This is a genomic window from Amycolatopsis sp. NPDC051716 (genome assembly GCF_040681595.1).
Taxonomy (GTDB): domain Bacteria; phylum Actinomycetota; class Actinomycetes; order Mycobacteriales; family Pseudonocardiaceae; genus Amycolatopsis.
The window spans coordinates 1-49,694 of sequence record NZ_JBFAZA010000030.1 but is presented as its reverse complement, the minus strand read 5'-3'; the positions used below and the strand labels follow the sequence as shown (position 1 = coordinate 49,694).

The 49,694-nt window shown below is 72.2% G+C and carries 49 protein-coding genes; 24 read left to right on the top strand and 25 right to left on the bottom strand.

The window, feature by feature from the left end:
• The first annotated feature begins 191 nt into the window (after positions 1-191).
• Positions 192-1,157 (top strand): hypothetical protein, encoded by a 966-nt coding sequence (locus AB0M30_RS33460; protein WP_364592125.1) that lies wholly within the window; start codon positions 192-194, stop codon positions 1,155-1,157.
• A gap of 56 nt (positions 1,158-1,213) precedes the next feature.
• On the opposite strand, the gene AB0M30_RS33455 is transcribed toward AB0M30_RS33460, so the two are convergent.
• Genes AB0M30_RS33455 through AB0M30_RS33440 form a run of 4 tightly spaced genes read right to left on the bottom strand, consistent with a single transcriptional unit; the run spans position 1,214 to position 3,489 of the window.
• Positions 1,214-1,945, bottom strand: a complete 732-nt coding sequence (locus tag AB0M30_RS33455; protein WP_364592123.1) for an ESX secretion-associated protein EspG — start codon at positions 1,943-1,945, stop codon at positions 1,214-1,216.
• On the bottom strand, positions 1,942-2,499 hold the full coding sequence (locus AB0M30_RS33450) for a PPE domain-containing protein (RefSeq protein WP_103335166.1): 558 nt from the start codon (positions 2,497-2,499) through the stop codon (positions 1,942-1,944). The genes AB0M30_RS33455 and AB0M30_RS33450 overlap by 4 nt, the downstream gene beginning before the upstream one ends.
• Before the next feature lie 14 nt (positions 2,500-2,513).
• Positions 2,514-3,146 (bottom strand): DUF3558 family protein, encoded by a 633-nt coding sequence (locus AB0M30_RS33445; protein WP_364592121.1) that lies wholly within the window; start codon positions 3,144-3,146, stop codon positions 2,514-2,516.
• Positions 3,139-3,489: a hypothetical protein gene (locus AB0M30_RS33440; RefSeq protein ID WP_364592119.1), complete on the bottom strand. Its 351-nt coding sequence runs from the start codon at positions 3,487-3,489 to the stop codon at positions 3,139-3,141. The genes AB0M30_RS33445 and AB0M30_RS33440 overlap by 8 nt, the downstream gene beginning before the upstream one ends.
• A 317-nt stretch (positions 3,490-3,806) precedes the next feature.
• Here AB0M30_RS33440 and AB0M30_RS33435 point away from each other — a divergent pair, with 317 nt between their 5' ends.
• The 4 genes from AB0M30_RS33435 to AB0M30_RS33420 all read left to right on the top strand — a co-directional run bounded on the left by AB0M30_RS33435 (position 3,807) and on the right by AB0M30_RS33420 (position 9,267).
• On the top strand, positions 3,807-4,874 hold the full coding sequence (locus AB0M30_RS33435) for a MoxR family ATPase (protein WP_199191048.1): 1,068 nt from the start codon (positions 3,807-3,809) through the stop codon (positions 4,872-4,874).
• Between the two features lie 70 nt (positions 4,875-4,944).
• On the top strand, positions 4,945-6,219 hold the full coding sequence (locus AB0M30_RS33430; protein WP_103335161.1) for a DUF58 domain-containing protein: 1,275 nt from the start codon (positions 4,945-4,947) through the stop codon (positions 6,217-6,219).
• A 235-nt stretch (positions 6,220-6,454) separates the two neighbouring features.
• Complete coding sequence (locus tag AB0M30_RS33425) at positions 6,455-6,706, top strand: hypothetical protein (protein ID WP_364592116.1); 252 nt, start codon at positions 6,455-6,457, stop codon at positions 6,704-6,706.
• The gene (locus AB0M30_RS33420; RefSeq protein WP_364592113.1) at positions 6,703-9,267 is read left to right on the top strand and encodes a DUF3488 and transglutaminase-like domain-containing protein; all 2,565 of its coding nucleotides are present in this window, start codon (positions 6,703-6,705) and stop codon (positions 9,265-9,267) included. Before AB0M30_RS33425 ends, AB0M30_RS33420 begins: the two co-directional genes overlap by 4 nt.
• 226 nt (positions 9,268-9,493) lie before the next feature.
• On the opposite strand, the gene AB0M30_RS33415 is transcribed toward AB0M30_RS33420, so the two are convergent.
• The 3 genes from AB0M30_RS33415 to AB0M30_RS33405 form a co-directional block, all read right to left on the bottom strand.
• A complete protein-coding gene (locus AB0M30_RS33415; RefSeq protein WP_364592110.1) occupies positions 9,494-9,898 on the bottom strand; it encodes a DUF3040 domain-containing protein in 405 nt (134 codons plus the stop codon).
• A gap of 265 nt (positions 9,899-10,163) precedes the next feature.
• Entirely contained in the window at positions 10,164-11,378 is a 1,215-nt protein-coding gene (gene dinB / locus AB0M30_RS33410) for a DNA polymerase IV (RefSeq protein WP_364592328.1), read from the bottom strand.
• A gap of 168 nt (positions 11,379-11,546) precedes the next feature.
• The gene (locus AB0M30_RS33405) at positions 11,547-12,272 is read right to left on the bottom strand and encodes a methyltransferase domain-containing protein (protein ID WP_103335153.1); all 726 of its coding nucleotides are present in this window, start codon (positions 12,270-12,272) and stop codon (positions 11,547-11,549) included.
• 106 nt (positions 12,273-12,378) lie between these two features.
• Between AB0M30_RS33405 and AB0M30_RS33400 the strand changes: the two genes are divergently transcribed.
• From AB0M30_RS33400 to AB0M30_RS33380, 5 genes are all read left to right on the top strand, one after another.
• Entirely contained in the window at positions 12,379-13,281 is a 903-nt protein-coding gene (locus AB0M30_RS33400; protein ID WP_364592107.1) for a ParA family protein, read from the top strand.
• Positions 13,282-13,284: 3 nt separating this feature from the next.
• Entirely contained in the window at positions 13,285-14,094 is an 810-nt protein-coding gene (locus AB0M30_RS33395; protein ID WP_364592104.1) for a DNA-formamidopyrimidine glycosylase family protein, read from the top strand.
• Between the two features lie 125 nt (positions 14,095-14,219).
• On the top strand, positions 14,220-15,266 hold the full coding sequence (gene add / locus AB0M30_RS33390; protein ID WP_364592101.1) for an adenosine deaminase: 1,047 nt from the start codon (positions 14,220-14,222) through the stop codon (positions 15,264-15,266).
• Positions 15,267-15,632: 366 nt separating this feature from the next.
• Positions 15,633-16,193: a GNAT family protein gene (locus AB0M30_RS33385; RefSeq protein WP_360179979.1), complete on the top strand. Its 561-nt coding sequence runs from the start codon at positions 15,633-15,635 to the stop codon at positions 16,191-16,193.
• 65 nt (positions 16,194-16,258) lie between these two features.
• Positions 16,259-17,296 carry a quinone-dependent dihydroorotate dehydrogenase gene (locus tag AB0M30_RS33380; RefSeq protein WP_364592097.1) on the top strand — a complete coding sequence of 346 codons (1,038 nt, stop codon included), beginning with the start codon at positions 16,259-16,261 and terminating at the stop codon, positions 17,294-17,296.
• Here AB0M30_RS33380 and AB0M30_RS33375 read toward each other — a convergent pair.
• From AB0M30_RS33375 to rimO, 7 genes are all read right to left on the bottom strand, one after another.
• Positions 17,268-18,677: an amidase family protein gene (locus AB0M30_RS33375; protein WP_364592094.1), complete on the bottom strand. Its 1,410-nt coding sequence runs from the start codon at positions 18,675-18,677 to the stop codon at positions 17,268-17,270. The two genes, AB0M30_RS33380 and AB0M30_RS33375, sit on opposite strands and share 29 nt — an antisense overlap.
• A gap of 516 nt (positions 18,678-19,193) precedes the next feature.
• Complete coding sequence (locus tag AB0M30_RS33370; protein ID WP_364592091.1) at positions 19,194-20,180, bottom strand: hypothetical protein; 987 nt, start codon at positions 20,178-20,180, stop codon at positions 19,194-19,196.
• A 22-nt stretch (positions 20,181-20,202) separates the two neighbouring features.
• A complete protein-coding gene (locus tag AB0M30_RS33365; RefSeq protein ID WP_103335140.1) occupies positions 20,203-21,042 on the bottom strand; it encodes a PspA/IM30 family protein in 840 nt (279 codons plus the stop codon).
• A gap of 285 nt (positions 21,043-21,327) precedes the next feature.
• Positions 21,328-21,786: a helix-turn-helix transcriptional regulator gene (locus tag AB0M30_RS33360; RefSeq protein WP_364592088.1), complete on the bottom strand. Its 459-nt coding sequence runs from the start codon at positions 21,784-21,786 to the stop codon at positions 21,328-21,330.
• Positions 21,787-21,885: 99 nt separating this feature from the next.
• A complete protein-coding gene (locus AB0M30_RS33355) occupies positions 21,886-22,443 on the bottom strand; it encodes a nicotinamide-nucleotide amidohydrolase family protein (RefSeq protein WP_364592085.1) in 558 nt (185 codons plus the stop codon).
• A gap of 50 nt (positions 22,444-22,493) precedes the next feature.
• A complete protein-coding gene (gene pgsA, locus AB0M30_RS33350) occupies positions 22,494-23,135 on the bottom strand; it encodes a CDP-diacylglycerol--glycerol-3-phosphate 3-phosphatidyltransferase (RefSeq protein ID WP_364592082.1) in 642 nt (213 codons plus the stop codon).
• Positions 23,132-24,559, bottom strand: coding sequence for a 30S ribosomal protein S12 methylthiotransferase RimO (rimO, locus tag AB0M30_RS33345; RefSeq protein WP_364592079.1), 1,428 nt, complete (start codon positions 24,557-24,559; stop codon positions 23,132-23,134). Before rimO ends, pgsA begins: the two co-directional genes overlap by 4 nt.
• A gap of 96 nt (positions 24,560-24,655) precedes the next feature.
• Here rimO and AB0M30_RS33340 point away from each other — a divergent pair, with 96 nt between their 5' ends.
• From AB0M30_RS33340 to AB0M30_RS33330, 3 genes are all read left to right on the top strand, one after another.
• Entirely contained in the window at positions 24,656-25,165 is a 510-nt protein-coding gene (locus AB0M30_RS33340; RefSeq protein WP_364592076.1) for an amino-acid N-acetyltransferase, read from the top strand.
• 110 nt (positions 25,166-25,275) lie between these two features.
• Positions 25,276-25,710, top strand: coding sequence for a phospholipase (locus tag AB0M30_RS33335; RefSeq protein WP_364592073.1), 435 nt, complete (start codon positions 25,276-25,278; stop codon positions 25,708-25,710).
• A gap of 51 nt (positions 25,711-25,761) precedes the next feature.
• On the top strand, positions 25,762-26,373 hold the full coding sequence (locus tag AB0M30_RS33330) for a nitroreductase family protein (RefSeq protein WP_364592070.1): 612 nt from the start codon (positions 25,762-25,764) through the stop codon (positions 26,371-26,373).
• On the opposite strand, the gene AB0M30_RS33325 is transcribed toward AB0M30_RS33330, so the two are convergent.
• Positions 26,366-26,797, bottom strand: coding sequence for a hypothetical protein (locus AB0M30_RS33325; RefSeq protein ID WP_364592068.1), 432 nt, complete (start codon positions 26,795-26,797; stop codon positions 26,366-26,368). The genes AB0M30_RS33330 and AB0M30_RS33325 overlap by 8 nt on opposite strands.
• Before the next feature lie 39 nt (positions 26,798-26,836).
• Positions 26,837-29,320, bottom strand: coding sequence for a DNA translocase FtsK (locus tag AB0M30_RS33320; RefSeq protein WP_364592066.1), 2,484 nt, complete (start codon positions 29,318-29,320; stop codon positions 26,837-26,839).
• A 156-nt stretch (positions 29,321-29,476) separates the two neighbouring features.
• Between AB0M30_RS33320 and AB0M30_RS33315 the strand changes: the two genes are divergently transcribed.
• Positions 29,477-30,292, top strand: coding sequence for a lysophospholipid acyltransferase family protein (locus AB0M30_RS33315; protein ID WP_233225498.1), 816 nt, complete (start codon positions 29,477-29,479; stop codon positions 30,290-30,292).
• A gap of 34 nt (positions 30,293-30,326) precedes the next feature.
• Complete coding sequence (gene wrbA, locus AB0M30_RS33310) at positions 30,327-30,941, top strand: NAD(P)H:quinone oxidoreductase (RefSeq protein ID WP_364592063.1); 615 nt, start codon at positions 30,327-30,329, stop codon at positions 30,939-30,941.
• 43 nt (positions 30,942-30,984) lie between these two features.
• Here the strand turns inward: wrbA and AB0M30_RS33305 are convergent, their stop codons facing one another.
• Positions 30,985-31,179 carry a hypothetical protein gene (locus tag AB0M30_RS33305; RefSeq protein WP_364592060.1) on the bottom strand — a complete coding sequence of 65 codons (195 nt, stop codon included), beginning with the start codon at positions 31,177-31,179 and terminating at the stop codon, positions 30,985-30,987.
• A gap of 173 nt (positions 31,180-31,352) precedes the next feature.
• Between AB0M30_RS33305 and AB0M30_RS33300 the strand changes: the two genes are divergently transcribed.
• Together AB0M30_RS33300 and AB0M30_RS33295 are read left to right on the top strand one after the other, a co-directional pair.
• Positions 31,353-32,300, top strand: a complete 948-nt coding sequence (locus AB0M30_RS33300) for an EamA family transporter (RefSeq protein WP_364592057.1) — start codon at positions 31,353-31,355, stop codon at positions 32,298-32,300.
• 77 nt (positions 32,301-32,377) lie between these two features.
• A complete protein-coding gene (locus tag AB0M30_RS33295) occupies positions 32,378-33,754 on the top strand; it encodes an amino acid permease (protein ID WP_364592054.1) in 1,377 nt (458 codons plus the stop codon).
• Between the two features lie 98 nt (positions 33,755-33,852).
• On the opposite strand, the gene AB0M30_RS33290 is transcribed toward AB0M30_RS33295, so the two are convergent.
• The 8 genes from AB0M30_RS33290 to thyX all read right to left on the bottom strand — a co-directional run bounded on the left by AB0M30_RS33290 (position 33,853) and on the right by thyX (position 43,273).
• Positions 33,853-35,496: a substrate-binding domain-containing protein gene (locus AB0M30_RS33290; protein WP_364592051.1), complete on the bottom strand. Its 1,644-nt coding sequence runs from the start codon at positions 35,494-35,496 to the stop codon at positions 33,853-33,855.
• Positions 35,497-35,649: 153 nt separating this feature from the next.
• On the bottom strand, positions 35,650-37,347 hold the full coding sequence (locus tag AB0M30_RS33285) for a ribonuclease J (protein ID WP_364592048.1): 1,698 nt from the start codon (positions 37,345-37,347) through the stop codon (positions 35,650-35,652).
• The gene (gene dapA, locus AB0M30_RS33280; RefSeq protein WP_103335117.1) at positions 37,344-38,357 is read right to left on the bottom strand and encodes a 4-hydroxy-tetrahydrodipicolinate synthase; all 1,014 of its coding nucleotides are present in this window, start codon (positions 38,355-38,357) and stop codon (positions 37,344-37,346) included. The genes AB0M30_RS33285 and dapA overlap by 4 nt, the downstream gene beginning before the upstream one ends.
• A 90-nt stretch (positions 38,358-38,447) precedes the next feature.
• Positions 38,448-39,926 carry a serine/threonine-protein kinase gene (locus tag AB0M30_RS33275; RefSeq protein ID WP_364592045.1) on the bottom strand — a complete coding sequence of 493 codons (1,479 nt, stop codon included), beginning with the start codon at positions 39,924-39,926 and terminating at the stop codon, positions 38,448-38,450.
• A gap of 288 nt (positions 39,927-40,214) precedes the next feature.
• Entirely contained in the window at positions 40,215-40,649 is a 435-nt protein-coding gene (locus AB0M30_RS33270) for a hypothetical protein (RefSeq protein ID WP_364592042.1), read from the bottom strand.
• A gap of 24 nt (positions 40,650-40,673) precedes the next feature.
• Positions 40,674-41,915: an Nramp family divalent metal transporter gene (locus AB0M30_RS33265; protein ID WP_364592039.1), complete on the bottom strand. Its 1,242-nt coding sequence runs from the start codon at positions 41,913-41,915 to the stop codon at positions 40,674-40,676.
• A gap of 210 nt (positions 41,916-42,125) precedes the next feature.
• On the bottom strand, positions 42,126-42,521 hold the full coding sequence (locus AB0M30_RS33260; RefSeq protein ID WP_364592036.1) for an ACT domain-containing protein: 396 nt from the start codon (positions 42,519-42,521) through the stop codon (positions 42,126-42,128).
• Positions 42,521-43,273, bottom strand: coding sequence for an FAD-dependent thymidylate synthase (gene thyX, locus AB0M30_RS33255; protein ID WP_103335111.1), 753 nt, complete (start codon positions 43,271-43,273; stop codon positions 42,521-42,523). Before thyX ends, AB0M30_RS33260 begins: the two co-directional genes overlap by 1 nt.
• 119 nt (positions 43,274-43,392) lie before the next feature.
• On the opposite strand from thyX, the gene AB0M30_RS33250 reads away from it, so the two are divergent.
• The 7 genes from AB0M30_RS33250 to AB0M30_RS33220 all read left to right on the top strand — a co-directional run bounded on the left by AB0M30_RS33250 (position 43,393) and on the right by AB0M30_RS33220 (position 49,627).
• Positions 43,393-43,914 carry a toxin-antitoxin system HicB family antitoxin gene (locus AB0M30_RS33250; RefSeq protein WP_013228091.1) on the top strand — a complete coding sequence of 174 codons (522 nt, stop codon included), beginning with the start codon at positions 43,393-43,395 and terminating at the stop codon, positions 43,912-43,914.
• 12 nt (positions 43,915-43,926) lie between these two features.
• Entirely contained in the window at positions 43,927-44,850 is a 924-nt protein-coding gene (locus tag AB0M30_RS33245) for a DUF4097 family beta strand repeat-containing protein (RefSeq protein ID WP_364592032.1), read from the top strand.
• A 234-nt stretch (positions 44,851-45,084) separates the two neighbouring features.
• Positions 45,085-46,629 (top strand): amino acid adenylation domain-containing protein, encoded by a 1,545-nt coding sequence (locus AB0M30_RS33240; RefSeq protein WP_364592029.1) that lies wholly within the window; start codon positions 45,085-45,087, stop codon positions 46,627-46,629.
• The gene (locus tag AB0M30_RS33235) at positions 46,626-47,873 is read left to right on the top strand and encodes a hypothetical protein (RefSeq protein ID WP_364592026.1); all 1,248 of its coding nucleotides are present in this window, start codon (positions 46,626-46,628) and stop codon (positions 47,871-47,873) included. The genes AB0M30_RS33240 and AB0M30_RS33235 overlap by 4 nt, the downstream gene beginning before the upstream one ends.
• Before the next feature lie 11 nt (positions 47,874-47,884).
• Positions 47,885-48,664, top strand: a complete 780-nt coding sequence (locus AB0M30_RS33230; protein WP_364592023.1) for an enoyl-CoA hydratase-related protein — start codon at positions 47,885-47,887, stop codon at positions 48,662-48,664.
• Positions 48,585-49,190, top strand: coding sequence for a sigma-70 family RNA polymerase sigma factor (locus AB0M30_RS33225; RefSeq protein WP_364592020.1), 606 nt, complete (start codon positions 48,585-48,587; stop codon positions 49,188-49,190). Before AB0M30_RS33230 ends, AB0M30_RS33225 begins: the two co-directional genes overlap by 80 nt.
• Positions 49,187-49,627 carry a zf-HC2 domain-containing protein gene (locus AB0M30_RS33220; RefSeq protein ID WP_364592017.1) on the top strand — a complete coding sequence of 147 codons (441 nt, stop codon included), beginning with the start codon at positions 49,187-49,189 and terminating at the stop codon, positions 49,625-49,627. Before AB0M30_RS33225 ends, AB0M30_RS33220 begins: the two co-directional genes overlap by 4 nt.
• Positions 49,628-49,694: the final 67 nt, after the last annotated feature.

Sequence of the window (49,694 nt, the reverse complement as noted above, 5' to 3'; positions counted from 1 at the left end):
CAACCAGGACAAGTGCGGCGACAGCGCCTTCCGCAGGGCCGCGTCGAGCGCGTGCACCGGCCCGATGCCCTCGGCGGCGCGACCTTCTCGGCGGCGCCCCGAGTTGTCCACAGCCCCTTCGGTGACCGGTAGTAGTCCACAGATTACGCAAACCTATGGTTCTGCTTCGGCGCTTGACCGACGATCGATCCGTGACCAGAAGATCGTGGGCCGGACATGCCGAGGAGCTCTTCGCCGCCAGCCGACGCGGTGTCCTCACGGTGGCGCAGCTGGAAGAACTGGGCGTCCCGTCGCGGACCAGCTATCGGCGGTGCCGCCCCGGCCGTCCGTGGCAACGGCTCCTCCCCGGCGTCGTCCTGCTTCGCACGGGAACGCCGACTCGACGGCAGTTGCTCGAAGGTGCCTTGCTCTACGGCGGCGGCGAGGCCGTCGTCACCGGCCTCGAGTCGTGTCGTCGCCAGGGCCTGAAGCGTGCCGCCCGGCCGGGCGAACCGGTCCACCTCTTGCTCCCGGCCCATCTCAAGACCACCAGCAGTGGCTACGTTCTCGTCGAGCGGACCACTCGGATGCCCACGCCGATCGAGGTCGGCAAGCTGCCCTTGGCACCCGTGGTCCGGGCGGTACTGGACGAGTGCCGGCGGCTGACCGAACGCGCGCCGATCAGGGCGTTGCTCGCCGAAGTGGTGCAGCAGCTGAAGACCGACCCGACAGATTTGTGCACGGAACTGGAGAAAGGAAGCGACCGGGGCAGCGCGCTGCCCCGCGAAGTGCTCCGGGAGATCGGCAGCGGCGCCCGGTCGCCCGCCGAGGCCGAGGCCATGGCCGTCTGGCGGCGCACCGGCTTGCCGGAGCCGGTCTGGAACTTCCAGGTCCGCGACGAGCGTGGCCGGTACATCGCCACCCCGGACGCCTGGTGCGACGAGGTCGCGTTGGCTTGGGAGATCGACTCCTACGAATTCCACTTCGGGCGACCGGGCTACGCGGCGACGCTCGAACGCAACAACCGGTATGCCGCCGCAGGAGTCGCGGTCGTGCAGACAGTGCCCAGCCGCTTGCGCAGCGAACCGCGAGCCGTCGCCGGCGAGCTCGTGCTGGCGTACCGCGCGGCGGCAAACCGTCCGCGTCCGCCAGTAGTCCTCGCCGGACGTCGCGAATGACTCATTCGGGGCCCCGGAGGTCCCGAATGAGTCATTCGCGACGTTGGGGCCGGCGCTCAGTCCTCCGGGGTGAGGAGGGCCGTGACGCGGGCCGCGAGGCGGGTGCTGTCGACCGGGCTGACCGTCACCCACTCCACCCCACCCCGGCCCGGGGTCTTCGTCGCGCAATAAGCGCCGACGTCGGTGTCGAACCACGTCAAGCCGCCGACCCGCGTCACCCGGCCCGGCCCCGAGCGGCGGCTCACGCTGAACTGTCCCGCCGCGTACACCGGCCGCGCCTGAATCGCCCGGACCTCCTCGAGCTGCGCGGACGCCGGCCCGGAACCGGCGTCCGAGGCACCCGAGAGCGTCGACGCCGGGAGGCTGATGCCGTAGCCGGGACCCGCCGCCAGCTCCGGCAGGACGTCGACGATCGCCGTGCCGAGCTCGCCCTCGCGGATCGAGTCCAGGCCGATCGTCTGCTCCGGCTGCGTCGCCAGGACGCCGCGGCGGCCGCGGGCCGCGGTCACCGCGCGGAACGGCGTCGCCGCCGTCATGTCCGCCAACGCCTCGCACGCGACGAACACGTCTGCGTCCGCGAGCAGGTTCAGGCGCGCGGCCAGGACGGGCTCGAGCCGGGACCCGTCGTGCAGACCGCGTTCGGCGAGGTTGGCGTAGACGGCCTTCCGCACCTCGGCCCGTTCGGCGTCGGTCACGCCGACGCTGCGGACGCTCAGCGGTTCCGGCGGCCGGTCGTGGCCGAGGTCGGTCCAGAGGATGTCGAACGCCGACGCCGAAACCCGGATCAAGCCCGCCCCAGCGCCGGCGGGGCGGGGAACGTCTCGGCGGGCGCGTGGCCGCGCAGCGCGGTGTCCCGCGTGCGGAGGACGTCGATGGCCTTCTGCCGCGCGGCCTCCGCCTCGGCCCGGCGGGCGGCCATCTCCCCGGCCAGCCCGGCCAGCACCAGCACGTTTCCGCTGGACGCCGCGTCGCGGATCATCGACGCCGGGTCGTAGGTCACCGGCGGTGGCATGTCGGCCCGGGCCCGCGCGGCCACCTCGGCCTGCGCGCCGACCGCCTGGCCGACCGACGCCGAGACGGCGGCGGAGTGCGAAAGCCACTGCGCGGCCCGGCCCAGCGCCGCGCGCGCCGCGTCCCCCGCCTGGCCACGCCAGTGCTCCTCCGAGGAGGCGACGAGCGCGGCGACGTCGGCGGTGGACTCCTGGAGCCGCTTGGCGAGCCCGTCCCAGCGCGCGCCGACCTCGCCCGCGGCGACCGGGTCGTTGCCGCGCACGACCTCCGCGGCCATCGCCTCGTGGCTGTAGGCCTCGTACCGCGCGGTGGCGACGGGGGGTTCGGGCACGGCGCACCTCCTGGTCAGGGCAGCTTGGGTTCGACGAGCCCGGCCACCGTGCCCGCGCGGCGGCACGCGAGCGAGGTGTCCGAGAAGCCGGTGTTGCTGACGTCGATCTGCACGCTGGCGCGGTCGCCCACGCCGAGCAGCACGGCGCAGGTGCCGTCGGCGGCCTTCTTGTCGGCGACCTTCAGCCCGGGGTGGCGGCCGACCGTCGTCTTCGTGGCGTTCTTCTTGGCGACGTCGAGGTCGGCCAGGCCGTGTTGTTCGTCGAAGGTGACGGTGACGCCGAAGGTGGCGGGCACGGTCCAGTCGCACGCCCGGGCCCCGGCGATCGATTTGGGCTTCCCGAGCACGGTGACACCGGCGGCCGACCGGTCCTGCGGGGAGAGCAAGGTGCAGGGGTCGAGCGCGGCGAGGCCGACCGGCGAAGCGGACGGCGCGGGTGCGGCGGTCGCGGAGGCCTCCGCGAAGGTGTGTCCGATGGCGGCCGGCGGGGCGGCGGTCTGCTGCCCGCACGCGGTGAGGAGAAGAAGGAGAGCGGCAGCAAGGAGGAACCGGCGCGCTCCCGGCCCCCGGCCGCACGCACCCGCCGGTCCGCGCGCCACCCCGGGGCCCCGCGCCTCCGTCCGTTCGGCACGCACCAGCTCACCCACCAGCGCAGTCCACCCCTTCGGCCGCCTGCTCGTCCGCGTGCTGGTACTTCGCCAGCGCCTCGCCGATCCGCCGCTTGAGCGTCTCCAGCTCCTTGCCGAACGCGGTCAGCTGCTGCACCGCCGAGCCCTGGCCGCCGATCCCGTACTCGGCCATGAACTCGCCGATCTCGCCGGCGTACCCGCCGCCCAGCGGCACGCTCCGGCCGAGCACCTTGGCTTCGCGGACCATCTCGCCGACGACGTCCTGCAGCCGGCCGAGCTTCGCGTAGGCGTCCGTGGCCAGCTCGGGCGCGACCGCGAAGCCGCGGACGTCGAAGGGCGGCTGGGTTCGCAGCTCGCTCATAAGCGGTTACGCCTCTCCGTAGCCGGGCGACCTCGAACCGCAGCATACGACAGAGCAGGGTGTCAGCGGGAGCACCCAGAATCGGGTGAATACCCACCCGTTCGGGGTATCGTGCCTGCTTGCGCAGTGTCATCGGCACTGTCCCAGCCCGAAAGGCCGAACGTGTTCCTCCGGCCTTCGCGGGGTTCCGCCCCCCGGTTCGCCCGGGTTTGACACACTGGGTGGAAGGCTGGTCGCTGCGCGCGGACAGCAGCGAGGGGGCCGTTCGGCCCGGCGGTGCGCACACTGCGCGCGGCCATGCGCCACCAGGAGGTCGAGTGACGTCGAGAATCCAGTCTGCCGCGCCCGGATCGGGCGAGCAGGCATCCGGGCGGCCGCCTTACCCGGCGGAGCCCTCGGGCAACGGGAGGGCCCCCGGTCACCCCGGCAGAGTGCCGCTGGACGAACTGCACGACACCGCGCGGCGGATCGCCGCCAACGTGGAACGCGTGCTGGTCGGCAAGCCCGACGTCATCCGGATCGCGCTGGTCACCCTGCTCGCCGAAGGCCACCTCCTCGTCGAGGACGTGCCCGGCGTCGGGAAGACGTCGCTGGCCAAGGCGCTCGCCCGGTCGATCGACTGCACGGTCAGCCGCATCCAGTTCACCCCCGACCTGCTGCCGAGCGACGTCACCGGCGTCTCCATCTACAACCGCCAGTCCGGCGAGTTCGACTTCCGCCCCGGCCCGGTGTTCGCGAACATCGTGGTGGGCGACGAGATCAACCGCGCCTCGCCGAAGACGCAGTCGGCGCTGCTGGAGTGCATGGAGGAGCACCAGGTCACCGTCGACACCACGACCTACCGGCTCGAAGAGCCGTTCATGGTGATCGCGACGCAGAACCCGATCGAGATGGAAGGCACGTACGCGCTGCCCGAAGCCCAGCGCGACCGCTTCACCGCGCGGGTTTCCATCGGCTACCCGGACCAGCAGGCCGAGCTGGCCATGGTCGACGAGCACGCGGGGCACAACCCGATCGAGGACCTGCAGCCGGTGTCCGACGGCGAGACCGTGCACCGGCTGATCGAGACGGTCCGCAGCGTGCACATGGCCCCCGAGGTCCGCCGGTACGCCGTCGACGTCGTCGCGGCCACCCGGGGAGTCCCGGAGGTCCGGCTCGGCGCGTCCCCGCGGGCCACGCTGCACCTCGTCCGCGCGGCGCGGGCGCAGGCCGCGCTGTCGGGCCGCGACTACGTCGTGCCGGACGACCTGCACACGGTGGCGGTCCCGGTCCTCGCACACCGCCTGATGCTGACCACCGAGGCCCACGCGGCCCGCCGGTCGGCGACCGACGTCGTGCGCGCGGTGCTGCACCGGGTGCCGGTGCCGCAGGGCACCCGGCCCTAGCGGTGACATCCGGGGCTTCGCGACCCGAACCCCCGAAAACCGTCCTGCCGCCGAAGGGGAAGAGAACGGCATGCTGCGTGCCCTGTCCGGCCTGACCACCCGCGGCCGTTGCCTCCTGGCCGCGGGGATCGCCGCCGCGGTGTGCTCGTTCGTGCTCAACGAACGCGATCTGCTGCGGGTCGCGGTGTTCGTGGTGGCGCTGCCGCTGCTGGTCGCCGTGTTCATCTCGGCGACGCGGCTGCGCATCGGCGCCACCCGCACGCTGCGCCCGCAACGGGTCGCCGTCGGCGGCAACGGCGAGGTGCAGCTGGAGCTGTGGCGCAGCGGGCGGCTGCCGGCCGGCGAGATCCTCCTCGAGGACGGCGTACCGTACGCGCTGGGTTCGCGGCCGCGGTTCGTCGTCGAACGGCTCCCGCACGACCGGCGCGTCGCCCTGCGCTACCCGCTGCAGCCGGTGCTGCGCGGGATCCAGCAGGTCGGGCCGCTGCGCGCGACGATCACCGACCCGTTCGGGCTGTGCGAGTTCGAGCGCGAGCTGATCGGGCACTCCCGGCTGGTCGTCGTGCCCCGCGTGGTCCCGCTGTGGGGCCTGCCGAGCGGCGCGGGCATCGGCGTCGGCGACGACGGCACGGTCCGGCTGCACGCCGGGCAGGGCGAGGCCGACGTGATCGTCCGCCAGTACCGGCAGGGCGACGACCTGCGGAAGGTGCACTGGCGCTCGACGGCCCGCCGCGACGAGATCATGGTCCGCGTCGAGGAACGCCCGTGGCGCGGCGGCACGACGGTGCTGCTGGACCACCGCGCGGCCGCGCACCACGGCGCCGGCCCGGCGGCGAGCTTGGAGTGGGCGGTGGCGTTCGCAGCGTCGGCGGCTCTGCACCTGCGCCGGTCCGGCCACCGCGTCCGGCTGGTGAGCGAGCACGGCGTCACCCTGGCGGACACCCCGGGCGACGGCGGCGACCACTACGACCACGTCGTGCTCGACGCGCTGGCGGCCCTGCAGCCGGCCCACCAGCGCGACATCACGCTGGCCGGCGACCCGGCCGAGGGCCAGGAGCTGATCGCGGTGCTCGGCACGGTGAGCACGGAGGCGGTGCACGAGCTGACCCAGTACCGCCCGCGCGGCATCAGGAGCCTGGCGGTCCTGCTGGACACGCCGACGTGGTCGGCGGGGGTTTCGGCGCCCGAGCAGAGGGCCGCGGCGACGGAGGACTCGGCGGCCCTGCTGCGCGCGGCCGGCTGGGGTGTGATCGTCGCGGGGCCGGGTTCGCCGATGCCGCAGGTGTGGGCCGAGCTGTGCCGCAGCGGCGCGCGCCGCGGCACGCTGATCGGTGGGCCGCGATGAACCGCACCGCATCACAGCGCACCACGGCCGACCGCGGCTTGCTGATCGGGGCCGCGATGAGCACCACAGCGCTACCGCAACCCGCCGCAGTACCTCGACTGAGGAGCTGCGATGAGCACCGCCGCGCCGCCGCGCACCGCATCCCGCTGCAGCACCTCGACCGGGGAGCTGCGATGAGCACAAACGCACCGCCGCGCACCGCGACCCACCGCACCACCTCGATCGGAGGGCCGCGATGAGCCTCACCGCGTCGCCGACCACGACCCGCCGCATCGCCCCGCACCGCGGCGGTGGCTGCGGTGCGGAGCGGACCGAGCGGCCCGCGCCGAGTTCGCCAAGCGCAGCCCGCGGCCCCGCACCGCAGCGCCGCTTCGGCCGGTCCGTGCCCGGCCACGGCCGCACCAGCCGGGGCGCGCGCATCGAGCCGCCCGCGTCGGCGAGCACCACCGCGACCCACCGCACCACCTCGATCGGGGAGTCGCGATGAGCACCGCCGCACCGCCGCGGAAGTTCGATCGGCCCGCGCCCCGGCCGCAGCGGCCGCTTTCCGCCTGGCGCAGCAGCGTTCTCGCGCCCGTCGCCGCCGGGGTGGCCACCCTCTGCGCCGCGACCTCGGTCACCAGCGTCGTCGCCGGGCTGGCCTGGTTCGGGTACCTGTTCGTCGCCGTCCTGCTCATCGGGGCTTCCGGGCTGGCCCTGCGCTCGCTGCAGGTGCCGACCGTCCTGGTCGGGTGCGGGCAGCTGCTCGTCCTGCTCTTCCTGATCACCGGCGCCTTCACCACGCACGGCATCCTGCAGATCATCCCCGGCCCGGAAGCGTTTTCCGAGATCGGGACCACGCTGTCGAGCGCCGCCGAGCAGATCCGCGTCGGGTTGCCGCCGGTCGAGGGCAGCCAGCCGATCCTGTGCCTCATCACCATCCTGATCGGCCTGGTCGCCGTCCTCGTCGACACCCTGACCGTCGCCGCCGCGGCGCCCGCGGCGACCGGGCTCGTGCTGCTCTGCGTCTACGCCGTGCCGGCCGCGCTGAGCGAGGAAATGCTGCCGTGGTGGACGTTCCTGCTCGGCGGGGCCGCGTTCGCCGGCCTGCTGGCCGTCGACGGCAACCACCGGCACCAGCGCTGGCGCACCCGGGAGGCCCCGGGCAGCAGCGGCAAACCCGGCGTGCTGTCCGCGCCGGTCGCGGTCGTCTGCGCGGCGATCGTGCTCGGCCTGCTGGGCGGGGCGATCACCTGGGTCGGCACGATCGGGCGGATGCCGTTCGGCGAGGGGGGCAACGGCCCCGGGGCGGGCTCCGGCGGTTTCGGCATCCAGCCGTTCACCGAGCTGCGCGGCATGCTCGACCAAGGGTCCAACCGCGAGCTGTTCAAGGTCCGCGGCCTCGGCACCGACCGCCGGCTGATGCGCGCGATGACGCTCGACACCTACTACCCCAACAAGGGCTGGGGCCTGCACGACGAAGGCCGTTCGCAGCAGGGCGTCCCGGTCGGGCCGCAGCTGCCGCCCGCCCCGGGCGACGACGGCACCGGCACCGCCCGCCGGATCGACGTCGAGCCGACCAGCTGGCGGGACAACTGGCTGCCGGTCTACGGCGCGCCGCGGGTGATCGACGGCACGGCCAACAGCTACCTCTACGACCAGATCAGCGGCACGGTGTTCACCACTCGCAGCGAAGCCCCGCCGGCGTACACCGAATACGCGTCGCTGAAGGAACCGACGGCCGCCGAGCTGCGCGTGACCTCGCGGGTCGACGACCTGCCACCGCGCTACACCCAGATCGACCGGGTCGACGACCGCGTCCGCGCGAAGACCCAGCAGCTGATCGCCGGCGCGACCAACGACTTCGACCGGGCCTCGGCGATCTGGCGCTACTTCACGGCGCAGAACGGGTTCGTCTACGACACGAAGACCGCGCCGGCGACCGACGCCGACGCGCTCACCGACTTCATCCTCAACGGCAAGCGCGGCTTCTGCGAGCAATTCGCGTCGGCGATGGGCGTGATGCTGCGGGTGGCGGGCATCCCGTCGCGCGTGGCGATCGGCTTCACGCCGGGCGTGCAGGTCAACGACTACCTGACGATCACCACCCAGGACGCGCACGCGTGGGTCGAGGCGTACTTCGGCGACAAGGGCTGGGTGACGTTCGACCCGACGCCGCTGTCCGACGGCCGCGGCATCACGCCGTCGTACCTGCAGGCCGGCCCGCAGAACGGCAACCAGCCGGACGACACCCAGGTGGCGCCGAGCACGGTCCAGTCGAGCGCGGCACCGACCGGCGTCCCGCGCGACAACGAGCCGAACGTCCCGGCGCAGACGGCCAAGGACGCTTCGAGCGGTGACGGCTGGCTGTTCAACCTCGCTCTGGTGCTCGCCGCGCTGGGCGCGGGCGCACTGCTCGTCGCGGCGCTGCTACGGCGGTCGCTGGGCCGAGGGCGCACCCGGCCGGGGGGCGACGCTCCACCACCCGGGCCCGCGGACGGCGACCGGAGCGAAGGCGCACTGCTCGTGCGAGCACCGGCGCCGGTGGCGGCACCGTCCCGGTTCCAGGCGTTGCTCGGCTGGCTGCCGCTGCTGGCGGCGGGGTTCTGGATCACGGCGCTGGGCCTGCTCGCGGCGACGGTGGTCTGGTGGCTCGGCGTGCTGGTGGTGGTCCTGCAGCTCGCGGCGGCCGGTCCGGCGCTGCTCCGCGAGGTCGTCCGCCGGCGGCGCTTGCAGCGCATCGTCCAGCAGCAGCCGGGCGCGGCCGACGCGGCGTGGGCGGAGCTGCGCGCGGAGTGCGCGGACCGCGGCCTGCCGATCCCGAGCAGCGACACGGTCCGCGTGGCGGGCCAGAAGCTGGCGGCCAAGCACCACCTCGACGACGACGGCCGCGAAAGCCTCCGGACGGTCATCGGCGTCCTGGAGAGGTCGTGGTACGGCGGGGACGACACAGCTCAGCCGGCGCTCCCACCGGCCTTCGAGGGACTGCGGCGGAGCCTTCGCCGCAACGCGCCGCTGTCGTGGAAGGGAAAGCTGTTCCCTCGTTCGGTCTTCCGCAACCGCGACTAAACCCACCCGTCCCAAGCCATCCCTCGTGCTTGGAGAGGCATCTCGCGTGGTCAGCGGGGTATCAGCGTGAAGCCCCGCTGATCACGGGTGACCCGGCGCGCTTGGTCACCCGGGTGGGGGTCACCCACTGTCACCCAGCTCAACGGCCCGACGCGGGCAAAGTGAGCAAACAAGAAGATCCGCGTCCCCCCGTTCGGCGGGACGCGGACCTCGTAGTCTTGCGGCGCTACTGCTCCTCGAAGCGCTGGCGGAAGCGCTCCTCCATCCTCTGGGTGAAGGAACTCCGGCCACCCGATGGCTTGCCGCCGCGGGTGGCTGGTCCACCGGCCTTGCCGTCTCCGTCGGCGCCGTGCCGAATCGATGTGACGGCCAACATGACTCCGAAGAACATCACGAGGAACCCGAGCACGCTGATCAGCGGGATGTCGGCCACCCGGAACTGCGGCACCACCACGCCCAGCACCAGCAGGGCCACGCCCACTACGAACAGGGCGATGCCCTGAATACGCCGTCGGCGAGCGGGGCGACGCAACCGGGTGCCACGCACCGTGGATGCGAACTTGGGGTCCTCGGCATAGAGCTCGCGCTCGATTTGATCGAGCAGCCGCTGCTCATGCTCGGAGAGTGGCATCTTTCCTCCTCCGGCACAGCTGTCGCGGGCGCCGGGCCGCGCAACGTCCTGGACCCAACAGCCAACCCCAGGCGGGGTGGCACTGTCCAGGATACGAGGCCCGCGCCCGCACGACTACCCGATCCCGCATCCAAGAGGGATCGAATTGGGCTAAATCCCGCCGGAGGGGCGTTGCGGACGGTCACCGTGGCCGATCGTGACCGTTTTGCGGCCCGACCGCCGTTGTGGGGGACGGCCGCCGGGCCGAAGATCACCGTCCGTGCCGTCACCCCTCCCGAGGCCCCAGTAAGGACGCCGGCCGCACCGCCGCCGAACCGAACTTCGACCGCGCGACGTCGGCCGCCACCTCCGCGTCACGCCAGCGCGGGGCCCGCGAATCGAACACCAGCTGCTCCCCCGCCTCGCCCGTGTCCAGCCCTTCGACGCGGACGCCGATCAGCCGCACGGCTCCGGTCGGCGCGTGCTCGGCCAGCAGCGCGACGGCGACCGCGTGGATCTCGCGCGCCACGTCCGTCGCCGAGACCAGCGTGCGGGCCCGGGTGATCGTCCGGAAGTCCGCGAACCGCACCTTGATCGAGACCGTCCGGCCGCGCAGCCCCCGGCCCCGCAGCGTCGCGCCGACCCGCTCCGCGAGCCGCAGCAGCTCCAGCCCCAGCGCGGCCCGGTCGTGCAGGTCGACGTCGAAGGTGTGCTCCGCGCCGATCGACTTCTCCGGCGACTCGGCCACCACCGACCGCTCGTCCACCCCGTGCGCCAGCCGGTACAGGTGCTCGCCGGCCGCGGTGCCCAGCGACTTCTTCAGCCGCTCCGGCGGGAACGCGGCGACGTCGGCGATCGTGGCCAGGCCCAGGCGCCGCAGGTGCTCCTCGGTCCGCGCGCCGACACCCCACAGCGCCGACACCGGCAGCGGGTGCAGGAACGCCAGGGTCTCCGCCGCGGGCACCACGACCATCCCGTCCGGCTTCGCCATCCCCGACGCCAGCTTCGCGACGAACTTGACCTTCGCCACCCCCACCGAGCAGGTGATCCCGTGCTCGGCCGCGACCCGCGAGCGGATCTGCGCGCCCAGCGAGGCCGGGGTGGCGCCCAAGCGCCGCAGCGCCCCGCTGACGTCCAGGAACGCCTCGTCCAGGCTGAGCGGCTCGACCAGCGGCGTCAGCTCGCGGAAGATACCCATCACGCCGCGGGAGACCTCGCCGTAGAGCCCCGACGTCGGCGGGATGTTGATCAGGTGCGGGCACAGCCGCTTCGCCGTCGAGAACGGCATGGCCGAGCGCACCCCGAACTTCCGCGCCGGGTAGTTCGCCGCGGCCACGACGGCCCGCGGGCCGCCCCCGGACACCACGACCGGCTTGTCCGCGAGCTCGGGCCGGGTCCGCAGCTCGACCGACACGAAGAACGCGTCCATGTCGACGTGCAGCAGCCCGCACCCGGTGTCGTCCGGCACCGGCTCCCCCGGCCGGACGCGGAACCGGCCCATCCCGCCCGGCAACTCAGCATTTCGCCCCACGCCGAGGACGCTACCGGCCACCACCGACATTTTCCGGGGGTTCGGGTGGCGGAGCCCCCGGCCTGGGGCGAAGCCCCAGAGGTCATTGCCAGTTTCGGATCACCGGGGAGCGCGAGGGCGGAAACCCGCGGACCGGGCTCAGGCCGGGCGCGCCACCGCGTGCAGCCGGCCCGCGATGTCCCGCAGCGCCGGCGTGCCCGCCGCCACCCGTTCGAACTCCGCCAGCTCGTCGTCGCGGACGTCGCCGGTGACCAGGTCCGAGATCACCCGGTCGCCCTGCAGCAGCGTCACTTCGAGACCCGCGGCCTCCAGGTCGGCCCGCAGGCCGGCGGCGGAGAAGCGCCGCAGCACGGTGTCGCCCGGGGCGACGCCGTCGGCGCTTTCGAGCAGCTTGCGGGCCTCGCCGACCCGGCCGGCCAGCGCGCGGTGGAGCACGGCCGCGTGGCGGTTCGCCACCAGCACCGACACCGCGCCACCCGGCGCCACCGCCGTCGCGAGGGCCGAAAGCACGGCCGAAGGGTCGTCGACGATCTCCAGCAGCCCGTGCGCCAGCACCAGGTCGGCCGAGCCGGCCTCGACGTACCGGCCGAGCGCGTCCGAGTCGTCCGCGACCACCGTGATCAGCTCGGAGACGCCTTCTTCCTCGGCCCGGCGCTGCAGCGTGGCCAGGGCGTTCGGGCTCGGCTCGACGACGGTCACCCGGCAGCCCGCCGCCGCGAACGGCACCGCCCAGCCACCGCTGCCGCCGCCGACGTCCACGACGCGGGGGTGCTCGGCGCCGCGGGCGCGGGCGGCCTCGATCTCGGCCTCGAGCACCCGGCGGACGGCGCCCGAACCCCGGGCGGCCACGGTCTCCGTCTTCATGTCGCACAGGGTAGTGCCCGCCCCCGCCCGCCTCCCGAGCTCCTCCCTTCGAGTGAACGGCCCTTGCCCGGCGGCGCCTCCCGCCCGCACCCGTAGGCTGGACTTCGTGCACACGGTCGCCGTACTCAGCCTCAAGGGAGGCGTCGGCAAGACGACGGTCGCTCTCGGTATCGCGTCCGCCGCCTTGCGTAGGGGCACGCGGACGCTGGTGGTCGACCTCGACCCGCAGGGCAACGCCACCACCTCGCTCGACCCGCCCTTCACCGACGCCACCCTCGCGGACGTGCTCGAAACCCCGACCCGGGAGATGCTGGAACGCGCGATCGCCCCGAGCGTGTGGAGCGAGGACGTCGACGTCCTCGTCGGCACCGAAGAGCTGGAGCTGCTCAACGACCCGGACGCCGACAGCGAGCGCCTGGCGAACTTCTCCCGCGCGCTGGACGAGCTGCACCGCACGCCGCTGCGCGAAACGCCGTACGAGCTGGTGGTTCTGGACTGCCCGCCGTCACTGGGCCGGCTGACGAAGTCGGCGCTGGTCGCCGCGGACAGCGCGCTCATCGTCACCGAGCCGACGATGTACGCCGTCGCCGGGGCGTCCCGGGCGCTGGAGGCGATCGAGAAGATCCGCAAGGAGCTCAACCCGGACCTGCGCCCGATCGGCGTCCTGGTGAACAAGCTTCGCGTGCGCTCCTACGAGCACCAGTTCCGGATCGCCGAGCTGCGCGAGAACTTCGGCTCCCTGGTGATGCCGACGGCGATCACCGACCGGCTCGCGGTGCAGCAGGCCCAGGGCGCGTGCAGCCCGATCCACGAGTGGCACTCGCCGGGCGCCCAGGAGATCGCGCTGACGTTCAACATGGTGCTGGCGAAGATCCTCCGCTCCAACCGGGCGGGCCGGCACCGCATCGCCGGCGAAGAACCCGAAGGCCCGGACTGGCCCGAAGGCCCGGCCCCGGAGACCCCCGAGGCCCCCGACGCGCCCGCCGAGGTGTCCGAATCCACGGGGTGAGCCGTGCCCGAAGGTGACACCGTCTTCCTGGTCGCCAAGCGCTTCGCCAACGCGATGACCGGGAAGACGTTGCTGCGCGGCGAATTCCGCGTGCCCCAGCTGGCCACTGTGGACCTGTCCGGCCGTGAGGTGCTCGGCGTCGGAACGGTGGGCAAGCACCTGTTCACCCGCTTCTCCGGCGACCTGACCCTGCACTCGCACCTGATGATGGACGGGATGTGGGACGTCTACCCGGCCGGCGCGAAGTGGCGCCGGCCCGGCCACCACGCCCGCGTGATCTTCACCGCGGCCGGCGTCCAGGTGATCGGCTTCCGCGTCCACGACCTGAAACTCGTGGCCACGAGCAAGGAACGCGACCTCGTCGCGCACCTCGGGCCGGACCTGCTGGATCCGAAGTGGACGGACGAGCACCTGAAGCAGGCGATCGCGAACCTGACCGCCGCTCCGGCGCGCGAGCTCGGGCTCACCCTGCTCGACCAGCGGGTGATGGCGGGCGTCGGAAACCTCTACAAGTGCGAGATCGCCTTCCTGCTCGGCGTGACGCCGTGGACGCCGGTGTCCGAAGTGGACGCCGAGCGCACGGTCGCGCTGGCCCGCAAGCTGCTGCTGGCCAACGCCCTCGCCGGGCGCTTCGACCAGAGCACCACCGGCCACCTCGACCGCAACCGCAAGAACTGGGTGTACGAGCGCACCCGCCAGGGCTGTTTCCGCTGCGGCGGCAAGCTCCTGGTCCGCACCCAGGGCCACGACGTCCAGCGACGGCCGACGTGGTTCTGCCCGAAGGACCAGACAGGCCCGTACCCGGCGCAGTAAGCTGGCTCACGTGACGACGTTCAAGCTTCCGCTCTACGGCGCCGACACCGAACGCGGCGACCTCGCTCCCTGAGCGCCGCGCGCTCCTTCCCGTCACCCGTTTCGAAAACCCAGGGAGCTTCGTCATGCCCGAAATCCTGACCGGGCCGGCGCTGCGCGCGTTCGCGCACGCCCTGCCCAAGGTCGAACTGCACGTCCACCTGGTCGGCTCTGCCAGCCTGCCGACGGTGCTCGAACTGGCCCGGCGGCGCCCCGCCGCGGGCGTCCCCACCGAGGAACGCGAGCTCGCGGAGTTCTTCACCTTCCGCAACTTCACCCACTTCCTCACCGTGTACCTCGCGGTCACCTCGCTCGTGCGCGACCGCCACGACGTCCACACCCTCGTGACGGGCTTGGCGGCGGATCTCGCCGCGCACAACTGCCGCTACGCCGAAGTCACCGTGACCCCGTACAACCACCTGCTCGACGGGATGTCCGGCGACGACCTGCTGGCCGGGCTCGAAACCGGCCGGGCCAGCGCCGCCGAACTGGGCGTGGAACTGGCCTGGTGCTTCGACGTTCCGGGCGAAAAGGGCATCCGGGCCGGGCGGGAGACGCTGGTGTTCGCGCTGCGCGAACGCCCCGGCGGCCTGGTGTCGTTCGGGCTCGGCGGACCGGAACTGGGTGTCGGCCGGGCGCAGTTCGAGCCGTACTTCACGCGGGCGCGGGAAGCCGGGCTGCACAGCGTCCCGCACGCGGGGGAGACGACCGGGCCGGCCACGATCTGGTCCGCGCTGCACGACCTCGGCGCCGAGCGGATCGGCCACGGCACGAGCTGCGCGGCCGATCCCGCGCTGCTGGAACACCTTGCGGCCCATCGGATTCCGCTCGAGGTCTGCCCGACGTCGAACGTGCGGACCGGCCAGGTCGCGGACCTCGCCGCGCACCCGATCCGGCGCATGCTCGACCACGGCGTCGTCGTGACGCTCAACACCGACGACCCGCCGATGTTCGGCGCCACGCTCACCGGCGAGTACGTCGCCGTCGCCGAGACGCTGGGCCTCACCACGGCCGAACTGGTGCGCTTGGCGGAGAACGCCGTCGACGCCTCCTTCCTCGACGAACGGCGGAAAGCCGTCTTGCGGACCGAGATCACCGAAATGACGTTGCCGCGCACCACCGACTTCGCCTAGCTTGGAAGTACACGAGAGAGGAGGTGGTCCAAAGTTGTATATCGACAGGACTCGTGAGGTGGCTGTCCGCTAGCGGATGGCACGTGGAGGACTTTGAGCAGCGCTACAGCTGAGCCACCTTCGGCTCATCGCCTGCTCCACGTGATGCCTGATAGCGAATACCAGGCAGTCACCGTGCCCCCGGGGTTTCCGAGCACCAGTCCGGCTCGGACTCAAGCGTTTGACGGCGCTCGAGAGGCACCCCGGGGGTTCCTTCATGCGCTCATTTGTGCAGGTCATGCCACCCGGCGTCGCAGGATGACCGTCCGGCGATCAGCATTTCGCCGCATCGTCCCCCGGACGGCTGATGCTCGCTAGCCTGGAAGCATGCTCAGGCCCGACTACCCGATCACCACGGGACGCCTGCTCCTGCGCCCGTTCACGCCCGAGGACCTCGACGCGCTGAACTCCTTCCAATCCCGCGCCGACGTCGCCCGCTACCTGTACTGGGGCCCGCGCAGCCGCGCCGAGTCGGCCGCCGCGCTCGCCAAACGGGTGCACAGCTCGACGTTGACGAAGGAAGGGCAGCTGCTGGCGGTGGCGGTCGAGCTGGCCGCGACGGGACAGCTCATCGGCGACCTGAACCTGGAGTGGCTGAGCAGCGAACACCGCCAGGGCGAGATCGGGTTCGTCTTCCACCCGGACCACCACGGCAAGGGCCTGGCCGCCGAGGCGGCCACCGAGCTGCTGCGGCTGGGCTTCGAAGACCTGGGGCTGCACCGCATCATCGGCCGCTGCGACGGCCGGAACACCGCGTCCGCCGCGCTGATGGAACGCCTCGGCATGCGCCGCGAAGCACACCTGAAGGAAAACGAGATCGTCAAGGGCGAGTGGACCGACGAGCTGATCTACGCGATGCTCGAGGACGAGTGGAAGGACCGCGATTAGTGGCCGCCTTCACTCCGGCGTGACGCTCGGGTCGCGGGTCCCGGGCGATTTGGCAGCATAGGGGCGTGTTCTTCGACAAGATCGTCCGCCCGGCGCTGTACCGGCTGTCCCACCACGACCCCGAGCTGGTGCACGAGCGCACGATCAGCATCCTGGCCCGGCTCGGCAAGGCCGCGCCCGCGCTGGGTGGCGCACTCCGCGTCGACGACCCGGCGACGGTGCTGGGCCTGCGGTTCCCCAACCGCGTCGGCCTGGCCGCCGGGATGGACAAGAACGGCCGCGCGCTGCCCGCGTGGGCCGCGCTGGGCTTCGGGTTCGTCGAGGTCGGCACGGTGACGCGGCTGGCGCAGCCGGGCAACCCGAAGCCGCGGCTGTTCAGCCTCCCGGCGAGCGACGCGGTGATCAACCGCATGGGCTTCAACAACGACGGCGCCGAAGCCCTCGCGGCCAAACTCGCCCGCGACGGCAAGCCCGGCGTCCCGCTGGGGGTCAGCATCGGCAAGTCGAAGGTGACGCCGCTCGAGGACGCCGTCGAGGACTACCGGTTCTCGCTGCGGGCGCTGCACCCGTACGCGGACTACTTCGCGATCAACGTCAGCTCGCCGAACACGCCGGGACTGCGGCAGCTGCAGGACCGCGCCGCCCTCGCCGAACTGCTCGGCGAGCTGCGCTCGACGTCACTGGAGCTCGCCGGCGGCGCTTCGCCGACGCCGGTGCTGGTGAAGGTCGCACCCGATCTGACCGACGACGCACTGGCCGAACTGCTGGAGGTCGCGCTCGACCACGGCGTCGCCGGGATCATCGCCACGAACACGACCCTGTCCCGCGACGGCATCGCGTCCGCGGAAAGCGGCCTGGCCGGACAGGCGGGAGGACTGTCCGGCCGGCCGCTGACCACCCGCGCGGCGGAGGTCGTGCGGTTCGTGCACGACCACACCGGCGGAAGCATGCCGATCATCGGCGTCGGCGGGATCATGGGCCCGGACGACGCGATCCGGCTCGTCGACGCCGGCGCGTCACTCGTGCAGCTCTACACGGGCTTCGCGCTGCACGGGCCGGGTTTGGTGCGCCGCGTCAGCCGGGGTCTCGCAGCCCGGCGGTAGACGCGAAGCGCACGTAGCCGCGCCAGGACTCGTAGCGGTCCAGGCCGGGGCCCTCCACGGCTGGGTCGCAGCGCACCGCCAGCGGGGTGGTGCCGTCGGCCAATTCGACGCGCTCGAGGACGAACGGCGGCGTCAGCGTCGCCGCGAAGCGCTCGAACGCCGCCGGGGACAGCCGCCAGCGCTCGCCGTCGAGGCCAGTGCCGCCGTCGAGGACGCCCGGCTGCGGTGGCTCGGTGTCCAGGAGCACCATCCGGTAGGCCTCGGTGGTCCGGACCGGTCCGGTGAACCGGGCGCCGAGCGCGGTGAGGTCGGCGTTGAGCGGCTGGCCGCGCAGGTGCGCGCCGAACACGACGACGTCCTCCCCCGGCTCGGGGTAGGGCGTCATCGGCTCGTCCGTGCAGACGGTCGCCAGGTCGAGGGCGATCTGGTCTTCGAACGCGCGCGTCAGGAAGGTGACGCCGAAGGGACGGCGATCGCCCGGGAGCACCGGGACGGTCACCGAGGCCACGTCGAGGAGGTTCGCGAAGGCCGTGCAGGAGGCCAGGCGGTGGCCCACGCCGGCCGGGTCGGCCAGCGCTTCGGCGATCCCGGGGTGCTCCGGCACGGTCGGCACGAGGAGGGCGTCGAAGCCGTCGAACCCCGGCTCGGGCCCGGAAATCGGGGTGAGCACCGCGCCGGCCGCGGTCAGCCGGGTGACGACGGTCTTGAGCGCGAGGCTCGCCGCCTCGCCGAGGGGGAGATCCGCGGGGTAGGCGATCCGCGGGTGCTCGCCGGCGCCGAGGCGGACGTCGGCGGGCCAGCTGCGGTCGCCGCCGGTCATCAGCGTGAGGGCGCGGTGGGCCGCGATCAGGCCGTTCGCATACACGGAGACGGTGTCGGCGGCGGGCAGCAGGCCGCGCGTCGGCTTCACCGCGACGACGGCGTTCAGCGCCGCCGGAACGGCACCCCCGGTGCTCAGCGCCAGGTCGACGACGCCGAGCGCGACGGCGACCGCCGCGCCGTTGCCCCCGGTCTTGGTGCGGTCCCAGGCGCCGGAGATCGGGGCGGCGCCGGTCTTGCCGAGCACGACGGCACCGGCGGCGGTGAGCCGGGTGACGACCGCGGCGCTGGTTTCCGGGACGCCGTGGCCGGACGGCTGGGCCGCGACGTCGATCAGGTCCTGGACGGCGATGACCGTGCCGGCCAGCGGGAGGACCTCGCCGGCCTTGACGCGTTCGTCGACGGCCTTGGCGTCGACGAGGACGTCTTCGACGGCGCGGAGGGTGGTCCAGAGTTCGGGACGGCCGGCCTCGGTGAGGCGTTCGAAGGCCGCGATGACGCGCTGGGAGGCGGTGGGTGGGGTGATCGGCACGGGATCCGGGTCCGGCGGGAGCGTGTTCACGGGGCGTCCTTTCCTCGGCGGTCCAGAAAGTCCACTGTGTACGGTCGGTGCCGGCAGTCCTCAGTGCACGGCGGGCCTCCCGGCGAGTGACACCTCTTCATGCATGACAGAAACGTTAGGGCGTGGACGTTTCCGTAGCCATCAGATTCCGATTACGCCCGGGTTTCGGCACCGGAAGGTGAACAGGGCGCGACGCCGGGGTGAAACGCACGATCACGCACACCGGGTGACGACCAGCCGATTCCCCCGGTCGGCGGCCCTCGAACGGCCCAACCAAGCCCCCGAATGGCGCAACAAAGCCCAAACCCGCGTGATCACGCGGGATCCGCCCCGGACCACGCGGATTCCGGCCCGCCCAGCCGTACCTGGAGGGTCGGCCCACGTACTCAGACGGTCGGCCCGCGTACCTGGAGGGTCAGCTGGCGTACCTGGAGGGTCGGCCGCGAGCCGACTGTCTGAGTACGCGAGCCGACTGTCTGGGTACGCGAGCCGACCGTTCCGGTACGGGGTTGCGGGTCAGGAGAGTTCGCGGAGGGCCATGGCGAGGCCGGCCAGGTGGTCGGTGGCGTCGGTGAGGGCCTGCTTGGACGTCACCAGGCCGTCGCCGGCCGCGGCGACTGTGTGGCCGGCCGCGGCGACCAGGCCGCGGTAGCCCTCGAGGCCGTCGTCGAGCTGCTCGCGGAGCTTGGCCACCGCCGCGTCCAGGGCCGCCTTCTCGCGGGCGGGTGCCGAGTCGCGGCCGCGCTCGATCGCCTGGATGCGGGCCGCCAAGCCACGCAACGCGGCCGCCGCTTCGGTGGCCGTCTGGCGGGCGTCGGCGACGGACACCTCCGAGACCTGCAGCGTCCCGAGCGAAGTCGGCACCGAGAGCTGGCGCAGCAGCTCCGTCAGCGAGGCCTCGCACTCGGCGAGACGCTCCATCGGCTCACGGGCCGCCGAGCGGGCGGGCGGCAGCGGCGGCGGTCCGGCCGGCGCCGCCGGGATCGGGGTGCGCTTGAGTTCACGCAGCTTGAGGCCGGAGCGGACGCTGAACGTGCCGAAGATGACGGCTCCCGCGAACGCCGTGATCGCCTGCGGCATCATCGCGGCGTGGGTCGGGCTGATCCAGCCCACCGCGGCCGCCACCGTCACGACCGCGCACAGGATCGTCAGGATGATCCACAACGTCAGCGCCTTCGACGTCCGGCGCTTGCGGCGTTCGAGCTTCGCGGCCGGGTGGTTCCAGCGGTCCCACTTGGCCCGGGCCTCGGCGAACGCCGGGACCTGGCTCGCCATGGACGACAGCGACGCCGTCATGTCGGGCCGCCGGACCGGCGGCCGCTGCAGCGGGTTCGGGCGCCGCGGGGCGGGCTTCCCGCCGGCCTGCTCGGCCGGCGGGAAGTACTTCTGTACCTTCTGGAGGTGTTCCTGGGCGCGCACCGCGTAGTCGGGCAGCTTCTCGATGTGCTTCTCCAGCTTCGCGCTCAGCTCACTGAAGTCACGCCGTCTGCCCTGCTGACCCATGGTGCTCGCCCCCTCGGTGTCGTCAGGCCGGGTTCTTGCCCTGCTCGGCCTGTACCCGTGCCTGGATCTCACGCTGGATGTCGGCCTGGCTGCTCGCCGCCGGAGCCGCCTTGCCGCCGTCGGTCACCTGGGCGACCGAGTCACCGTGCATCGACGCGCGGATCTGCTGCAGCCGCGACTGGCCGGCCATCTGCGTGGTGGAGGCCTGGACCTCCATCATGCGCCCCTGGACCGAGTTCTGCGCCAGCTCCGCCGAGCCCAGCGCCGTGGTGTAGCGCTTCTCGATCTTGTCGCGGACCTCTTCCAGCGACGGCGTGTTGCCCGGCGCCGCCAGCTGGCTCATCTGGTTCAGCGAGGCGGAGACCTGCTCCTGCATCTTCGCCTGCTCCAACTGCGAGAGCAGCTTGGTGCGCTCGGCCAGCTTCTGCTGCAGCATCTGCGAGTTGCGCTCCACGGCCTTCTTGGCCTGGGCCGCGGCCTGCAGCGACTGGTCGTGCAGCGTCTTCAGGTCCTCGATGCTCTGCTCGGCCGTGACGAGCTGCGTCGCGAAGCTCTCCGCGGCGTTCTCGAACTCGGTGGCCTTCTGCTCGTCACCCTTGCCGCGCGCCTCGTCCGCGAGGACGAGCGCCTGCCGGGTGGAAGCCTGGAGCTTCTCGACCTCGCCGAGCTGCCGGTTGAGCTTCATCTCCAGCTGCCGCTGGTTGCCGATCACGGAGGCGGCCTGCTGCGTCAGCGCCTGGTGGTTGCGCTGCGCCTCCTCGATGGCCTGCTGGATCTGTACCTTCGGGTCGGCGTGCTCGTCGATCTTCGACGAGAACGCCGCCATCATGTACTTCCAGAACTTCACGAACGGGTTGGCCATCTCCTCCGCCTGCCTTCTTGCGTCCCACGGGCCTTGGTACTCGGGGTGGGGCGTCACTCCCCTGCACTAGCAACGCACCGACCCCGGCGTCGGGTTCCATCGTGTCAGGTCGGCCACGTCCGTTCCAGGCGACCCCGGGGGATTTCAGGGTTCGCCCCTGATCACCCCTGGAGGTAACGCCGACGGCCCCGGGCGGGTTGCCCGGGGCCGTCGGCCGAAATCAGGGGTGAAACGGTGCTCGCAGCCACCGCTCGGGGGCGAGCACATCTCGCCCCCCGCCACACCTCACGCGGCGATCGTGGACGCCAGCTTCGGCTGCCCGATCGTCGTCCGCAACGTCGTGTTCATCCGCGGCGCGGGCGAAACCCGCAGGTCGGCGAGGTCGTTGCCGATCAGTTCCGACATCAGGCGGCCGCCTTCGATGCCGGCCGCCGAGGCCTCGGCGCCCCGCTTCTCCCGGGGCGTGCCTTCCACGATCCGCTCGTCGACCGGTGGGACCTCGACGTTGTCGAGAGCCGAAACATCCGCCGCCACGTGGTGCAGCAGCTCGCCGAGCGGAAGGTCCAGGGCCTGGCAGATGGACGCGAGCAGTTCGCTCGACGCCTCCTTCTGGCCCCGTTCGACCTCCGAGAGGTAGCCGAGGCTGACCCTGGCGGCGCGGGAGATGTCGCGCAGCGTACGACGCTGGTTGGTGCGGGCATGACGGAGCCGATCACCGATCGCCTCACGCAACAGCACGGTCATCACGCGCCTCCCTTCCGAACAAGTACCCCCTACGTTACCCAGAGCGGCCCCCCGGGCGCAGGAGTTGGTGTGCACGTACGCCAAGGGCGAACGCGTATTTCACCCCAAATGTTCCCCGAGCAGGGCAAACGCGGCCAAGACCGACTCGGTCCTGATCAAGTCGCGGTCGCCGCTCAAGGCCAGCGTACGGACGGTGACAACCGAAGTTTCGCCTCGGGCCGGGGGCTCCGCCACCCGGGCCCCCGAAAGACGGGGTGTCCGTGTTCCCGGCCCGGCGAGCCCGATGTGCACGGTGCCCGGTTCGACGCCGTCCTGCGCCGACGGTCCGGCGACGCCGGTGAGCCCGAGGCCCCAGGTGGCGCCGCACCGGTCGCGGGCGCCCTCGGCCAGCTGGGCGGCCACTTCGGGGTGGACGGCGCCGTGCTCGGCCAGCAGCTCCGGGTCGACGCCGGCCAGTGCGGTCTTCAGCTCGGTCGCGTAGACGACCAGTCCCCCACGCAGGGCCGCGCTCGCCCCCGGCACCCGCGCGAGGGTGGCGCAGACGAGCCCGGCCGTCAGCGACTCGGCCGCCGCGACGGTCTCGCCCCGCGCGGCCAGGGCCGCGATCAGCGTGGCGGCCTGCTCCTCGCCGCCCGCCGGAGGTCCCGAATGAGTCATTCGCGACGCCGGAGGTCCCGGACGAGTCGTTCGCGGCGCGTCGGCCACCCTCAGCTCCCGGTGACCCGGCGCCCGGCGGCCCGCAGCCGGACCGCCCGCACCAGGTAGTCGACGCCGGTGACCACGGTCAGCACCAGTGCCAGCCCCATCAACGCCCACCGCACCGGGTCCGCGCCCGCCGGCAGCGGCAGCAGGTACGCCGTGATCGCGGCGATCTGCGCCATCGTCTTGGCCTTCCCGCCCCGGCTGGCCGGGATCACGCCGTGCCGGATCACCCAGAACCGCAGCAGCGTCACGCCGATTTCGCGGACCGCGATGACGATCGTGACCCACCAGCCGAGCTCGCCCAGCACGCTCAGCCCGACCAGCGCGGCGCCGGTCAGCGCCTTGTCCGCGATCGGGTCGGCGATCTTGCCGAAGTCGGTGATCAGGCCGTACTTGCGGGCCACCCAGCCGTCCAGCTGGTCGGTGGCCGAGGCGATCGCGAACAGCCCGGTGGCGAGCGCGCGCCAGGTCGTGTCGTGGCCGTCGCCGACGAACAGCGCGGCGACGAACAACGGCACCAGGACCAGGCGCGACAGCGTCAGGAGGTTCGCGACGTTGAGCGTCGGGACCGGGGTCGGCTCCGGGACCTGGGCGGGGGCGTCGCGGGCCAGGCCCTCGTCGGCGGCGTCGCTGGGGAGCGCACTCACCGGACGGCGTCCGGTACCGCGCGGACGATCAGGTCCACGCCCGCCGAGTCCACGACCTCGCAGCGCAGGAAGTCACCGACCTGCACCTTCTCCGGCGCGTCGAGGATGATGCACTCGCCGTCGACCTCGGGGGCCTGGTGCGCCGCGCGACCGGTGAGCTCGCCGTCGTCGTCCAGCTCCACCAGGACGTCGACGAAGGTGCCGATCCGGTCCTCCGCGCGCTGCGTGGTCAGCTCCTCGACCAGCGCGGAGATCCGCGTGACGCGCTCGGCGACCTCCTGGGGATCGAGCTTGCCGTCGAACGTCTCGGCTTCGGTGCCGTCCTCGTCGGAGTAGCCGAAGACGCCGACGGCGTCGAGGCGCGCGCCCGTCAGGAACCGCTCGAGCTCGGCCAGGTCGTGCTCGGTCTCGCCGGGGAACCCGACGATCACGTTGGTCCGGATGCCCGCCTCGGGCGCGTACTCGCGGATCTGCTCGCACAGCGCCAGGAACGAGTCCGTCGAGCCGAACCGGCGCATACGGCGCAGCACCTGCTCGCTGGAGTGCTGGAACGACAGGTCGAAGTACTCGGCGACACCCGGCGTGGTCGCGATGGCCTTGACCAGCTGCGGGCGCGTCTCGGCCGGCTGCAGGTAGGAGACGCGGACGCGCTCGATGCCGTCGATCTCCGCCAGCCGCGGCAGCAGCCGCTCCAGCGCGGTGGCGCCGTCGCGGCCGAAGTCCTTGCCGTAGGACGTCGAGTTCTCGCTGACCAGGAACAGCTCCTTGACGCCGTGCTCGGCCAGCCACATCGCCTCGGCGACGATCTCGTCCGGCTGCCGCGAGACGAACGAGCCGCGGAACGACGGGATCGCGCAGAACGAGCAGCGCCGGTCGCAGCCGGAAGCGATCTTCAGCGCGGCCACCGGCGAGTCGTCGAGGCGCGTGCGCAGCACCCGCGGCCCCCAGCCGTGGCCCGGGACCTCGACCTTCTCCGCGGCGGCGGGCCGCTCCACCGGGCTGATCGGGAGCAGCTTGCGGCGGTCGCCCGGCGTGTGCGAGGCGATCTTGCGGCCGGCGACGACGTCGTCGAGCCGGGCCGAGAGGTCGGCGTAGTGGTCGAAGCCCAGCACCGCGTCGGCTTCCGGGAGGCTGTCGGCGAGCTCGTGGCCGTAGCGCTCGGCCATGCAGCCGACGGCGACGACCTTCTTGCCCGTGTCGGACGCGGCGAGCAGCGTGTCGACGGAGTCCTTCTTGGCCGACTCGACGAAGCCGCAGGTGTTGACCACCACGACGTCGGACTCTTCGGGGTCGGCGGCCAGCTCCCAGCCGCCGGCCGCGAGCCGGCCCGCCAGCTCCTCCGAGTCGACCTCGTTGCGGGCGCAGCCCAGGGTCAGCAGGGAGACGCGTCGGGTGGCGGCTGGGTCCGTGGCAGGGGAAGGCACGAAGTTCAGGGTAGCCGCCGGTCCCGGGCGGCCCGACGACGGCGTAGCCCGGTTGTGTTGCCGCGTGTGCCGGGCGATGTGGCAGGGTGGACGATCGTGCCGTCCGACTCGCTCCGCCCGACCGTCCGCCGCGCCCGGATCGCCGACGTGCGCAAGATCAAGGCCCTGGTGGACTCGGACGCGGGCCGCGTCCTGCTGGAAAAGGACCTGGTCACGCTGTACGAGGCGGTCCAGGAGTTCTGGGTCGCCGAAGTGGGGGACGAAGTGGTCGGGGCGGCCGCGCTGCACGTGCTCTGGGAGGACATCGCCGAGCTGCGCACCGTCGTGGTCGACAAGGCCGCCCGCGGCCAGGGGGTCGGGCGGGTGCTCGTGGCCCGGCTGGTCGACGAAGCACGTGAGCTCGGTCTCAAACGGCTGTTCGTGCTGACGTTCGAGACCCGCTTCTTCACCGGGCACGGGTTCGTGGAGATCGACGGCACGCCGGTCTCGCACGAGGTCTACGAGGAGATGCGGCGGTCCCACGACACCGGCGTCGCCGAATTCCTCGACCTCCCGTACGTCAAGCCGAACACCCTCGGCAATTCGCGAATGTTGCTCGAACTCTGAGGGAAAACCTCAACTCTGAGTGAAAACCTCCTTTCGGGCGGTGACGTGCGCCACCGGCCTGCCCGAAGCTGATCGGGCACTTGTCCCCCGATCGGCAAGGGAAGCACGCGATGCGCACGACACTGCGGAACCTGGGGGCCACCTTGACGGTGGCCGTTTCTGTCGGCGCGGGTGCCCTGCTGGGCACCGGCACCGCGGCCGCCGTCGACATTCCGGCGGTCACCGACCAGTACCTCTTCTCGACGTCCCTGTCCGGCTTCGAAACGATCCGGAACTCCGCCCCGTACTCCGGCCAGCTCGACTGGTCGTCCGACGGCTGTTCGTGGGCGCCGGACACCCCGTTCGGCTGGCAGTTCCTGCCGGGCTGCCACCGGCACGACTTCGGCTACCGCAACTACAAGAAGCAGGGCCGGTTCACCTCGGCGAACCGGCTGAAGATCGACGACAACCTCTACACCGACCTGAAGAGCGTCTGCGGGTCCAACATCGCCTGCAAGGGCGCGGCTTGGACGTACTACCAGGCGGTCCGCAAGTTCGGCGGCTGAGCCTGACGTGCCCGGGCCGCGTGCCCGGCCCGGGCCCGTCAGGATGGGTGCATGGACATCGATCATCTGCTCAGCACGACCCGAGCGGTCCGCCGGAAGCTCGACCTCGACCGGCCGGTGGAACCCGAGGTCGTCGAAGAGTGCCTGAACCTGGCGCTGCAGGCGCCGACGCCCGGCAACGTCCAGGCCTGGCGCTGGCTCGTGGTGCGCGACCAGGACGTGAAGAACCGGCTCGGCGCGATCTTCCGCGAAGTCGGCGAGGCCTACCTGGCGGACCGGGCGAGTGCCGCGCCGTCGCGGGCGCAGGCCTCCGGGCGGCACTTGATCGACGTGATCGAGCGCGTCCCGGTCTTCGTGATCCCGGTCCTGGCCGGCCGCCCGGCCGGGAACAACGCGGTCGACGCGGCCTTCTACGGAGGCATCTTCCCGGCGGTGTGGAGCTTCCAGCTGGCGCTGCGCTCGCGGGGGCTGGGCTCGACGCTCACGACGTACCACCTGGCGCGGGAGGCCGAAGCCGCGGAGATCCTCGGCATCCCGGACGGCCACACGCAGGTCGGGCTGCTGCCGGTGGCGTACACGACGGTGCCGGACTTCAAGCCGGCGCCGCGCACGCCGCTGTCCGAAGTGGCCTTCCTCGACCACTGGGGCACGCCGCTCAGCTGATCCGGACGGTGGCCTCCCCGCCGTCCTCGCTGACGGACACCAGCTCGACCCGGCTGCCGGCGAACGACGTCGCCTGCGGGCCGGTGCGCGAGCCGCTGTGCAGCTCGGCCGTGGTGCTCTCGCCGCGGCCGGGCTGCTTCAGCAGGAACGCGAGGGTCGCCTCGCCCTGCCAGATGCACTGCATGCCGGGCCGGCACCGCGAGTCGGCGACGAGCCGCGTGTAGCGCACGGTGAGGTCCTTCCCCTGCACGGCGGCCTCCTGCCCGAGCCGCAGGGTCACGTCGGGCCCGGCCGGGGCGCTGACGGTCGACGGCGCCGGGGCGGGCCCGGCGGCGGCGGGCTGCCCCGCGGCGACCGAGCTCCCGGCGCCCACCGTGACGACGGCGAAGGCGAACAGTCCGGCTACGAATCGCTGTAGGTCCACGTGCTGTGGACGGAACGGACCGAGCCGGGGTTGCACGCGCTACTCGTCGTCGTCGCCCGCGTCGGCGTCCACCGGGCCGCCGCCGCGGATCATGAACAGGACCGACTCCAGTTCCTCCGGCTTGATCAGCACGTCGCGGGCCTTCGAGCCCTCCGACGGGCCGACCACGCCGCGGCTCTCCAGCAGGTCCATCAGGCGGCCCGCCTTCGCGAAGCCGACCCGCAGCTTGCGCTGCAGCATCGACGTCGAGCCGAACTGGGACGTCACGATCAGCTCCGCCGCCTGCAGCAGGACGTCGAGGTCGTCGCCGATGTCCGGGTCGATCTCCTTCTTCTCGCCCGCCTTCTGCGCGGTGACGCCGTCCTGGTAGTCCGGCTGCGCCTGCTCCTTGGCGTAGTTGACGACCGCGGAAATCTCTTCGTCGCCGACGAACGCGCCCTGGATGCGGACCGGTTTCCCGGCACCCATCGGCAGGTACAGGGCGTCGCCCATGCCGATCAGCTTCTCCGCGCCCGGCTGGTCGAGGATGACGCGCGAGTCGGTCAGCGACGACGTCGCGAAGGCCAGCCGCGAAGGCACGTTCGTCTTGATCAGGCCGGTGACGACGTCGACCGACGGCCGCTGCGTGGCCAGGACCAGGTGGATACCGGCGGCACGGGCCTTTTGGGTGATCCGGACGATCGCGTCTTCGACGTCGCGCGGGGCGGTCATCATCAGGTCGGCGAGCTCGTCGACGATCGCCATGATGTACGGGTACGGCCGGTACTCGCGCTCGGACCCCGGCGGCGCGGTGATCTCGCCGGACTTGACCTTCTTGTTGTAGTCGTCGATGTGCCGGACCTTGTTGACCTGCATGTCCTGGTAGCGCTGCTCCATCTCCTCCACCAGCCAGGCCAGCGCGGCGGCGGCCTTCTTCGGCTGGGTGATGATGGGCGTGATCAGGTGCGGGATGCCCTCGTACGGCGTCAGCTCGACCATCTTCGGGTCGATCAGGATCATCCGGCACTCGTCCGGCGTCGCCCGCGCGAGCAGCGACACCAGCATCGAGTTGACGAAGCTGGACTTACCGGAACCGGTGGAACCGGCGACCAGGAGGTGGGGCATCTTCGTCAGGTTCGCGGTGACGAAGTGGCCCTCGATGTCCTTGCCGAGGCCGATCACCATCGGGTGGTTGTCCTTGACCGTGGACGGCGCGCGCAGGACGTCACCCAGGCGGACCATCTCGCGGTCGGAGTTCGGCACCTCGATGCCGACCGCGGACTTGCCCGGGATCGGCGCCAGCAGCCGGACGTTGTCGGTGGCCACCGCGTAGGCGATGTTCTTGGTCAGCGCGGTGATCTTCTCGACCTTCACGCCCGGGCCGAGCTCGACCTCGTAGCGCGTGACCGTCGGGCCACGGGTGAACCCGGTGACCTGCGCGTCGACGTTGAACTGCTCCAGGACGCCGGTGATCGCCTCGATCATGGCGTCGTTGGCTTTGCTGCGGGACTTCGGCGCGTCGCCGAGCTTCAGCAGGTCGGGCGGCGGGAGCTGGTAGTCGCCCTCGACCGTGCGGGTGACCGCGAGCGGCGGTTCCGGGGTCTTCTTCGGCTTCTTCTCCGGGACCTCGGCGGGCGGTTTGGGCAGGGCCTTCGGCGGCTTGATCGGCGTCGGCACCTCGGCGAGGGCGGCGTCGAGGTCGAGCTGTTCGCCGCCCTGGCGGCGCCGCGACGGCTTGCGCAGCCGTGCGGTCTTCGGGTCGGTTTCGGTGACGGTGTCCTCGTCGGTCGCGAAGCCCGGGCGCTGGGCCTCGGCTTCGGCGAGCTCCTCTTCGTCGAGGCCCCAGTGGCGCAGCCGGTGCGGGATCTCGCGGACCGGCGTGCCGGTGAACACGAGCACGCCGAAGAACAGCGCGAGGATCAGCAGCGGCACGGCGACCCAGGTGGTGACGCCCATGGTGAGCAGGCCGCCGGAGAAGGCGCCGACGATGCCGCCGGCGTACATCCGGCCGTCGTTGGTGTCGGGCAGCGCGGTGAAGATGTGCAGCATCCCGAGCACGGACAGGACGACCATGATCGTGCCGACGACCATCCGCGGCCGCGTCTCCGGGTGCGGCTCGGACCGCATCAGCGCGACGGCGACGACGACCAGCACCAGCGGCAGCGTGACCGCTCCGGCGCCGAGGACGGTCCGGGTGGCGATCTCCACCCCGGTGCCGATCGGCCCGGCCGCGCGCCACCAGACGCCGACGGCCGCGACGATGCCCAGGCCGATCAGGCCCAGCGCGAGCCCGTCGCGGCGGTGTTCCGGCTCGAGCTCACGGGTGCGGCCGACCGTGCGGGCCAGCGTGCCGAGGCCCTTGGCCAGCAGGTTCCAGGTCCCCCGGACGCCCTTGCCGAAGATCCCGGGCGTCTTGCGGCGCCCGCGTGGCGGGGGTTTGCGAGCGGACGACGTACGAGGCTTCGCGGGTGTACGCGGCTTACGCGCCGCTGCCCCCTTCGCGCCGCTTCCCGTGTTTCTCTTCCTCGTCGCCGACCCAGCCATGCCGTCAACGGTAACTGGCATTGCCAGTTAGTCCCGTGCGCCACTCTCGGCTCAGGGTGAACTTCTGCCTCACACGGCCGGTCGAGCGGCCATCCGGGTGAACCGATCCGCCCAGTGCGCAAACGGGTGAAATCGGCGTCTGCCATGCTCTGCCCCATGCTCGCGCTGCGCACCGACGAACCGCCCCGCCGTGCTCCCGCCATCTGGCGGACCATGCTGAACATCGACCGCGGGCTGGTGAACCTCGTCGGGCGGCTGACCGTCAGCGGCCGGGTGCCCGCGCAGCTGCGGGGCAAGCCGCTGCTGATGGCCGCGAACCACATCGGCGTGTTCGACGCTTTCGTGCTGATGGCGGCGTGCAAGCGGATCGGCATCAACCCGCGGTTCATGCTGGCCGGCGGCATCCTCGACGCGCCCGTGATCGGGCCGGCGCTGCGGGTGAGCGGGCACCTGCGGGTCGACCGCAAGCACGCCGGAACCGCCGTCGGGCAGTTCGCCGAGGCCGTCGAGGCGATGAAGACCACGCGCGAGCCGATCGTCGTCTACCCCGAGGGGCGGATCAGCCACGACCCCGGCCTCTGGCCGGAGCGCGGCAAGACCGGCGCGGCGCGGCTGGCGCTGGCGGCGGGCGTGCCGGTGATCCCGATCAGCCAATGGGGCGCGCACGAGGCCGTCTACTGGGGTACCGAGACCGTCAACGGCCCGGCCGACCTGGTCCCGCTGGCCCGCTCCGGGCTCAGCGCCCCGCTGCGCCGCCCGCGGTTCCGCGTGCACTTCGGCGACCCCGTCGACCTCTCGGACATCGACACCCAGCGGCCGGGTGCCGGGGTGCGCGCGCACGCGAAGATCATGCAGGCCATCACCGACGGCCTGGTCCCGCTGCGCCGCGACGAGCTGGACCGGCCCAAGTTCCACGACCCGACCCGGCCGACCGACACGGTCAGCCCCTGGAAGCCGCCGTCCGTATTGTGAGACACCCTGGGCGGCGCCCCTAGAGTCGGTGGACGTGAGCACACGGATACTCGTCGTCTACTACAGCTCGACCGGGAACACCGCCGCCCTAGCCGAGTCGCTGGCCGCCGGGGCGCGCGAGACCGGCGCGGACGTGCGGGTGCGGACCGTGCCGGAAACCGTGCCCGCCGAAGCGATCGCGCAGAACCCGCGCTGGCAGGCCTGGGTCGGCTCCGGCCCGCACCACGAGCTCGCCACCCTCGGCGACCTGGAGTGGGCCGACGGGCTCGCCGTCGGCAGCCCGACCCGGTTCGGCGGCCCCGCCGCCCAGCTCAAGTCCTATTTGGACAGTACGGGTGGCCTGTGGGCGCAGGGAAAGCTGGCGGACAAGGTGGCGACGTCGTTCACGACGGCGTCCACCGCGCACGGTGGTCTCGAGTCGACGCTGCTGGCGATCAACAACGTCTTCTACCACTGGGGCGCGATCGTCGTCCCGCTCGGCTACACCGACCCGCACCTGAAGGAATCCGGCAATCCGTACGGCGGCTCGTTCGTGTCCCGGAAGTCCGCCGCGCCGGACGACGTCGCGCTCGACGCCCTGCGCCTGCAGGGCCGGCGGCTGGCCACCATCACCACGCACGTGGCGACCGGGCTGAAGCGCGCCGGGTGACCGTCCGTGGTGCCACCGAAGCGGCGGCACCACGGACGTCGAGTCAGCGCCGGGCCGCGCGGCGGCGCAGCGTCCACGCACCGGCCGCAGCCACGAGGGCGATCGCGCCGCCCGCGAGGAGTGGCGTGGCGGCGGATTCGTCGCCACGCCGGGTCGACGGAGCGGGCTGGGCGGGCTTCCCGACGATGAAGGTCCGCACGACGCCGGCGGTGACCGGCCAGCTCTCGTGGCGGGACATGGTCACTTCCCGCCGAACAATCGCGGGTTCCCCTGTTTCTCGCGACCTCCGGAAGACGTCTGCCCCCTCCCCGGTTGCGACCCGGACGTAACCTAACGGACTCGGCACCCACGACCCCGGGTAACCGGGCAAATCGTTTCGGCGGTGACGCCGGGCCACCTACAGTCGCGACGGTGACCACCGAACTCCCCGTCCTCGCGCCGCCCCGGGTCGCCCACCGGGGCCGCGGGACCACCTACGTCCTGCTCGCCGCGCTGTTCTTCAGCACGTCGGGCACCCTGGGCAAGTCCGTGATGGCCGCCGGGATCACCCCGGAGCAGGTGGCCGCGGCGCGGATCGCGCTGGCCGGTGTCGTGCTGCTGACCGGGGTGGCGCTGGTGGCGCCGTGGAAGCTGCGGGTGCGCCGGGCGGAGCTGCCCGTCCTGGCCGGGTACGGCCTGCTCGGCGTGGCGGGTGTGCAGCTGCTCTACTTCGTCGCCGCCGGCCGGATCCCGGTCGGGATCGCCATCCTGCTGGAGTTCGTCTCGCCGGTGCTGATCGCGCTGTGGGTGCGGTTCGTGCGGCGGCACCGGCTGCCGCGGGCGGTGTGGGGCGGCATCGCGCTGGCCATGGCCGGGCTGGCGCTGGTCGCCCAGGTCTGGGAAGGCGTCACCCTCGACGGGCTCGGCCTGCTGGCCGGCTTCGGCGCGGCGCTGTGCTCGGCCGGGTACTTCCTGCTCGGCGAACGCGCGGTGGCCGGCATCGACCCGCTGGGCCTGGTCACCTGGGGGATGGTGATCGGCGCGGTCGCGATCAGCTTCGTCGCGCCGCCGTGGACGTGGCCGGCCGGGCTGCTCGGCGCGGGCGTCCAGTTCGGGGCGTGGCACCCGCCGGTGTGGCTGCTGCTGACCCTGCTGGTGCTGGTCGCGACGGTCCTCGCCTACGTCTGCGGCATTTCGTCGCTGCGGCACCTGCCGGCGTCGGTGGCGAGCGTGCTCGGGCTCGTCGAACCGGTGATCACGACGGTCGCGGCGTGGGTGCTGCTGGGCGAGCAGCTCGCCTGGCCGCAGCTGCTCGGGTCGGCGATCCTGCTGGGCGGCGCGTACGTCGTGCAGCGGAACTCGGCGATCCTCACCGGGTGAAGTTGCGCAAATTCTGCGTCTGACCTCACCGGGGTGCAGAATTCCCGCGATCGATGCCCACCCGGGGAGGAAGCACCTTGACGACCAAGTCCGGGCTGCGGCCCGACCTGCGGCAGCGGCACGTCCGGATGATCGCCCTCGGCGGCATCATCGGCGCGAGCCTGTTCATCGGCAGCGGCGCCGTGATCCACACCGTGGGCCCGGCCGCCGTGCTGTCCTACGCCGTCGGCGGGCTGCTCGTCGTGCTGGTGATGCGGATGCTCGGCGAGATGGCGACCGCGTCGCCGGCGCTGGGCTCCTTCATGGAGTACGCGCGCGATTCCCTCGGCGGCTGGGCGGGCTTCACGATCGGCTGGCTGTACTGGTACTTCTGGGTCGGCGTGGTCGCGTTCGAAGCGGTCGCGGGCGCGAAGATCCTGCAGGGCTGGATCCCCGGCGTTCCGCAGTGGGTGTTTTCGCTGGCGCTGATGCTGCTGCTGACGGCGACGAACCTCGCGTCGGCGCGGTCCTTCGGCGAGACGGAGTTCTGGCTGGCGTCGATCAAGGTCGCCACCATCGTCGTCTTCTTGCTGCTCGGGACGCTGTTCGTGCTCGGGCTCTGGCCGGACGCGCACTTCTCGGTGGGCAACATCGGCCTCGACGGCTTCATCGCGAACGGGCCGTTTTCGGTGGTGCACGGCGTGGTCATCGTGATCTTCTCGTACTTCGGCGCGGAGATCGTCACGATCGCGGCGGCGGAGTCCGACCAGCCGGAGACGGCGGTCCGCAAGGCGACCTCGACGATCGTCTGGCGGGTGATCGTGTTCTACGTGGGTTCGGTGGCGCTGCTGGTGATGATCACACCGTGGCGCGAAATCCCGAGCGAGACGAGCCCGTTCGCGGCGGCGTTCGGCCGCTTCGGCGTCCCGGCGGCGTCGACCATCGTCTCGGCGGTGGTCCTGACGGCGGCGTTGTCGGTGCTGAATTCGGGGCTGTACACGGCATCCCGGATGTTGTTCGCCCTGCGGCGCCACGGCTGGGCCCCGGCGTGGGTGTCGCACACGAACGGGCGGGGAGTGCCGTGGAAGGCGATCCTGGCGTCGACGTCGGTCGGGTACGTGGCGGTGGTGATGAGCTACGTGTCCCCGGACAAGATCTTCTACTTCATCATCAATTCGGCGGGCGCGGTGGCCCTGTTCGTGTACGCGATCATCTGCGGCTCCCAGATCCGGATGAGGCGGCGGCTGGAGGAAACGGCGCCGGAGACGCTGAAGCTGCGGATGTGGGGTTATCCGTGGCTGAGCTGGGTGACGCTGGTGCTGACGCTCGTCGTGGTGGCGTCGATGCTTTTCGTGGACTCCGACGCGCGGGCGCAGCTGTACCTGAGCTTGATCAGCTTGGCGGTGATCCTCGGCGTCTACGCCCTCATCCGCCGGCGAGCCCACCGTGCGCAGGCCGGCATCACGCGTGATTGAAAGGGCATCACGCGCGTTCGGCGGGGCATCACGGTGATGCCCCGCCCATCACGGACGATGCCCCTCGGGACACGCGTGATGCCCGCCGGATCACGGTCTCATCCGCCGGCGAGCCGGGACAGGGCCCCGAAAAACACGTCCGTGATCTTCGCCGGGTCCGGGGCGAGGAACGCCTGACCGCCGGTCGCCGCCGTCAGCTGGTCCAGTTCGCCCTTGTCCGCGTCCGGGCCGATGCCCACGCCGATCAGCGGGATGGGGCGGCGGGCGTCCTGCAGCTTCGCCAGCTCGGCCAGCAGGTCCGGGCGGGAAATTCCGTGCGGGTCCTCGTTGCGGCCGTCCGTCATCACGATCACCAGGTTCAACCGCCCCGGCTCCCATTCACGGCGGGCCGTCCGGTACGTGTCCAGGACGCTGTCGTACAGGCCCGTTCCGCCGTCCGGGGTGGCCTTCACCTGGCCCAGCTTGTCCAGGGCTCCGCTCGCCAGGTGCTGGGCGACCGAGGCCATCGGGAGCAGCTCGCGGTAGTCCTTGTCGCCGTCCAAATGGGTCGAGAACGCCAGCATGCGCAGCTGGGTCGCCGGCTTGAACAGGTGCATCGCCTTCGCCGCCGCCTCCATCGTCACCTGCATGCGGTTCAGGTTCGTTCCCGGGACCTGCGCGTTCATCGACCCCGACACGTCGATCAGCACCTGGACCCGCGCGCTCAGGTTGACGCCCGCCCACTGGTTGAGCAGCTCGTCGACCTGCGGCTCGAGCGGGAGGCTCTCCGTCCGGATGCCCTCGGGCAGCACCCTCGGGTCATCGGGGTGGTCGCGCAGCGCCTGGCCGCCCGCCGCGCGTAGGCCCGTCCGGGCGATCGCGTCCGCCCCCGGGTCGCCGAGCACCGCTTCGCGCAGCGCCTCGACGATCGGGCGCTGCTGCGGGGTGATCCCGCCCAGCTCCGCGAACGGGTAGTCCAAAGTGGGCACCGCCGTCGAATAGACGGCGACCAGCGGGGACTTCGGGTCCTCGACGTTGTGGCGCAGCAAGGCGTTCTCCGACGCGGGGAACGCCGTCACCGCGGCCGTGCCGCCGCTGTCGCTCGAGCCCGGCAGCCGCGCGATCAGCTCCGTCTCCGCGCCGAGCGTGTTGGCCGAGAAGCGCCGCAGCGTCGCCACATACGCGGCCGAAGGCTCGGGCGCCGCCTTGACGCTGTCGCGCAGGCCGAGCAGCGCCATCGCGCCCACCGCGTCGCGCGCCGGGTCGGACATCCCCGGGACGACGCCGGGCGCGGCCAGCACCTCCGTCCAGGAGGGCACGTGGTCGGGCCAGCCGAGGCCCTTGACGACGTCCGCGGCGACCGCGAGGACCACCGGCGAGCTCGCCACCGACGCCCCGGTTTCGGGGACGTCGGAGGCGCCGAGCTGGTGGGCGCGGCGCAGCGCGAGCGTGGAATCCGGCACCCAGATCTGCGGCCGCGGGCTGCCGTCCGACAGGGCGAGGCGCTCGGCGGCCTGCGTCGCCTCCCGCGTCTGGATTTCGATGCTGCCGCACCCGAGGTCCAGCCCGTGCGCGACGAGCGACAGCGCGGGCGCGATGTCCGCGGACGCGGTGACCAGGACCTTCGCGGGCTGCTCGCACGCCGGCCGGGCCCGCACGACCGTCACCGTCACCCACGCGGCGGCTCCGAGGACGAGCACGAGACCGGTCGCCAGGGCAGGCACGAGCAGCCGGCGTCGTCTGCCGTCCGAATGACGTCCCATCGGCGCGGCCTCTCTGCGCGAGGCGGGGTGGGATCAAGGTTAGCCCGCAGCAAACCCGCCGCATGTGCGCCGGACGGCCTAACAGGCGGGCGATCTCATGCCAAAGGCGGCCTTCGGCGCGTTCAACGCACCGAAGACCGCCTCGGGGCCGGGCTAAACCGGGATGACCGTCGGGACGATCATCGGGCGGCGACGGTAGGTGTCGGCCACCCAGCGGCCCACCACCCGGCGGACCGCCTGCGCGATCCGGTGCGTGTCGGTGATGCCCTCGGCCTCGGTGCGCGCCAGCTCCATCTCCACCAGCGGCACGACGGCGGCGAGCGCCTTCGGGTCGTCGGAGAAGCCGCGGCCGGACACCGTGGGGCTGCTGACCGCGCGGCCGGTGCTGGAATCCACCGCGACGCTGATCGAGATGAACCCGCCCTCGCCGAGGACCAGGCGATCCGACAGCGTCGACTCGCCGACGTCGCCGACCGAAAGGCCGTCGACGTACACGTGGCCGACCTCGACGCGGCCGGTGCGGGACGCCTTGCCGTCGACCAGGTCGACGACCACGCCGTCCTCGGCGATGACCACGTTCTCCGGCGCGACGCCGGTGCGGATCGCCAGCTCGCCGTTCGCGCGCAGGTGCTTCCACTCGCCGTGGACCGGCATGACGTTGCTCGGGCGCACCGCGTTGTACAGGTAGAGCAGCTCCCCCGCCGACGCGTGCCCGGACACGTGCACCTTGGCGTTGCCCTGGTGGACGACGTTCGCGCCGAGCCGGGTCAGGCCGTTGACCACGCCGAACACCGCGGTCTCGTTGCCCGGGATCATCGAGCTGGCCAGCACGACGGTGTCGCCCGCGCGGATCGAGATCTGCCGGTGCTCGCCGCGCGCCATCCGCGACAGCGCCGAGAGCGGCTCGCCCTGCGAACCCGTCGAGACGAACAGGACCTTGCTCTCCGGCAGGGTGCTCGCCTGGTCGAGGTCGACCAGCAGGCCGTCCGGCACGTTGAGCAGGCCCAGGTCGGCGGCGATGCCCATGTTGCGGACCATCGACCGGCCGACGAAGGCGATCCGGCGGCCGTGCCGCTGGGCGGCGTCGAGCACCTGCTGGACGCGGTGGACGTGGCTGGCGAAGCAGGCCACGATCACGCGCTGGTCGACCTTGCGGATGACGTCGTCGAGGACCGGGCCGATGTCGCGCTCGGGCATGACGAACCCGGGCACCTCGGCGTTGGTCGAGTCGACGCAGAACAGGTCGACGCCCTCGTCGCCGAGCCGGGAGAAGCCGGCCAGGTCGGTGAGGCGCCCGTCGAGCGGGAGCTGGTCGAGCTTGATGTCGCCGGTGTGCAGGACCACGCCCGCCGGGGTGCGGATGGCCACGGCCAGCGCGTCCGGGATGGAGTGGTTGACGGCGAAGAACTCGAGGTTGAAGACGCCGACGTCACGGCGCTCGCCCTCGCGGACCTCGATCAGCTTCGGCCGCTGCCGGTGCTCCTTGGCCTTGGCCGCGAGCAGCGCGTTGGTGAACTTCGAGCCGTAGATCGGCAGGTCCGGCCGCAGGCGCAGGAGGAACGGGACGGCACCGATGTGGTCTTCGTGCCCGTGGGTGAGCACCAGTCCGTCGATGTCGTCGAGGCGGTCCTCGATCGCGCGGAAGTCGGGCAGGATCAGGTCGACGCCGGGCTGGTCGTCCTCGGGGAAGAGCACCCCGCAGTCGACGATGAGCAGCCGGCCGCCGAACTCGAAAACGGTCATGTTGCGCCCGACTTCGCCGATGCCGCCCAGCGCGACGACGCGCAGGGCTCCCTCGGGCAGTGGGGGCGGGGCGTTGGTGGGGCCTGGACCTTGGGGAAGCGGGCTCACCGAGGCAGGGTCCCAACGCTGGTGTGCGAGGTCGGCGCGATGTAGGCCGCTCGCGAATCTGCTTGTGCCACCCGCTCACCATGCCAGTCCTGAGCCGCCCTGTCGCCCAGCGGCACGCCGCCCTGGGCAAGATCAGCGGCGATCAGGGCCGTCTGTTCGGTGGTCGGCGCGACGATCGGCAGCCGCGGGTCGCCGATGTCGAAGCCGCGCAGCCGCAGCGCCGCCTTGCTGAAGGCGACCCCGCCGACCCGCGACATCGCGCGCAGCACCGGCAGCATGCCGCGGTGGTTGGTGCGGGCGGTGGAGGTGTCGCCGTTCTCGTAGGCGTCGATCATGGCGCGGATCCGGCCCGCGACGACGTGACCGATCACACTCACCACGCCGACGCCGCCGACGGAGATCCACGGCAGGTTGAGGCCGTCGTCGCCGGAGTAGTAAGCGAGGTGCGTGTTGGCGATCACCTCGGAGCCGGCGATGAGGTCGCCCTTGGCGTCCTTGACCGCGACGATCCGGGGGTGCTCGGCCAGCCGCAGCAGCGTGTCGACCTCGATGGGGACGACCGAGCGCGGCGGGATGTCGTAGAGCAGCACGGGTAGCCCGGTGCTCTCGGCGACGGTGGTGAAGTGCGCGTACAGCCCGGCCTGGCTGGGCCGCGAGTAGTACGGCGTGACGACCAGCAGGCCGTGCGCCCCGGCTTCTTCGGCCTGCTTGGCCTGCTCGATGCTGTGCGCGGTGTTGTTGGTGCCCGCGCCGGCCACGACGGTCGCGCGGTCGCCGACGGCCTCGACCACGGCGCGGATGAGCTGCTGCTTCTCCGCGTCGCTCGTGGTCGGGCTCTCGCCGGTGGTGCCGTTGACCACGAGGCCGTCGTTCCCCAGCTCCACGAGGTGCTCGGCCAGCTCCTGCGCCCGCTTCAGGTCCAGCGCGCCGTCGGCGTCGAACGGGGTGGCCATCGCGGTGAGCACGCGCCCGAACGGCCGTCCGGGCGCTGCGGTAGGTGGGTTGGACATGGGGAGACGGTACCTCGCCGGTCCGGTGAAAACCGCGCCGACCTGGTCACCAGGAGGATTTCCCGGGGTCGGCCGCTCGTCGCGGAACTTCTACTTGACCTTGGTCACGATCGGCGCGGTGATGGGGCCGCCGTCGGCCCGGGCGAGCACGCAGTAGAACGCACGGCTGGCGTCTTCACCGGGCTTCTCCGGGACTCTGCGCCACTCGGTTTCGGTGGGCACGAGCGCTCGGTAGGTGAGGTCCGGCCGGTTGACCTCCGGCACGATCGACGAGCGGAACGCGGTCGCGCACGCCGCCTCGGCGCTCGCCGTCACCGCCGGCAGGCCCGGGTAGGCCGCGACCTTGACGCCTTCGGAGCTCCAGTTCTCGACCGACAGCAGGTTCCCGATCTCGTAGACCTCCAAGGTGTGCGCGTTGCCGCACTCGGCCTGGTTGTCATCCTTGCTGATGATCGCGCCGTCTTGGACGGGCCCGTTGTAGCAGCGGTAGTAGTCGCTGATGTTCGCGCGGATCTGCCCGCCGACGCCGTAGGTCATGGTCGGCTGCTTCTGCTTGTCCGCGGCGGGCGTCTCGTACGCCTTGCCCGCGAAAAAGCCGCCGACCAGGGCCGCCACGACCAGGACGGCCGCGGCCGTGAGCCAGAGGGCGCGGTGGGTCTTCTTCGGCGGCTGCGGCGCGGCGGCGCCGAGCATCGCGGTGCCGCGCGGCGGGGTGGGCCGGACGCCCTGCGCCGTGGTCAGCAGGTTCTGGGCCTGGGCGGCGGTCAGCCGCGCGTCCGGGTTGGTGACGAGGAGGCCGAGGATGGCCGCGGCGATCGGGCCCTGGCCGCGGGTGAGGTACGGGATCTCGGTCATGATCGCGTGCAGTGTCGCGGCGGTGGTCGCGCGCTCGAACGGGATCGAGCCTTCGACGGCGTAGAACAGCGTCGCCCCGAGGGACCACAGGTCGGACGCGGGCATCGCTTCCCGGCCTTCGACGCGCTCCGGCGCCATGAAGGCGGGCGAGCCGACGATCATGCCGCTGGTGGTGAGGCGCGGGTCGTCGACGGCGTGGGCGATGCCGAAGTCGGTGAGCTTCACGCGGCCGTCCGGCGCGACGAGGATGTTCGCGGGCTTGACGTCCCGGTGCACGATCCCGGCCGAGTGGGCGGCCTGCAGCGCGGCGAGCACCCGCTCCCCCAGCTGGGCGGCCTGCGCGGCGGGCATCGGGCCCCGCTGCCGCACGAGGTCGGCGAGGCTGGGTGCTTCGACGAGCTCCATCACGATGAAGGTGGTGCCGCCGTCGGTGACGACGTCGTAGACGGTGACGATGGCGGGGTCGTTGAGCCGCCCGCCGGTGCGGACCTCGCGCAGGGCGCGTTCGGAAAAGACGGCGGCGGACTCGGCGTCGGGCAGCCGCAGTTCCTTGACCGCGACCTGCCGCCCGATGACCTGGTCCTGCGCCCGCCACACCACGCCCATGCCGCCCCGGCCGAGTTCGCCGAGCAGGAGGTAGCGGCCCGCGACGACCCGCTGACCAGGCGTGCTGGGCGCCTGCGGCGGGTAGGGCCGGGTCTGTTCGTCGGTCACGGTGCTCCTTCGGGCGGCGGTCGCGCAGATGCTAGTCCGACCGCCGCGGGGCGCCGCGGGTTCCGCGAAATTCGTGACCTGGCCCGGCCGGCCCGCGTGCCTGAAAGGTCGACACGCGTGATTGAAAGGTCGACACGCGTGATTGGAGGGGCGACACGCGTGCCTGGAAGGTCGGCTCACGTGCTTGGAGGACCGACTGTGGCGGGTGGCGCTGGCGCTCGCTCTCCGACCCTAGGGGTAACTGCCTCATCGATGAGGCAGTTACCCCTAGGGTCGTCGGGCGGATGGTCAGCGGCGGGTTTCGCCGCGGTAGGGAAGCCAGCGGTAGCCGGGGGCGAAGTCGCTGAACTCGGCGCGCTTGCCCGTCCGGATCCAGATGTCCTCGGCGACGACGAGGCCGGGGAAGATCGTCAGGTCCTTCTCCGCCATCAGCTCGTCGTAGCTGCGGAACCGGTCGGTCTCGATGCCGGCGAGCGCGTAGCGGTAGACCGGCGGCGCGATCCGGAGCAGCCAGTAGAGCCGGCGGCCGGCCGCGGTCATCGCCGCCGCTTCCTCGTCGGTGTGCGCGCCGGTGCGGCTGAGGCCGTCCGGCGCGATCCCGCACCACCAGGCGTTTTCACGGCTGAAGACACCCGCCGGCCAGCCGTCGAAGTGCCGCGCCAGGTCGCGGGCGTGGGTCTCCCGATCCCCGCATTCGGCGTTGAGGGCGAAGGTCCAGGCCATGGCCGCGTTTCCCCGTTCCGTGGGTCAACCGGTGACCGTGAGGTAGATGAGCACCAGGTTGAGAGCGATGATGATCGCCGCGATCACCGAGGCCGCGACCGTCGTCGAGCGGCGGTTCGTGTCCTCCCCCATCAGATCACGGTCGGCCGTCAGGCGAATCAACGGCACCAGCGCGAACGGGATACCGAACGACAACACCACCTGGGACACCACCAGCGCGGTACTCGGGTCGGCGCCCAGCGCGAGCACGACGATCGCCGGCGTCAGGGTCACCAGACGGCGCAGGACCAGCGGAATTCGCTTGTGCAGCAACCCCTGCATGATCATCGCGCCCGCGTACGCGCCCACCGAAGTCGAGGCCAGGCCCGACGCCAGCAGGCCGATCGCGAACAGCAGCGCGATGCCCGGACCGAGTGCCGAGGAGACGGCGCCGTGCGCGCCCTCGATGCTGTCGACGCCCGCCTGGCCCTGGAGGTTCGTCGCGGCCAGCAGCAGCATGCCCAGGTTCACCGCGCCCGCCAGGAGCATCGCCAGGCCGACGTCGGCGCGCGTCGCGCGCAGCAGGCGGCGGCGTTGCAGGCCCTCGGGACGGCCGTGGCGGTCGCGGACCAGGCCCGAGTGCAGGTAGACCGCGTGCGGCATCACGGTCGCGCCGAGCATGGCCGCCGCGATGAGGATGCTGCCCGCGCCGTCGAACCGCGGGAGTAGGCCGCCGAGGGTCTGCGCGGGCGACGGCGGTTCGACGAACAGGCTGGCCAGGAAACCGACCGCGATCACCGCCAGCAGCCCGGTGACGACCCGCTCGAACGTCCGCTGGCCGCCGCGGTCCTGGACCGCCAGCAGCGTCAGCGAGACCGCGCCGGTGATCAGCCCGCCGACGACGAGCGGGAGGTCGAACAGCAGGTTGAGCGCGATCGCGCCGCCGACCACCTCGGCCAGGTCGGTGGCGATGGCGACGATCTCCGCCTGCGCCCAGTAGGCCAGCCGCGCGGGGCGGGACAGGCGGGCGCGCAGGGCCTCCGGCAGCGACATGCCGCTGATCAGCCCGAGCTTCGCCGACAGGTACTGCACCAGCACGGCCATCAGGTTCGCCGCGACGATCACCCAGACCAGCAGGTAGCCGTAGCGGGCGCCGGCGCTGATGTTCGAGGCGACGTTCCCCGGGTCGACGTAGGCGATGGCGGCGACGAACGCCGGCCCGAGCAGGGCCGACCCGGTGCGCAAGCGGGTCACCAGTCCCGGCCGGACAGCCTCGGTCACAGCCATGACGCCCACCTCTCGAAAACCGGATGTCGGGGACCCAAAACCGAAGTTTAGGCATGCCGAACTTTGTTTTTCAAGGGTGACCACGCCCACCCACGACCCCGGATACCCGGATCGGCGGCGGCGAAAAGCGTCGCGAATGACTCATTCGGGACCTCTGAGGTCCCGAATGAGTCATTCGCGGCATCGGCGGCGGCGGGGTGGGGTGGGGAGTCAGGCGTGGGCGACCTCGTGGCCGGAGTCGCGCAGCGCCGTGACCGCGTCGTCGAGGTCGCCGGCGCGGACCAGGATGTGGTCGGTGTCGAACGTCGACATCGAGAACAGCGTGACCCCGGCCGCGGCCAGCTCCGAGGCCAGCGCAGCGATGATGCCGGTGAGCGTGAACTCCAGCGGGCCGCGGACCGACAGCAGCCGCCAGCCGTCCTCGGCGGCCGTGGCCCCGGCCGGTTCGCGCCCGGCCGGGCAGATCACCGACAGTTCTTCGGGCGTCCTGGTCACCGAGACGAACGCTTCGCCGGGCGCGAAGAGCTCGGCGGGCACCGCGGCGTCCGCGGGCAGCCGCACGACGGCGTACTCGCCGGGCCGGACGTCGATCGCAAGTCGTTTCATCAGCCTTCCAGCACCTTCGGGCTCGTGGCGATCTCGGTGCCGTCCGGCAACGTCGAGATGGTGAAGTCCGCGAACACGTTCGCCGCGGCCTTCTGCAGCTGCCGCAGGCACTCCACGGCCAGCTCGCGGATTTCGACGTCGGCGTGCTCGGTCGCGCGCATCGCGACGAAGTGCCGCCAGGCGCGGTAGTTCCCGGTGACGACGATGCGGGTTTCGGTCGCGTTCGGCAGCACCGCGCGGGCGGCCTGGCGGGCCTGCTTGCGGCGCAGGGTCGCGCTCGGGACGTCGGCGAACTTCTCCTCGAGCCCGGCCAGCAGCTCGGTGTAGGCGTCGACGCTGGCCCGGGTCGCGGCGAGGAACTTCTCGTGCAGCACCGGGTCGTTCGCGATGATCTCCGGCTCGACGAACTCGGCGTCGCGCTCCGGGACGTACCGCTGCGAAAGCTGGGAGTAGGAGAAGTGGCGGTGCCGGATCAGCTCGTGGGTCAGGGAGCGGGAGATGCCGGTGATGTAGAAGGTCACCGAACCGTGCTCCAGCACCGAAAGGTGGCCGACGTCGATGATGTGCTCGAGGTAGCCGGCGTTGGTCGCGGTGGCCGGGTTCGGCTTCTTCCACGACTGGTAGCAGGCGCGGCCGGCGAACTCGGCGAGCGCTTCCCCGCCGTCCGCGTCGGTCGACCACGGCACGTCCCCGGGCGGGAAGAACTCCGTTTTCGCGATCAGCTGCACTCTGGGTGACACGGTTGCGGTCACGTCAGCACTCCTTCTCCGGCTCCCGCGCAGCCTAACCGCGTGAGGGCCGTCACTCCCGAGGGACACGTGACACCACCGGCCACCTTGACTGACACCAAGGATGACGTCATAGTGGTGTCATGGACTTGACGCCGTACATCGCCAACCTTCGCGAGGATCTCGCGAACACGGCTGCCGCCGGGGACGAGCACACCCGGCGGGCGGCCGCGCTGCTGTCCTCCGCGCTCGAACCCGCCGTCCGCCTGACGCTGATGAACGCCCTCGCCGACCTCGCCGCCGAGGTCACAGCGGCATTGCCGGGCCAGGTGGTGGACGTCCGGCTCGACGGCCGGGACGTGCGGGTGGTCGTCACCGGCACCGCCGAGGAGACGACGTCACGCGCGACACCACGTGACACCACGCCACCGCCGCCGATCGACGGTGGTGACATCAGCCGGATCACCCTCCGGCTGGTCGAGCAGATCAAGGGCCAGGCCGAACGCGCGGCCGCCGCCCAGGGCGTCTCGCTGAACACCTTCGTGTCGCAGGCGGTGCAGGGCGCACTGGGCCACGGCGCGCTCGGCGGCGGGGGCCACAAGCACCAGGGCAAGGGCGACCGCGGCGGGAGCGGGTCACACCTGCACGGCTGGGTCGAAGGCTGAGGGGACGAGACGATGAGTGAAGAACAGACCACACCGGCCGAAGAGCCGAACGACGAACTGGTCCGGGTGGACGAGTTCGAGACCGACGTCCCGCTGGAGCTCGACGTCAGCGTGACGATCGGGCGCGTCGAGGTCGTCCTCGAGGGTGACTCCGGCGCCCGCGTGGAGCTGCGGCACGACCAGGGAGAACAGCAGCCGTGGGTGGCGGGGGTCAACAGCCTGCTGTCCTGGGTCGGCGAGCGCTTCGGCGACCAGCTGGGCGTCGACCCGGGCGCCTCCCCCGCCGAAGCCGTGCGGCAGAGCCGGATCGAGAAGCTCGGCAACCGCCTGGTCGTCCAGGCACCGAAGGCGTGGCAGCTGCGCAACGTCGCCCTCGCGGTGAAGGTGCACGCGCCGGCGGGCTCGCACGTCGAGGTGCGCGCGGGCGCGGCGGACGTCACCGTCACCGGCTCGGCCGGCCGCGTCGACCTGCTGACCGGCTCCGGCGAGGTCAAGCTCGACCGCGCCGACGGCTCGGCCACCATCCGCACCGGCAGCGGCGCCGTCAAGCTCGGCCCGACGCTGGGCGGGCTGCAGCTGCGCAGCGGCAGCGGGCACATCGAGGCGTCGTCGATCAGCGGGTCCGCGACGCTGGCCACCGGCACCGGCGACGTCTGGCTGGGCGCGGTCTCCGGCGAGGTGATGGCCCGCACCGGCAGCGGCGACCTGTCGGTGGCCGATGCCGCCTCGGGCTCGCTCGACCTGATCACCGGCTCGGGCGAGGTCCGGATCGGCATCCGCGGCGGAACGTCCGCCGAGGTCGACCTGACCTCCAGTGGCGGCCGCGTCTCCAGCGAGCTGGACGTCGCCGACAGCGCCCCCGAGGGCGGCGTGAAGCTGAAGGTCCGCGCCCGCACGGGCACCGGCAACGCCGTGGTGACGCGCGCTGCGGGGTGAGTAAGGGGGAGAACGGGCCGTTCCCGGCGGGGGTGCCGGGGACGGCCCGTTCGCGCGAAATACCAGAGAAAGTGCCCCACAGAAATCCGGCGAACGATGGATGAATCCGTCGAAAAGCCGTTTCAGCTGGTTACAGCCGGAGAATCGCTGATTTTCTCGGATCGGCCTTGAACAAATCGGCAGGCTGTCTCGTTCCCATCGGTTGACCGCGCCGGCCTGGCGAAAGGTGACCGAGTGACCGCGCTGATCCGCCCCTCCTCGCTGCACGGCCTGACCGCCGCCGACCGCACGCTGTTCCAGCGGTTCGGCACCGGAAAAGCCGCCGGAGTCCCGTTCCGCCGCATTCATGACGCCATATTGGCGCAGGCGCGGGCCCGTCCGGACGCACCGGCCGTGATGCACTCGGGTGCATCGCTCACCTACGCCGAACTCGATCGGGAGTCGGCGTCATTCGCGGCCGCGCTCGCCGGGCTCGGGGTGCGGCCCGGGCACCACGTCGGCCTGTTCCTCACCCGGTCGATCCCGATGGTGGTCGGCATCCTCGCCGTGCTGCGCGCCGGCGCGGCGTACGTGCCGCAGGACATCCGGATCACGCCCGCGACGCAGCTGCGGCACATCGTGGCCACCGCGGGCATCGACGTCGTCCTGACCACGCGCGAGCACGCCGGCACGCTGCCCGCGGGCCTCGGCCGGGTCGTCGCCATCGACGGCGAGCATCCCCCGCCCGACCGGTGTGCCCCGCCTCCGCCGGACGGTGGTGGCACGGCGATGGTGATCTTCACATCCGGCACGACCGGACGGCCCAACGGCGTGCGGGTCACCCACGCGAACCTCGGCAACGTCCTGCTGACCGCCCCGGGCTCGCTCGGCATCCGGCCCGGCGACCGCGTGGCACAACTGTTGAACATCGCCTTCGACATGGCCGCCTGGGAAATCCTCGGGACCCTTTCGCACGGCGGCTGCCTGGTGATCCGCGGCAAGGACATCGAGGAGACCGCCCGCGCGGCCGACGTCCTCATCGCCACCCCCGGCGTACTGTCCACAGTGGATCCGAGGGCGTGCCCGCGGGTGCGGACCGTCGCCGTGGCGGGCGAGCGGTGCCCGGCCGCGCTGGCCGAAGCCTGGGCGCGGCGTGCGAGCTTCCACAACGCGTGCGGCCCCACCGAAGTGACCATCGTCAACACCGTGCAGCGCTACGATCCCCGGCTCGGTGAGCTGACGATCGGCCGTCCGGTGCCGAACACCACGGTGTACGTGCTCGACGACGAGCTGAGACCGTGCGCGATCGGGGAGGCCGGCGAGATGTGGGCCGGCGGCGCGTGCGTCACGGCGGGCTACGCCGGCAACGACGTCCTCACCGCCGAGCGCTACCGGCCGGACCCCTTCCTCGGCGGCGCGCACCGGATGTTCCGCACCCGGGACCTCGTCCGGTGGACCCCCGACGGCCAGCTGGAGCACCACGGGCGGACCGACGACCAGGTCAAGGTGCGCGGCTTCCGCGTCGAACTGGACGCGGTCACCGCGACGCTGGAACGCGCCCCGGGCTGCGACCGGGCGGCCACCGTGCTCTACGACGGCGGCCTCGTCGGCTTCGTGACCCCCTCGACCGCCGAGCCGGAGCTCATCCGGCGTTCGGCCGAAGCCGCGTTGCCGTACTACAGCGTGCCCGCGATGATCGTCCCGGTGGACCACCTGCCGCTCACCGAACGCGGCAAGGTCGACCGGCGGGCCCTGCTGTCGCGGTTGGACAGCCGCGAGCCGGCGGAGACGGTGGCATGACCGCCACGCTCCCGGCCACGCCTGAATCCGTGCGGGCCCGGCTGAAGCGCCGGCCGTGGACCCACCACAACCGGCTGGCCGCGGCGGTGGTCGTGGGCAACGCCGTCGCCGCCACCGCCGGTCCGCTGGACGTCGGCGTCCTGACCTGGCTGGTGCTGGGGAACCTGACCCTGGCCGTGCTGATCCGCCAGCAGCTGGTGATCAACCTGCTGTTCCGGCTGGCCACCGCCGCGCCGGTGCGGCGGTCGCTGCGGCTGCGCTGGACGCTGGGCAAGGTCTACCACTTCGGTGGGCTGCACGTCGGCGGCACGCTCTGCGCCACCGGCTGGTTCCTCGTGCTCACCGGCGTGCTGACCGCCCGCGGCGGGCCGGCGGCCCTGCTGGTGACCAGCTGGGCGATCGCGGGGGTGCTCGCCGTCGTGGTCGCGTTCGCGCTGCCCCGGGTGCGGGCGCGCCGGCACGACCTGTTCGAGCGCTCCCACCGGTTCGGCGGCTGGACGCTGCTGGTGCTGTTCACCGTCCACTCGGCACTGCTGGGTGGCCCGGGCTTCGTGGGCTCGGGCCCGTTCTGGGTGCTGCTGGCCGTCGTCACGAGCGTGGCGCTGCCGTGGCTGCGGCTGCGGCGGGTACCGGTCCGGATTTCCCGGCCGTCGCCGCACGTGGCGCTGCTGTCGTTCGACTACGGCGTGACGCCGTTCGCCGGCTCGTCGACGGCGCTGAGCCGGAACCCGTTGCTGGAGTGGCATTCCTTCGCCAACGTGCCCGCGCCCGGGTGCGCCGGGTTCCGGCTGACCGTGTCCCGGGCCGGAGACTGGACCGGCGCCCTGATCGACGACCTGCCCTCGCACCTGTGGGTGAAGGGCATCCCCACCGCCGGGGTGGGCAACATCGACAAGCTGTTCCGCCGGGTGGTCTGGGTGGCGACCGGCAGCGGGATCGGCCCGTGCCTGCCGCACCTGCTCTCCGGCGAGACGCCCGCGCGGCTCGTCTGGTCGACGCGGCACCCCCGGCGCACCTACGGCGACGAGCTCGTCGACGAAATCCTCGCCGTCCAGCCGGACGCCGTCGTGTGGGACACCGACGGCGCCGGCAAACCCGATCTGGTCGCACTCGCCCTGAGCGCGCACCGGGACTTCGACGCGGAAGCCGTGATCTGCATTTCGAACAAGAAGACAACGTGGCACGTCGTCGAGGCGCTGGAAGCCCGCGGGATTCCGGCCTTCGGCGCGATCTGGGACTCGTGAGGGAGACAGCTATGGACCGGACCGTCGTAGTCGACCTGCAGGCGCCCGTCGCGACCGTGACCGTGGACCGGCCGCGGGCCCGCAACGCGTTGTCGTCCCAGGTGCTCACCGAACTGCTCGCGGTGTGCGCGTCGCTGGGGGAAGACCCGGCGGTCGCGGGGGTCGTGCTCACCGGCGCGCCGGGGCCGGCGTTCGTCGCGGGGGCCGACATCCGCGAGATGGCGGCGCTTTCTCCCGACGAGGGCGCGCGGTTCGGGGCGCTCGGCCAGGAGGTCACCCGGGCGTTGGAGGGGCTGCCGGTGCCGGTGATCGCCTGCGTGGACGGCTACGCGCTCGGCGGCGGCTGCGAACTCGCGCTCGCGTGCGACTTCGTCTACGCCACCCCGAAAGCGGTCTTCGGCCAGCCCGAGGTCCTGCTCGGGCTGATCCCGGGATTCGGCGGCTGCGTCCGGCTGCCCCGGCTGGTGGGGCCGGGCCGCGCCCGCGAGCTGATCTTCACCGGCCGGCACGTCGACGCGGCGGAGGCGCAGCGGATCGGGCTGGTCACCGAGCTGTTCGACAGCCGCGAAGCCATGCTCGCCGGGGCCCGCGCGACGATCACGGCGGTGTCGCGCAACTCGCGCGACGCGGTGGCGCTGGCCAAGGAAGCGGTGAACGCCGGCCGCGGGCGTCCGGTGGCGGACGCGCTGGAGCTGGAGCTCTCGGCGTTCCGTGCGGCGTTCACGAGTCCGGATATGCGCGAAGGGACCGGGGCGTTCCTCGCGAAACGCGAACCGGTGTTCGGGCGCTGACCGGGGTCGGTGCGCCATCAACGAGACGCACACGGCGCTGCTGCGGGCGCTGCACGACGAGCACGCCCCCGCCCTGTGGCGGTACGCCCTGCGCCTGACCGGCGACGACCAGCTCGCCCAGGACGTCGTCCAGGAATCCTTGCTGCGCCTGTGGAACAGCCCGGAGATCCTGGAGCAGGGCGAGCCGGCGTCACGCGCGTGGCTGTTCACGGTGGCGCGCAACGTCGTGATCGACGAGCGCCGCAGTGCGCGCTCGCGCCGGGAAGTGCGGTCGCCGTGCGTCCCGGAGGAGTCCCGCACCGACCCGATCGACTCGGCGCTGGACGCGTGGGTGATCACGGACGTGCTGACGCAGCTGACCACCGACCACCGGACGGTGATCGTCCGCGCGTACTACATGGGCCAGTCGGTCGCCGAGCTGGCGGTGGAGCTGGAGGTCCCGGAGGGAACGGTGCGTTCCAGGTTGTTCTACGGCTTGCGCGCGTTGCGGCTGGCGTTGCAGGAGAGGGGGTTGACGAGGCGTTGAGCGATCCGTACCGCGACTGGGACGCGGCATACGTCCTCGGCGCCCTGTCCCCCGCCGAGCGCCGGGAGTACGAGGGGCACCTGGGAGGGTGCGTCGCCTGCGCGGCGGCGGTGGCTTCGTTCGCGGGGATGCCGGGGATTCTTTCGGTGGTGCCGCGGGAGACTTCGGTGGAGCTGCTGGAGCCGGTTCCCCCGCGGGCCTCCCTGGTGCCGGGGTTGGTGCGGGCGGTGAGGGATTCGCGACGGCGAGGGCGGGCCCGAGTGGCGGCGGCGCTGGCGGGGGCTGCGCTGGCGGGGGCGGTGGCGGGGTCGCGGTTGATCGCGCAGGGGTGTTCGCCGGATCCGCGGATCGACCGGACGACGCTGGTCCCGGCCACGGTGCCGAGCGCGGGGCTTGATTCGGGCCACCTCGGAGCAGGTGACGCGCCGGCGCGATGAGGTGGGGGCTTTAAGAATATGGGGGGCCGGGGGGCCCCATTTGTTATTGGGGGGGCTGGGGGGGGCG

Bases quoted from the DNA above. Each gene is read 5' to 3' on its own strand.
- AB0M30_RS33440 (WP_364592119.1), bottom strand. From the start codon at position 3,489: ATGAGCGAGCTGCGAACCCAGCCGCCCTTCGACGTCCGCGGCTTCGCG.
- AB0M30_RS33430 (WP_103335161.1), top strand. From the start codon at position 4,945: ATGCTGCGTGCCCTGTCCGGCCTGACCACCCGCGGCCGTTGCCTCCTG.
- AB0M30_RS33425 (WP_364592116.1), top strand. From the start codon at position 6,455: ATGAGCCTCACCGCGTCGCCGACCACGACCCGCCGCATCGCCCCGCAC.
- AB0M30_RS33420 (WP_364592113.1), top strand. From the start codon at position 6,703: ATGAGCACCGCCGCACCGCCGCGGAAGTTCGATCGGCCCGCGCCCCGG.
- AB0M30_RS33415 (WP_364592110.1), bottom strand. From the start codon at position 9,898: ATGCCACTCTCCGAGCATGAGCAGCGGCTGCTCGATCAAATCGAGCGC.
- dinB (WP_364592328.1), bottom strand. From the start codon at position 11,378: ATGGGCCGGTTCCGCGTCCGGCCGGGGGAGCCGGTGCCGGACGACACC.
- AB0M30_RS33405 (WP_103335153.1), bottom strand. From the start codon at position 12,272: ATGAAGACGGAGACCGTGGCCGCCCGGGGTTCGGGCGCCGTCCGCCGG.
- add (WP_364592101.1), top strand. From the start codon at position 14,220: ATGCCCGAAATCCTGACCGGGCCGGCGCTGCGCGCGTTCGCGCACGCC.
- AB0M30_RS33385 (WP_360179979.1), top strand. From the start codon at position 15,633: ATGCTCAGGCCCGACTACCCGATCACCACGGGACGCCTGCTCCTGCGC.
- AB0M30_RS33370 (WP_364592091.1), bottom strand. From the start codon at position 20,180: ATGGGTCAGCAGGGCAGACGGCGTGACTTCAGTGAGCTGAGCGCGAAG.
- AB0M30_RS33365 (WP_103335140.1), bottom strand. From the start codon at position 21,042: ATGGCCAACCCGTTCGTGAAGTTCTGGAAGTACATGATGGCGGCGTTC.
- AB0M30_RS33360 (WP_364592088.1), bottom strand. From the start codon at position 21,786: ATGACCGTGCTGTTGCGTGAGGCGATCGGTGATCGGCTCCGTCATGCC.
- AB0M30_RS33355 (WP_364592085.1), bottom strand. From the start codon at position 22,443: ATGACTCATTCGGGACCTCCGGCGGGCGGCGAGGAGCAGGCCGCCACG.
- AB0M30_RS33335 (WP_364592073.1), top strand. From the start codon at position 25,276: ATGCGCACGACACTGCGGAACCTGGGGGCCACCTTGACGGTGGCCGTT.
- AB0M30_RS33330 (WP_364592070.1), top strand. From the start codon at position 25,762: ATGGACATCGATCATCTGCTCAGCACGACCCGAGCGGTCCGCCGGAAG.
- AB0M30_RS33320 (WP_364592066.1), bottom strand. From the start codon at position 29,320: ATGGCTGGGTCGGCGACGAGGAAGAGAAACACGGGAAGCGGCGCGAAG.
- AB0M30_RS33315 (WP_233225498.1), top strand. From the start codon at position 29,477: ATGCTCGCGCTGCGCACCGACGAACCGCCCCGCCGTGCTCCCGCCATC.
- AB0M30_RS33305 (WP_364592060.1), bottom strand. From the start codon at position 31,179: ATGTCCCGCCACGAGAGCTGGCCGGTCACCGCCGGCGTCGTGCGGACC.
- AB0M30_RS33290 (WP_364592051.1), bottom strand. From the start codon at position 35,496: ATGGGACGTCATTCGGACGGCAGACGACGCCGGCTGCTCGTGCCTGCC.
- dapA (WP_103335117.1), bottom strand. From the start codon at position 38,357: ATGTCCAACCCACCTACCGCAGCGCCCGGACGGCCGTTCGGGCGCGTG.
- AB0M30_RS33270 (WP_364592042.1), bottom strand. From the start codon at position 40,649: ATGGCCTGGACCTTCGCCCTCAACGCCGAATGCGGGGATCGGGAGACC.
- AB0M30_RS33265 (WP_364592039.1), bottom strand. From the start codon at position 41,915: ATGGCTGTGACCGAGGCTGTCCGGCCGGGACTGGTGACCCGCTTGCGC.
- AB0M30_RS33260 (WP_364592036.1), bottom strand. From the start codon at position 42,521: ATGAAACGACTTGCGATCGACGTCCGGCCCGGCGAGTACGCCGTCGTG.
- AB0M30_RS33250 (WP_013228091.1), top strand. From the start codon at position 43,393: ATGGACTTGACGCCGTACATCGCCAACCTTCGCGAGGATCTCGCGAAC.
- AB0M30_RS33245 (WP_364592032.1), top strand. From the start codon at position 43,927: ATGAGTGAAGAACAGACCACACCGGCCGAAGAGCCGAACGACGAACTG.
- AB0M30_RS33235 (WP_364592026.1), top strand. From the start codon at position 46,626: ATGACCGCCACGCTCCCGGCCACGCCTGAATCCGTGCGGGCCCGGCTG.
- AB0M30_RS33230 (WP_364592023.1), top strand. From the start codon at position 47,885: ATGGACCGGACCGTCGTAGTCGACCTGCAGGCGCCCGTCGCGACCGTG.